At 63.8% G+C, this 54,805-nt stretch carries 57 protein-coding genes and 1 tRNA gene (1 of these 58 cut by a window edge); 30 read left to right on the top strand and 28 right to left on the bottom strand.

Annotation, left to right across the window (positions count from 1 at the left end):
• Positions 1-322, bottom strand: partial view of a DUF2214 family protein gene (locus tag A3AU_RS0132965; RefSeq protein ID WP_027056643.1) — the 5' portion only. It extends 134 nt beyond the left edge of the window; the window shows 322 of its 456 coding nt (coding positions 1-322); its start codon is at positions 320-322; the stop codon falls past the left edge of the window.
• A gap of 227 nt (positions 323-549) precedes the next feature.
• On the opposite strand from A3AU_RS0132965, the gene A3AU_RS0132970 reads away from it, so the two are divergent.
• Positions 550-1,089, top strand: coding sequence for a GNAT family N-acetyltransferase (locus A3AU_RS0132970; protein ID WP_027056644.1), 540 nt, complete (start codon positions 550-552; stop codon positions 1,087-1,089).
• A gap of 21 nt (positions 1,090-1,110) precedes the next feature.
• On the opposite strand, the gene A3AU_RS01000000136695 is transcribed toward A3AU_RS0132970, so the two are convergent.
• Together A3AU_RS01000000136695 and A3AU_RS0132980 are read right to left on the bottom strand one after the other, a co-directional pair.
• Positions 1,111-3,597, bottom strand: coding sequence for an EAL domain-containing protein (locus tag A3AU_RS01000000136695; RefSeq protein WP_032918609.1), 2,487 nt, complete (start codon positions 3,595-3,597; stop codon positions 1,111-1,113).
• A 279-nt stretch (positions 3,598-3,876) separates the two neighbouring features.
• The gene (locus A3AU_RS0132980) at positions 3,877-4,635 is read right to left on the bottom strand and encodes an IclR family transcriptional regulator (protein ID WP_027056645.1); all 759 of its coding nucleotides are present in this window, start codon (positions 4,633-4,635) and stop codon (positions 3,877-3,879) included.
• A gap of 185 nt (positions 4,636-4,820) precedes the next feature.
• Between A3AU_RS0132980 and A3AU_RS0132985 the strand changes: the two genes are divergently transcribed.
• From A3AU_RS0132985 to A3AU_RS0133005, 5 genes are all read left to right on the top strand, one after another.
• Entirely contained in the window at positions 4,821-5,798 is a 978-nt protein-coding gene (locus A3AU_RS0132985; RefSeq protein WP_027056646.1) for a Bug family tripartite tricarboxylate transporter substrate binding protein, read from the top strand.
• Positions 5,799-5,931: 133 nt separating this feature from the next.
• A complete protein-coding gene (locus A3AU_RS0132990) occupies positions 5,932-6,468 on the top strand; it encodes a tripartite tricarboxylate transporter TctB family protein (protein WP_027056647.1) in 537 nt (178 codons plus the stop codon).
• 4 nt (positions 6,469-6,472) lie between these two features.
• On the top strand, positions 6,473-7,996 hold the full coding sequence (locus A3AU_RS0132995) for a tripartite tricarboxylate transporter permease (RefSeq protein ID WP_027056648.1): 1,524 nt from the start codon (positions 6,473-6,475) through the stop codon (positions 7,994-7,996).
• A 15-nt stretch (positions 7,997-8,011) separates the two neighbouring features.
• Entirely contained in the window at positions 8,012-9,196 is a 1,185-nt protein-coding gene (locus A3AU_RS0133000) for a CaiB/BaiF CoA transferase family protein (RefSeq protein WP_027056649.1), read from the top strand.
• Complete coding sequence (locus A3AU_RS0133005) at positions 9,193-10,044, top strand: citryl-CoA lyase (protein WP_027056650.1); 852 nt, start codon at positions 9,193-9,195, stop codon at positions 10,042-10,044. Before A3AU_RS0133000 ends, A3AU_RS0133005 begins: the two co-directional genes overlap by 4 nt.
• Positions 10,045-10,108: 64 nt before the next feature.
• Here A3AU_RS0133005 and A3AU_RS0133010 read toward each other — a convergent pair whose 3' ends face one another.
• Together A3AU_RS0133010 and A3AU_RS0133015 are read right to left on the bottom strand one after the other, a co-directional pair.
• Positions 10,109-10,585 (bottom strand): NUDIX hydrolase, encoded by a 477-nt coding sequence (locus tag A3AU_RS0133010; protein ID WP_027056651.1) that lies wholly within the window; start codon positions 10,583-10,585, stop codon positions 10,109-10,111.
• Between the two features lie 127 nt (positions 10,586-10,712).
• Entirely contained in the window at positions 10,713-11,114 is a 402-nt protein-coding gene (locus A3AU_RS0133015) for a hypothetical protein (protein WP_418001093.1), read from the bottom strand.
• Here A3AU_RS0133015 and A3AU_RS1000000139425 point away from each other — a divergent pair.
• Both A3AU_RS1000000139425 and A3AU_RS0133025 read left to right on the top strand, forming a co-directional pair.
• Entirely contained in the window at positions 11,085-11,420 is a 336-nt protein-coding gene (locus tag A3AU_RS1000000139425) for a hypothetical protein (RefSeq protein ID WP_154674719.1), read from the top strand. The genes A3AU_RS0133015 and A3AU_RS1000000139425 overlap by 30 nt on opposite strands.
• A gap of 36 nt (positions 11,421-11,456) precedes the next feature.
• Positions 11,457-12,038: an invasion associated locus B family protein gene (locus A3AU_RS0133025; RefSeq protein WP_027056653.1), complete on the top strand. Its 582-nt coding sequence runs from the start codon at positions 11,457-11,459 to the stop codon at positions 12,036-12,038.
• Positions 12,039-12,085: 47 nt separating this feature from the next.
• Here the strand turns inward: A3AU_RS0133025 and coaBC are convergent, their stop codons facing one another.
• From coaBC to ubiE, 3 genes are all read right to left on the bottom strand, one after another.
• The gene (gene coaBC, locus A3AU_RS0133030; protein WP_027056654.1) at positions 12,086-13,555 is read right to left on the bottom strand and encodes a bifunctional phosphopantothenoylcysteine decarboxylase/phosphopantothenate--cysteine ligase CoaBC; all 1,470 of its coding nucleotides are present in this window, start codon (positions 13,553-13,555) and stop codon (positions 12,086-12,088) included.
• 87 nt (positions 13,556-13,642) lie between these two features.
• A complete protein-coding gene (gene ubiB / locus A3AU_RS0133035) occupies positions 13,643-15,217 on the bottom strand; it encodes a 2-polyprenylphenol 6-hydroxylase (protein WP_027056655.1) in 1,575 nt (524 codons plus the stop codon).
• A gap of 67 nt (positions 15,218-15,284) precedes the next feature.
• Positions 15,285-16,061, bottom strand: coding sequence for a bifunctional demethylmenaquinone methyltransferase/2-methoxy-6-polyprenyl-1,4-benzoquinol methylase UbiE (gene ubiE, locus A3AU_RS0133040; protein WP_027056656.1), 777 nt, complete (start codon positions 16,059-16,061; stop codon positions 15,285-15,287).
• A 134-nt stretch (positions 16,062-16,195) separates the two neighbouring features.
• On the opposite strand from ubiE, the gene A3AU_RS0133045 reads away from it, so the two are divergent.
• The 3 genes from A3AU_RS0133045 (at position 16,196) to A3AU_RS0133055 (ending at position 18,621) form a co-directional block, all read left to right on the top strand.
• Positions 16,196-17,170, top strand: coding sequence for an adenosine deaminase (locus A3AU_RS0133045; protein WP_027056657.1), 975 nt, complete (start codon positions 16,196-16,198; stop codon positions 17,168-17,170).
• A gap of 162 nt (positions 17,171-17,332) precedes the next feature.
• Positions 17,333-17,962 (top strand): uracil phosphoribosyltransferase, encoded by a 630-nt coding sequence (upp, locus tag A3AU_RS0133050; RefSeq protein ID WP_027056658.1) that lies wholly within the window; start codon positions 17,333-17,335, stop codon positions 17,960-17,962.
• 95 nt (positions 17,963-18,057) lie between these two features.
• The gene (locus tag A3AU_RS0133055) at positions 18,058-18,621 is read left to right on the top strand and encodes a TIGR02281 family clan AA aspartic protease (protein WP_027056659.1); all 564 of its coding nucleotides are present in this window, start codon (positions 18,058-18,060) and stop codon (positions 18,619-18,621) included.
• A gap of 56 nt (positions 18,622-18,677) precedes the next feature.
• On the opposite strand, the gene deoA is transcribed toward A3AU_RS0133055, so the two are convergent.
• The 6 genes from deoA to A3AU_RS0133085 form a co-directional block, all read right to left on the bottom strand.
• A complete protein-coding gene (gene deoA / locus A3AU_RS0133060) occupies positions 18,678-19,997 on the bottom strand; it encodes a thymidine phosphorylase (RefSeq protein ID WP_027056660.1) in 1,320 nt (439 codons plus the stop codon).
• On the bottom strand, positions 19,997-20,806 hold the full coding sequence (locus A3AU_RS0133065; RefSeq protein WP_027056661.1) for a purine-nucleoside phosphorylase: 810 nt from the start codon (positions 20,804-20,806) through the stop codon (positions 19,997-19,999). Before A3AU_RS0133065 ends, deoA begins: the two co-directional genes overlap by 1 nt.
• A gap of 48 nt (positions 20,807-20,854) precedes the next feature.
• Positions 20,855-21,247, bottom strand: a complete 393-nt coding sequence (cdd, locus tag A3AU_RS0133070; RefSeq protein WP_027056662.1) for a cytidine deaminase — start codon at positions 21,245-21,247, stop codon at positions 20,855-20,857.
• A gap of 65 nt (positions 21,248-21,312) precedes the next feature.
• Complete coding sequence (locus tag A3AU_RS0133075; protein ID WP_027056663.1) at positions 21,313-22,383, bottom strand: ABC transporter permease; 1,071 nt, start codon at positions 22,381-22,383, stop codon at positions 21,313-21,315.
• A 1-nt stretch (position 22,384) separates the two neighbouring features.
• Positions 22,385-23,524 carry an ABC transporter permease gene (locus A3AU_RS0133080; protein ID WP_027056664.1) on the bottom strand — a complete coding sequence of 380 codons (1,140 nt, stop codon included), beginning with the start codon at positions 23,522-23,524 and terminating at the stop codon, positions 22,385-22,387.
• Positions 23,521-25,053: an ABC transporter ATP-binding protein gene (locus A3AU_RS0133085; protein WP_027056665.1), complete on the bottom strand. Its 1,533-nt coding sequence runs from the start codon at positions 25,051-25,053 to the stop codon at positions 23,521-23,523. The genes A3AU_RS0133080 and A3AU_RS0133085 overlap by 4 nt, the downstream gene beginning before the upstream one ends.
• Before the next feature lie 226 nt (positions 25,054-25,279).
• Here A3AU_RS0133085 and A3AU_RS0133095 point away from each other — a divergent pair, with 226 nt between their 5' ends.
• Together A3AU_RS0133095 and A3AU_RS0133100 are read left to right on the top strand one after the other, a co-directional pair.
• Positions 25,280-25,489, top strand: coding sequence for a SlyX family protein (locus tag A3AU_RS0133095; protein ID WP_027056666.1), 210 nt, complete (start codon positions 25,280-25,282; stop codon positions 25,487-25,489).
• A 19-nt stretch (positions 25,490-25,508) separates the two neighbouring features.
• The gene (locus A3AU_RS0133100) at positions 25,509-25,907 is read left to right on the top strand and encodes a hypothetical protein (protein ID WP_027056667.1); all 399 of its coding nucleotides are present in this window, start codon (positions 25,509-25,511) and stop codon (positions 25,905-25,907) included.
• Positions 25,908-25,971: 64 nt separating this feature from the next.
• Here A3AU_RS0133100 and A3AU_RS0133105 read toward each other — a convergent pair whose 3' ends face one another.
• From A3AU_RS0133105 to A3AU_RS0133120, 4 genes are all read right to left on the bottom strand, one after another.
• On the bottom strand, positions 25,972-26,961 hold the full coding sequence (locus A3AU_RS0133105) for a BMP family lipoprotein (RefSeq protein ID WP_027056668.1): 990 nt from the start codon (positions 26,959-26,961) through the stop codon (positions 25,972-25,974).
• Positions 26,962-27,328: 367 nt separating this feature from the next.
• Positions 27,329-27,991, bottom strand: coding sequence for a peptide-methionine (S)-S-oxide reductase MsrA (msrA, locus tag A3AU_RS0133110; RefSeq protein ID WP_027056669.1), 663 nt, complete (start codon positions 27,989-27,991; stop codon positions 27,329-27,331).
• Positions 27,992-28,029: 38 nt separating this feature from the next.
• The gene (locus A3AU_RS0133115; protein WP_027056670.1) at positions 28,030-28,353 is read right to left on the bottom strand and encodes a hypothetical protein; all 324 of its coding nucleotides are present in this window, start codon (positions 28,351-28,353) and stop codon (positions 28,030-28,032) included.
• Between the two features lie 127 nt (positions 28,354-28,480).
• Complete coding sequence (locus A3AU_RS0133120) at positions 28,481-29,266, bottom strand: hypothetical protein (protein WP_245235634.1); 786 nt, start codon at positions 29,264-29,266, stop codon at positions 28,481-28,483.
• A 307-nt stretch (positions 29,267-29,573) separates the two neighbouring features.
• Here A3AU_RS0133120 and A3AU_RS0133125 point away from each other — a divergent pair.
• Positions 29,574-29,663, top strand: a tRNA-Ser gene (locus tag A3AU_RS0133125).
• Between the two features lie 356 nt (positions 29,664-30,019).
• A complete protein-coding gene (locus A3AU_RS0133130; RefSeq protein WP_027056672.1) occupies positions 30,020-30,322 on the top strand; it encodes a DUF982 domain-containing protein in 303 nt (100 codons plus the stop codon).
• Positions 30,323-30,421: 99 nt separating this feature from the next.
• Here A3AU_RS0133130 and A3AU_RS1000000138705 read toward each other — a convergent pair whose 3' ends face one another.
• Positions 30,422-30,619: a hypothetical protein gene (locus tag A3AU_RS1000000138705; protein ID WP_032918611.1), complete on the bottom strand. Its 198-nt coding sequence runs from the start codon at positions 30,617-30,619 to the stop codon at positions 30,422-30,424.
• Positions 30,620-30,766: 147 nt separating this feature from the next.
• Positions 30,767-31,003: a DUF6894 family protein gene (locus A3AU_RS0133140; protein ID WP_027056674.1), complete on the bottom strand. Its 237-nt coding sequence runs from the start codon at positions 31,001-31,003 to the stop codon at positions 30,767-30,769.
• 220 nt (positions 31,004-31,223) lie between these two features.
• Between A3AU_RS0133140 and A3AU_RS0133145 the strand changes: the two genes are divergently transcribed.
• Positions 31,224-31,943, top strand: coding sequence for a Crp/Fnr family transcriptional regulator (locus A3AU_RS0133145; RefSeq protein WP_027056675.1), 720 nt, complete (start codon positions 31,224-31,226; stop codon positions 31,941-31,943).
• A 37-nt stretch (positions 31,944-31,980) separates the two neighbouring features.
• Here the strand turns inward: A3AU_RS0133145 and A3AU_RS0133150 are convergent, their stop codons facing one another.
• On the bottom strand, positions 31,981-32,478 hold the full coding sequence (locus tag A3AU_RS0133150) for a YciE/YciF ferroxidase family protein (RefSeq protein ID WP_027056676.1): 498 nt from the start codon (positions 32,476-32,478) through the stop codon (positions 31,981-31,983).
• A gap of 371 nt (positions 32,479-32,849) precedes the next feature.
• Between A3AU_RS0133150 and kdpF the strand changes: the two genes are divergently transcribed.
• From kdpF to A3AU_RS0133190, 6 genes are all read left to right on the top strand, one after another.
• Positions 32,850-32,939: a K(+)-transporting ATPase subunit F gene (kdpF, locus tag A3AU_RS01000000136705; RefSeq protein ID WP_032918612.1), complete on the top strand. Its 90-nt coding sequence runs from the start codon at positions 32,850-32,852 to the stop codon at positions 32,937-32,939.
• Positions 32,940-32,970: 31 nt separating this feature from the next.
• Entirely contained in the window at positions 32,971-34,674 is a 1,704-nt protein-coding gene (kdpA, locus tag A3AU_RS0133165; protein ID WP_027056677.1) for a potassium-transporting ATPase subunit KdpA, read from the top strand.
• Between the two features lie 237 nt (positions 34,675-34,911).
• Complete coding sequence (gene kdpB, locus A3AU_RS0133175; RefSeq protein WP_027056679.1) at positions 34,912-37,005, top strand: potassium-transporting ATPase subunit KdpB; 2,094 nt, start codon at positions 34,912-34,914, stop codon at positions 37,003-37,005.
• An 11-nt stretch (positions 37,006-37,016) separates the two neighbouring features.
• On the top strand, positions 37,017-37,580 hold the full coding sequence (kdpC, locus tag A3AU_RS0133180) for a potassium-transporting ATPase subunit KdpC (RefSeq protein ID WP_027056680.1): 564 nt from the start codon (positions 37,017-37,019) through the stop codon (positions 37,578-37,580).
• Positions 37,581-37,637: 57 nt separating this feature from the next.
• Positions 37,638-40,367 (top strand): sensor histidine kinase, encoded by a 2,730-nt coding sequence (locus A3AU_RS0133185; protein ID WP_032918613.1) that lies wholly within the window; start codon positions 37,638-37,640, stop codon positions 40,365-40,367.
• Positions 40,367-41,056 (top strand): response regulator transcription factor, encoded by a 690-nt coding sequence (locus A3AU_RS0133190; RefSeq protein WP_027056682.1) that lies wholly within the window; start codon positions 40,367-40,369, stop codon positions 41,054-41,056. Before A3AU_RS0133185 ends, A3AU_RS0133190 begins: the two co-directional genes overlap by 1 nt.
• 19 nt (positions 41,057-41,075) lie before the next feature.
• On the opposite strand, the gene A3AU_RS0133195 is transcribed toward A3AU_RS0133190, so the two are convergent.
• The 6 genes from A3AU_RS0133195 to A3AU_RS0133220 all read right to left on the bottom strand — a co-directional run bounded on the left by A3AU_RS0133195 (position 41,076) and on the right by A3AU_RS0133220 (position 45,891).
• Positions 41,076-42,512 (bottom strand): MFS transporter, encoded by a 1,437-nt coding sequence (locus tag A3AU_RS0133195; protein ID WP_027056683.1) that lies wholly within the window; start codon positions 42,510-42,512, stop codon positions 41,076-41,078.
• 292 nt (positions 42,513-42,804) lie between these two features.
• Entirely contained in the window at positions 42,805-43,290 is a 486-nt protein-coding gene (locus A3AU_RS0133200) for a DUF992 domain-containing protein (protein ID WP_027056684.1), read from the bottom strand.
• Between the two features lie 91 nt (positions 43,291-43,381).
• Positions 43,382-43,858 carry a DUF992 domain-containing protein gene (locus tag A3AU_RS0133205; protein WP_027056685.1) on the bottom strand — a complete coding sequence of 159 codons (477 nt, stop codon included), beginning with the start codon at positions 43,856-43,858 and terminating at the stop codon, positions 43,382-43,384.
• Between the two features lie 206 nt (positions 43,859-44,064).
• Positions 44,065-44,919 carry a tetratricopeptide repeat protein gene (locus A3AU_RS0133210; RefSeq protein ID WP_027056686.1) on the bottom strand — a complete coding sequence of 285 codons (855 nt, stop codon included), beginning with the start codon at positions 44,917-44,919 and terminating at the stop codon, positions 44,065-44,067.
• Between the two features lie 142 nt (positions 44,920-45,061).
• Positions 45,062-45,328 (bottom strand): 30S ribosomal protein S21, encoded by a 267-nt coding sequence (rpsU, locus tag A3AU_RS0133215; RefSeq protein ID WP_027056687.1) that lies wholly within the window; start codon positions 45,326-45,328, stop codon positions 45,062-45,064.
• A gap of 176 nt (positions 45,329-45,504) precedes the next feature.
• Positions 45,505-45,891, bottom strand: coding sequence for an SET domain-containing protein (locus tag A3AU_RS0133220; protein WP_027056688.1), 387 nt, complete (start codon positions 45,889-45,891; stop codon positions 45,505-45,507).
• Positions 45,892-46,141: 250 nt separating this feature from the next.
• Between A3AU_RS0133220 and A3AU_RS0133225 the strand changes: the two genes are divergently transcribed.
• The 8 genes from A3AU_RS0133225 (at position 46,142) to A3AU_RS0133260 (ending at position 54,462) form a co-directional block, all read left to right on the top strand.
• Positions 46,142-46,900, top strand: coding sequence for a hypothetical protein (locus A3AU_RS0133225; protein ID WP_027056689.1), 759 nt, complete (start codon positions 46,142-46,144; stop codon positions 46,898-46,900).
• A gap of 143 nt (positions 46,901-47,043) precedes the next feature.
• Positions 47,044-48,297, top strand: a complete 1,254-nt coding sequence (locus A3AU_RS0133230; RefSeq protein ID WP_027056690.1) for a sarcosine oxidase subunit beta — start codon at positions 47,044-47,046, stop codon at positions 48,295-48,297.
• A gap of 49 nt (positions 48,298-48,346) precedes the next feature.
• A complete protein-coding gene (locus tag A3AU_RS0133235) occupies positions 48,347-48,643 on the top strand; it encodes a sarcosine oxidase subunit delta (RefSeq protein ID WP_027056691.1) in 297 nt (98 codons plus the stop codon).
• Complete coding sequence (locus A3AU_RS0133240; protein WP_027056692.1) at positions 48,640-51,648, top strand: sarcosine oxidase subunit alpha; 3,009 nt, start codon at positions 48,640-48,642, stop codon at positions 51,646-51,648. The genes A3AU_RS0133235 and A3AU_RS0133240 overlap by 4 nt, the downstream gene beginning before the upstream one ends.
• A complete protein-coding gene (locus A3AU_RS0133245) occupies positions 51,641-52,225 on the top strand; it encodes a sarcosine oxidase subunit gamma (protein ID WP_027056693.1) in 585 nt (194 codons plus the stop codon). Before A3AU_RS0133240 ends, A3AU_RS0133245 begins: the two co-directional genes overlap by 8 nt.
• A 59-nt stretch (positions 52,226-52,284) precedes the next feature.
• On the top strand, positions 52,285-52,515 hold the full coding sequence (locus A3AU_RS0133250) for a hypothetical protein (protein WP_027056694.1): 231 nt from the start codon (positions 52,285-52,287) through the stop codon (positions 52,513-52,515).
• A gap of 78 nt (positions 52,516-52,593) precedes the next feature.
• Positions 52,594-53,379: a ThuA domain-containing protein gene (locus tag A3AU_RS0133255; RefSeq protein ID WP_027056695.1), complete on the top strand. Its 786-nt coding sequence runs from the start codon at positions 52,594-52,596 to the stop codon at positions 53,377-53,379.
• Between the two features lie 33 nt (positions 53,380-53,412).
• Complete coding sequence (locus A3AU_RS0133260; RefSeq protein WP_027056696.1) at positions 53,413-54,462, top strand: Gfo/Idh/MocA family protein; 1,050 nt, start codon at positions 53,413-53,415, stop codon at positions 54,460-54,462.
• A gap of 50 nt (positions 54,463-54,512) precedes the next feature.
• Here A3AU_RS0133260 and A3AU_RS0133265 read toward each other — a convergent pair whose 3' ends face one another.
• A complete protein-coding gene (locus A3AU_RS0133265) occupies positions 54,513-54,761 on the bottom strand; it encodes a DUF680 domain-containing protein (protein ID WP_027056697.1) in 249 nt (82 codons plus the stop codon).
• Between the last annotated feature and the right edge of the window lie 44 nt (positions 54,762-54,805).

A 54,805-nucleotide genomic window follows, 5' to 3' on the forward strand; every position in this document is an offset into this window, starting at 1 on the left:
CCTGCCGGTTCCAGGAAATGAAGCGCACGGTCGGGACGATCGATAGCAGGCCGACAACGCCGAAGGCCGCCATCTTGGCCCAGAACACCCAGTTGTGGATATAGAACTCCCAACCTTTCAGGCCCCAGAAGACCCGGCCGATGCCGACGATGATGATCAGCGCGGCGATGATACCATAGTGACGGTCGATGCCGGCGAGCCGCTTGAGCGTCGCCGCGGGCAGGTCGCCGCGGATCAGAACGAATTCGGCGCCGATGATCCCGGCCAGGGAAAACACCAGCAGGTGATGGACAATGGCAAGCGCAAGGTCGGTCGTTTCCATGCTTCTTCCCTTGGGTTGAGCACCAGCCGCGTCAGAAAAATCCCACGCCGGCAGCTGCTGAATCAGCCTGCCTGGAAACTAACACCGCCGGGCAGAATTCCCATAACGGACTTGCCGCTTCTGAACGTTGTCCGTCGCTGCTTGCCTGGATGATGGCGCATCTTCCGCTGGCCCTTGCACCGCAGGGGCGATTTGCTAAGCGCAGGCACCATCAGCGAGGCAGTCCCATGAACAACAGCCAACCGACCGTCGCCCCCGTCATCGAGACGCAACGAACCATCCTGCGGGCGCACCGGCTGGACGATTTCGATGCTTATGTCGCCATGTGGGCCGATCCGGCCGTCACCCGTTTCATTGGCGGCAAGCCGCGTACGCGCGAGGAAAGCTGGATGCGCTTCCTGCGTCACGCCGGCCTGTGGTCGCTGCTCGGCTACGGCTTCTGGGCGATCGAGGACAAGGCGACGGGCCGCTTCGTCGGCGAGGCCGGGTTTCACGATCTGAAGCGCGACATCGCGCCGCCGATCGAAGGCATTCCCGAGGCCGGATGGGCATTGGCTCCGGCCGTGCACGGTGCCGGCCTTGCTACCGAGGTCGTCAGCCGTATCCTGGCTTGGGGTGAAGAAGCATTTGGACGGGCGAGAACCGTCTGCATCATCGATCCCGAGAACACCGCCTCGTTGAATGTGGCTGGCAAGGTCGGTTATCGCGAAGTGCTGCGAACCACTTATCACGACGCCCCGACCGTCCTGCTGGAGCGGCTGTCCTAAACAGGGATTGCGGTTCCCGGGCTAGCCGGCCTTGCGGCGCAGCTTCCGCGCCACGTCGGCCCATGGATCGGCGCTCCCGGCGGCTGGCGTGACGCCGCGGCCAAGCAGCACCATCGAAGCATCGAATGGTTTCGGCCTGGCGATCCCATAGCCCTGGGCATAGTCGACGCCAATCGCCTTCAGCGCGGCGGCGATGCCGTCGCTTTCGACGAATTCGGCGATGGTGCGCTTGCCCATGACCTTGCCGATGTGGTGGATCATCTCGACCATGGCGCGGTCGATGCGGTCGTCCAGCATGTCCTTGACGAAGCTGCCGTCGATCTTGAGGTAGTCGACCGGCAGATGCTTCAAATAGGCGAAGGACGACATGCCGGAGCCGAAATCGTCGAGCGCGAAACGGCAGCCAAGCCCGCGCAGATCGGCGATGAAGCGCATGGCGTTGGTGAGATTGGCGATGGCGCTGGTTTCGGTGATCTCCAGGCAGATCATGGCAGGCGAAATGCGGTGGACGAGGAATTGCTCCAGCAGGAAGCCGAGGAAAGTCTCGTCGCCGAAGGTCGCGCCGGAAAGATTAATGGCGCATGTGGCGATCGGCGGCGTGCCCGGATCCGCCTGCCGGGCGGCCAGGATGCGGAAGGTGTTGCGCACCACCCAGCGGTCGATCGACGGCATCAGGCCGTAGCGCTCGGCAGCCGGAATGAAGCTCTGCGGGGTGACGAAGCTGCCGTCCTCGTCGGTCAGCCGCAACAGGATCTCGATATGCGCGCCCGCCTCGGCGACGTCGTCGTTGAGCGGCCGGATTTCCTGGGCATGCAGCCTGAAGCGGTTTTGCTCCAAGGCGGCGTGCAGGCGCTGTACCCACGTCATCTCGCCGAAACGCTCTCGCAAGGCCACGTCGCCGTCGCTGTGGATCTGGACGCGGTTTCGGCCCTTCTCCTTGGCCATGTAGCAGGCGACATCGGCGGCCCGCAGTGTCTCCTCGATCGTCACCTGCGCGTTGGCGATCTCAACCATGCCGATGCTGACGCTGGTGTTGAATGGCCTGCCGTCCCAGGCGAAATGCAGGTCCTGCACGCCCGCGCGCAGCCGTTCGGCGATGTCGGCCGCATCATCGGCTTCACAATCGACCAGCAGCACGCCGAACTCGTCGCCGCCCAGACGCGCCAGCACGTCGCCCGGCCGCAATTCGTGGGTCAGCAGTGCCGAGATCTGGCGCAGCAACTGGTCGCCCGCGGCATGGCCACACGTATCGTTGACCAGCTTGAACTGATCGAGATCGAGATACATCAAAGCGTGCTGCCGGGGCTGGCCCTGCAAATCGACGATCGCCCTTTCCAGCCGGCTTTCGAAATCGCGCCGGTTGGCGAGCCCGGTCAACGCATCATGCGAGGCCTGCCATGAGAGCCGCTCAATATAGTCCTCTTCGCGCGTCATGTCGTGGAAGGCGAGCACGGCGCCGACGACCTCACCGGCAACGAGCAGCGGCGCGCCGGTCAGCGCGACGGGAACGACGGACCCGTCTGGCCGCTGCAGCAATTGCGGACGGGCGCTGGAACGGCGCGCTTCGCCGGCCAGGAGACGCTCAATCAGCTGCGTTTCCTCTACACTGGTGTCCTTGTCGACGAGACGAAACAGCGATGCGATCGGTCTGCCCCTGGCGGTGCCGAACGGGCAGGCTAGCAGTTTTTCGGCAACCGCGTTCATGTAGTCCAGCCGCCCGTCACGGCCGGTGCTGATAACGGCCTGGCCGATCGAAGCAAGTGTGACCTGGGCGCGCTCGCGCTCGGCATTGAGCGCCAGCTGGAAGGCCTGCCGTTGCGCCAAGAGCTTGCGCGTGCGCCAAACGGCAAGAAGGATCAACGAGGCGGCGGTGACGAGATTGGCAAAGGTGAGCCTCCGGATGAAGCGCGATCCCTCGCCCAGACTGTCCGAGAAGGCCTTGGACAATGGCGTGACCTGACGGTCGAGCCGATGGATTTCCGCCTTCCAGGCGCTGATCTCGGCCGCCGACGCCGGCCCCTTCACCAGCGTCGCATGCATCGTGTCGCCGAGCCGCTGGATGGCGAGGATCATCGTATCGGCCGCCGCCCAGTCCCGGATGGCTGTGTCGAGATAGCTGAAATTCCGGAAATTCTGGAACAGCCAGATCAGCCCGGCGACGTCGTCCGGATGATTTCTGCCCTGCAGAAAGCCCGCGCGCGCTGCCTCTGCATCGGGGGTGGGCTGCTCGAGCGCCAGGCGGGCCGAGCGGTCGGCCAACGGAACGGCGATCGCTTGGCGATATTCGCCGAAGAATTGATCATTGCCGGTGTCCGCGTAAAGGCTGAGGAAATAGATGGCGTGCTTTTGTCCCTTGGACCAATGGCTTTCGCCGCCGACATAGGCGCGAACCGCCGAAAGCGTGTAGAGGCTGAGGCTGGCGACCAGCGCCTGGATCAGGACGACGGCGATGAACGGCCAGACGAGCCCGAGAAGACGGGGGCTGGCGTCTATCGATGACAGCTTCATAGACTTCATGGACGTGCCATGATCCTGTCAGCGTCTGTCCGACCGTTTCATCCGCCGGTTGAGACGATTTTCTTCCCCACATGTCGCTCGATGGCGACAACAAACCGGGTATCATGAGGGGCTTAACAGCAAATAAATGGTTTCGTTTTCTAAGACGACTTTTCTTGCTGGCGCAGCCGAATATTACGCAACGTCAAGTGAATGCTTGAAGTTGAATCAGTTTGTATTCGAAGCGTATCGGTCTTTTACCGGCCCGTAACAACGCGGGCTGGGCTGAGCCTACGCGGCAAGACTTGCCTGTTCCAGCAGGGAGGCATCCTCGCCGAAGGCGCGGGTGGCGCGGGCCGCCGCCTCGAGCAACGGACGTTTCATGCGTTGAAGGAAGGCGGCATCGACGCGCGTGCTCGGGCCAGCCAGCGTCAACGCACCGAGCAGGATGTGTCCCGGTCCGAATACCGGCGCCGAGACGCCCGCCGTGTCGGGGTCGCGATCGCCGACGGCAAGGCAGTGGCAGTTTTTTCGGATGGTCTCGTAGGGTTCACCGGGCTGGCCGGAAAACGCCGCAAGCACGCGTCCGCCCGAACCGACAAGCAAGGGCAAGACGTCGCCCTCGCGAATGGTGTAGCGGATCGGATGTTTGGATTCGACGCGGTATAGACAGGTGCGGACATCGCCTGAACGGACATAGAAGGCAACGCTTTCCCAACTTCGCTCGGAGAGGTCGCGCATGATCGGCAGCAGGATGTCGACCGCCACGACCGAACGCTGATAGAGCGCGCCCAACCGGAATGCAGCCGGCCCGACGCGGTAGCGCCCGTCGTCCAGGCGTTCGAGCAGTTGCCCGCGCAGCAATGAGTTCGCCAGCCGCAGGATCGTGCTCTTGTAGAGGCCGGTGCGGGCGGCGAGTTCGGCCAGGCTGAGCGAACGGTCAGCCGTGGTGAAGGCATCGAGGATGGCGATCGCCCGATCCAGGGCCGCAACACCTTCGGCCGACGCGAGCCGGTTTTCCACATCAGTCGATCTGTCTGGCAAGTCCATTGCGGTTCCCAGTTCGGTGAAACCCGAGCGGAGCCACTCTGTCGCGCCACCAAAGTGTTCTGTCCAGCAGAATATCGTTCCCGTTGACAGAACTCGGTAACATCTGCTTGAACTCGATCACGGGTCTGTGAATGCAGGCGCGTTTGGCAGGCACCGGGGGAGGTGTCGTGATCTGGAGGAATCCCATGCTGAACAGACGCAGATTTTTGATGAGCACGGCGGCGGCAAGCGCTGCCGGCCTTGCAGGACTTCATCACACGCCCGCTTTCGCCGAAGGCGCACCGCAGATCCAGATTTTCGTGCCGGCCGCTCCCGGTGGCGGCTGGGATCAGACAGGGCGCACGATGGATCAGGTGCTGCGCTCAGAGAAGCTGATCTCCGGCTCGCAGATCACCAATGTCGGCGGTGCCGGCGGCACGGTCGGGCTGCCGCAGTTCATCAGCCAGTGGAACGGCAAGGGCAATTCGCTGATGGTCGGCGGCATGGTCATGGTTGGCGCCATCATCGCCAACAAGGCCGCCAACAATCTGACGCAGGTGACGCCGATCGCCCGTCTCACCGGGGAATTCGAGGCCCTGGTGGTGCCGGCGGAATCGCCATTCAAGACCGCCGCCGATTTCGTCGCCGCGCTCAAGGCCGATCCGACGAAGGTTCCCGTCGCCGGTGGTTCGGCCGGCGGCTCCGATCACATCCTGTTTGGCCTGATCGCCAAGACGGTCGGCGTTCCGGCGGCCAATCTTTCCTATGTGCCGTTCGCCGGTGGCGGCGAGGCCCTGTCGGCGCTTCTCGGCAATCAGGTGGCGGCCGGCATCTCCGGCTTTGGCGAATTCTCCGAACAGGTCAAGGCCGGCGCGCTCAGGCTGCTGGCCATTTCGGCCGACAAGCGCCAGGACGGCATCGATGCGCCGACGCTGAAGGAAGCCGGCATTGATGTAGAACTGTTCAACTGGCGCGGGGTTTTCGCGCCTCCCGGCGTGTCCGACGCGGACAAGGCGGCGATGATCACGATGGTCGAGGCCATGGCCAAGAGCGATGCCTGGGCGACCGAATGCAAGAACCGCAACTGGACATCCATCCTCCTCACCGGCGACGACTATGCGAAATTCGTCGCCGAGGATTCGGCACGCATCGAAGCCATCCTCAAGGATCTCGGCCTCGCCTGATTTTCGCCAAGGGGGCGGCGCGAGCCGTCCCTCAGTTTTCCGATCGAGCCGATCGCAGGAGCGAGTGCGGTCAGTCAACGCGTGAAGGTACGTGAAGCCGGCGGCGGATGCCGGCTGTCTTGGGAGGACATTCATGAGCACCATCAACCAGCCGGCGGCGCCATCACGACTTGCCGTGCCGGAATTGCTTGTTGGCATCGGCCTTCTCGCCTGTGCCGGTGCCGTGGCCTGGCAGACGCTGGCGATCCCGGTGTCGCCGCTCTATTCCAAGGTCGGCCCGACCGTCTTCCCCTATCTCACCATGGTCGGCCTGGCGGTGCTCTCGCTGCTGCTCATCCTCGCGGCGTTTCGCGGCGGCTGGCAGCCCGAGGAGGAAAAGGAGACGCCGACCGACTGGAAGGCGATGGGTTTCGTCATCATCGGCCTTCTGGCCAATTTGCTGCTCATCCGGCCACTCGGCTTCACCGCGGCATCGGTCATCATGTTCGTTCTCGTCTGCTACGGCTTCGGCAGCAGGCATACGCTGCGTGACGCACTCACCGGCCTAATCCTGGCGCTGGCGGCCTATTTCGGCTTCGCCAGGGCGCTCGGCGTCAACATCGGCGCCGGTTTCATCGAGAACCAGCTGAACGCGGCGATCGATACGATCATCGGCGCGCTGGGAGGTTGATGCCATGGAAACGCTTGGCCATCTCGCCCACGGATTTTCGGTCGCTTTCACGCCGATGAACCTGATGTGGTGCCTGCTCGGCACCACGCTCGGCACCGCCATCGGCGTGTTGCCCGGCCTCGGGCCGGCACTGACCATCGCGCTGCTTCTGCCGATCACCTACCAGGTGGCGCCGGAAGCCTCCTTCATCCTGTTCGCCGGCATCTATTACGGTGCCATGTATGGCGGCTCGACGACATCGATCCTGCTCAACACGCCAGGCGAAAGCGCCACCATCGTCACCGCCCTGGAAGGCAACAAGATGGCGCGGTCCGGGCGTGGCGGCGCGGCCCTCGCCACCTCGGCGATCGGCTCCTTCGTCGCCGGCACGCTGGGCACGCTGGGCGTCGCCTTCCTGGCGCCGGTGGTGGTCAAGTTCGCGCTGGCCTTCGGCCCGGCCGAATATTTCTCGCTGATGGTGCTGGCCTTCATCACGGTGTCGGCCGTGCTCGGCTCATCGTCGGTACGCGGGCTCACCAGCCTGTTTGCCGGCTTCGTCATCGGCATGATCGGCGTCGACCTGCAGACCGGCCAGCCGCGCTTCACCTTCGGCTCGACCGAACTGCTCGACGGCGTCGACGTCATCATCGCCGCCGTCGGGCTGTTCGCCGTCGGCGAGACGATTTACATGGCCTCGCGCCGCTATGCCGGCAAGGACGAGATCGTACCGCTCAAGGGTTCGCTCTATATGACAGCGGCCGAATGGGGCCGCTCGTGGAAGGCCTGGTTGCGCGGTGCGGCGATCGGCTTCCCGATCGGCGCCATGCCGGCCGGCGGCGCCGAAATCCCGACCTTCCTGTCCTACGCCGTCGAAAAGAAACTGTCGAAGCACAAGCAGGAGTTCGGCACGGTCGGCGCCATCGAGGGCGTTGCGGGTCCCGAGGCCGCCAACAATGCGTCCGCCGCCGGCGTGCTGGTGCCGATGCTGACGCTCGGCCTGCCGACCTCGGCAACGGCGGCGATCATGCTGTCGGCGTTCCAGAGCTATGGCATCAACCCGGGACCGCTGCTTCTGACGACGCAGGCCAATCTGGTCTGGGGGCTGATCGCCAGCCTGTTCATCGCCAACGTCATCCTCGTCGTCCTCAACCTGCCATTGATCGGACTGTGGGTGCGGCTGCTGAAGATCCCGGCGCCGCATCTCTATGCCGGCATCCTGGTGTTCGCGACCGTCGGCACTTATGGCATCTCGCAATCGCCGATAGACCTGGTCATCCTTTATCTCCTGGGAGCGGCCGGCTTCCTGATGCGGCGTTTCGATTTCCCGACCGCGCCCGTCATCATCGGCATGATCCTGGGACCGCTCGCCGAAACCCAGTTCCGCCGGGCAATGACCATCTCGAATGGCGATTGGTCGGTGTTCTACAAGCATCCGCTGTCGCTGACGCTGCTGACGCTCGCCTTCATCGGCCTTGTCGGACCGCATATCTGGGCCTTCATCGAACATCGCCGGCGGCGCGGAACAGAGCATGTGCCGGGCGATGCCTGACCGATTTGAGAAGATATGACCGACCTGCTTTCCGGTATCCGCGTGCTCGATCTGACCAATGTTCTGGCCGGGCCTTATTGCGCCTATCAACTGGCGCTGCTGGGTGCTGACGTGATCAAGGTCGAGGCGCCGCAAGGCGGCGACTTGGCGCGCCAGCTCGGCGGTTCGCCAAAGCTCAACCAGGCTGGCATGGGCGCCTCCTTCCTGGCACAGAACGCCGGCAAACGATCTGTCACGCTCGACCTGAAGACGGCAGCCGATCGCGAGCGCTTCCTCGACCTTGTCGCCAGTGCCGATGCCCTGGTGGAGAATTTCCGACCCGGCGTGATGGATCGGCTCGGCCTCGGCTATATCGAGCTGAAGGCGGTCCGCCCCGGTCTCGTCTATTGTGCGATATCGGGTTTCGGCCAGACCGGGCCGATGCGCGACAATCCCGCCTATGACCAGATCATCCAGGGTCTTTCCGGCATCATGAGCATCACCGGCACGCCGGAAACGGCGCCGCTGCGCGTGGGTTATCCGGTCGCCGACACGCTGGGCGGGCTGGTCGGCGCCTTCGCTATCGCATCGGCGCTGGTCAGGCAGAAGACATCGGGCGAGGGCGCCTTCCTCGACGTGTCGATGCTCGAATGCACGCTTTCGGCGCTTGGCTGGCCGGTGTCGAACTATCTGACGGCAGGGCTCGATCCCAAGCCGATGGGCAATGAGAACATGACGGCGGCGCCCTCCGGCGCCTTTCGTACCGGCGATGGGCTGCTCAACATCGCCGCCAACAAGCAGGAGCAGTTCGTGACGCTTTGCCGGCTGATCGGGCGGCCGGAACTGGCGTCCGATCCTCGCTTCGCAGAGCGCGAGACGCGCAAGAAGAACCGTGCGGCGCTGAAGGTCGAGATCGAGGACGCCCTGAGGGCCGCGCCGGCGGCTGCCTGGGAAGAGACGCTCAATCGTGCCGGCGTGCCGGCGGGCAGGGTGCTGACGATCCCGCAAGTGCTGGCCGAGCCGCAAGTGCTGGAACGTCAGCTGACAGCGAATTTTGACGATGTTGCCGGGATGGATACGCCGCTGACCGTGCTGCGTGGAGGCTTCATGGTCGATGGTGAGGCGCCTTTGCCGACGAAGCCGCCACCAGCGCTCAACGCGCATATGGACGAGATTTTCGCCGGTCTGCCGCCGCGTGCCAAGGCCGGAGCACGGGCATGAGCGGCGCGGAGAAGAAGTCAGGCCGTGAACTGGGCGAGGAATGGTGGCAGACCGCAATCATCGAGATGAGCCCCGGCATCATCCGGCTGCGCGGCTATGAAATCCAGGACCTGATCGGTCGCGCCAGCTTCCCGGCAGTCGTCTGGCTGACGCTGCGTGGCGAATTGCCCAGCGAGGACCAGGCCTCCTTGCTCGGCATCGCGCTGGGTGCCGCCGTCGACCACGGACCGCAGGCGCCGTCAATCGCCATTGCGCGCATGGCTGTGACCTGCGGCGTTGGCATCAACAGCGCCATGGCCTCGGCCATCAACGTGCTCGGCGACGTGCATGGCGGCGCCGGCGAACAGGCGCTGTCGTTCTATGGCGATATCGCCGTGGCGATCGATGGCGGGGCGACGCTCGACGGGGCGGTCTCGGCACGGCTCGACCGGTTCTTTGTCGGCGAAAAGGATTATGTGCCGGGGCTCGGCCACCGCTTTCACCCGATCGATCCGCGCGCACTGCGGCTGCTCGAACTGACCCGCGCCTTTGCCGCGCGGGGCGTGGTTAGTGGCCGGTTCGCCGATATCGCCGAGGCGATCGAGGCCGATGTCGCGCGGCGTAAAGGCAGAAAAATCCCGCTCAATATCGATGGCGCCACGGCCGTCATCTATGGCGAACTCGGCTTTCCGCCACCGCTGACGCGCGGGCTCTTCGTGCTGTCGCGTTCCGTCGGCATCCTGGCGCATGCCTGGGAACAATCGCAGCAGAGCGAGCGCAACAAGGGGCCGCTGCCACGCGAATGGCTGTGGGCCTATACTGGCACGCCGCCGAGGCCGTTTCCGGGAGAGGACGACGCTGGCGAATGAAGCACGGAGTTATTTGCCCTGGCGCAATTCCTGGGGGAAGCACTATCGGCTTTCCTGGAATTGCTTACGCCTGGCCCTGCGGCGCCAGTTCGGGCAGCTGCAAGGTCGCCACCAGCGTCGAGAGATCGGGCTCGTCGATGAGCATTGCGGCGTCGGCCGGCGCGAGCCAGGCCCGCTGGCGCCGCTTGGCTTCCTGCCAGTTGACAAGCTCTTCCGTCACGTCGAGCAGATAGACGATCACGTCGACGCGGACAAAGCGGTTGGTCAGTCGCTTCCAATAGGAATAGGTGCCCGCGGGCTCCTTCAGGGTCTTGCCGAGCACGCCGGCTTCTTCCATCGCCTCGATGGCGGCTGCCTTGCGGCCGCTCTTGCCTTTCATCGGCCATCCCTTGGGGACGATGAAGCGCTGCGTCGTCCGTGAGGTGACCAGCATCACCTCGATGCCGCCATCGGCGTTCAGCCGAAAGGGGATAGCCGCCACCTGGCGGATTCGTTCGCCCTTCTTGGCTCGGCGTACGGCCTTTTTCCTGGTGGCTGCCATGCGTAAAAATCCAGTCGTGCAGTGCCCCATAGCGTGATGCGGCGCCTTTGCAAAACCCAAACTGCCGCACGGGTACCCGAACGCCCCTATCACGTAAGTCGGCTAAATAAAAGCAGGAGCTCGCCTGTCAGCGGCAGGTGCTCACGGCGGTGGTGCCGATTATCTGCGTCTGGCAGGTCGGCCTGACCTGCGGCACCACCGGCGGCGGCGGCTGGACGATCACGCGGTCCTGGGCACGATACTGCTGTTGCTGCTGCTGAAATTGCTGCCGCTGAATCTGGTTCTGCAGGATTTGCAGGTCGTTCCGCTGGATCAGCACGTTGCGGTTGGTGGTGGAATTGAGCACCTGTGCAGAGGCAGGCAGCGCAAACCCGGCCACAATCGTCGCGGCCAGCATCGCCGATGCGAGTTTCATCGATGGTCGCCGCGCAAACATCCGGTCATTCCCGCGAAAAATCCTGTTCATTATCGATATATAGGGCGTTTGTCCGGCGATGCCATGGTCGACACCCGGCTTGAAGTCGATCATGCCTCCGCCGCGTCCTTCCGGTTTGCGGCTCAGCGACGTCGCCAGCATTCGCATCTACGGAAAGGCGGGGGTGGGTTCTCCAACAAGGAGTGGGAGATCGAAGGTCGCTTCGCGGCTGCGGAGAATTTGCCCGGCAACCCCGCATTGCACTTGACGGAGGCGGTCGATTCGCCGCTCTATCGCGTCGGAGCCGGCCTCGAATTGAATGGCGTCAACGGCGTCGGCACGTCCGTCAGGTATAACGGCGCCTTCGGGCAAACGGTCAAACAGAATGCAGTCAGCGCGTCTCTCAAGGTCAGTTTCTAGGCTGGTTCGGGACGGAGCCGGGCGGGAGAAGTCTTGATGAGGAAATACGCGTATTTCGTTGCGGTGCTTGGTGCGGCCTGCATTGCCGGTCTGCCGGCCGTGGCCGCGCAGACCAAGGGCGACAAGGTGACTGCGGCACCGGCTCCCGCCGCCGACGCGCCAACGCTGCCCGGCGGTGCATCGGCCTTGTCCGAGACGCATGGCGACTGGACGGTCAATTGCCAGATATCGGGCACGAACAAGGTCTGCAGCCTGTCGCACCAGCAATTCAACAAGCAAAACAACCAGCGTCTGCTGGCGATCGAACTGTCGAGCAAGACCGGTGACGATGCGACCGGCACCCTTGCCCTGCCGTTCGGCCTGGCGCTGGCCAAGGGCGTCACGCTGACCATCGATGACCAGAAACTCGACGGCAGCCTGGCGTTCAACACCTGCCAGGTGGTCGGCTGTCTGGTGCCGGTGGCGTTCGATGCCAATGTGACGCCGCTGCTCAAGAACGGCACCACGCTCAAGATCGACGCCTTCGCGGCGGATACCGGGCAGGCCGTGAGCTTCTCCATTCCGCTCAACGGTTTCGGCGGGGCGCTTGCCCGCACGGCGGAGCTTTTGTCCAACTGACGCAGCCTGCGGGATGCTGGTGGTGGTCTGTCCACCGCCAGCGCTTTTCAAACGACTGTTGTTTTCAACCGCTCGGCGATGAGAGCGGCAAGCCGCGTTGCCACCTCGTCCTTGGTCATTTCGGGCCATTCGTCGACGCCGGCCTTGGACACGATCCGCACCCGGTTGCGATCACCGCCCATGACGCCTGAGGGGCCGATGCCGCTCTCGTGCGACACGTCGTTGGCGACGATGAAATCGGCGCCTTTCTTCCTGAGCTTGGCCTCCGCATTGCTCAGGAGATCCTGCGTTTCGGCGGCGAAACCGACGACCAGGCCGGGTCGCTGGCTGTGATGGCCGACCCCGGCAAGGATGTCGGGGTTCTCCACCATGCGCAGCACCGGCGGACCTTCGCCCGCTACCTTCTTGATCTTTTCACCGGCTGAATTCTCGCTGCGCCAGTCGGCGACGGCGGCGACGAACACCGCGGCGTCGGCGGGCAGCAGCTGTTCGACCGCATCGCGCATCTCGCGCGCGCGCTCGACATGGATGGTCGTCACGCCGGCGGGGTCGGCAATGCCCACCGGACCGGAGACCAGGCGCACATCGGCACCAAGCCTGGCAAGGGCTGCCGCGATGGCATGGCCCTGCTTGCCGGACGAACGGTTGGCGATATAACGCACCGGGTCGATCGGCTCATGCGTCGGGCCGGAGGTGACGATGATCTTTCGGCCCGCAAGCGGCTTGGGGCCCGTATCGAGCAGCGCCTCGACCGCGGCGACGATCTCCAGCGGTTCCGCCATGCGGCCTTCGCCAGCCTCATGGCTCTCGGCCATCTCGCCTCTGGCCGGGCCGATGAAGGCGATGCCGTCCTTGCCCAGTGTCGCACGGTTGCGGCGGGTGGCGGCGTGCGCCCACATCCTCGGGTTCATGGCAGGTGCCATCAGTACCGGCTTGTCGGTGGCCAGAAGCACGGTCGAGGCCAGATCGTTGGCGTGGCCGTTGGCGAGCTTGGCCATCAGGTCGGCAGTGGCGGGCGCCACCACCAAAAGGTCGGCCTCACGCGACAGCCTGATATGGCCGACATCGTGCTCGTCATTGCGGTCGAACAATTCGGTGAAAACATGGTCGGCCGACAGCGCGCCGGCGGTCAGAGGGGTGATGAATTCCTGTGCCGCCGGCGTCATCACCACCCGCACCGAAGCTTCGCGCTCGCGCAGCCGGCGGATCAAGTCGAGCGCCTTGTAGGCGGCGATGCCCCCGCCGATGACGAGCAAGATGCGCTTGCCAGACAGTGCGCCGCGCGCAATGGTCTTGCCTGCGAGGACAGCCGCTGGGTTGGCCGCACCCTGCGCGCTGGTGAGTTCGCGCAAGGTCCTTTCGATCTGATCGATTCGGCCGGGCGCGATCTGGCCGTCGACAGCGGCCCGCAGCATGACCCGCGCCTGCTCTTCCATCGAGCGGTCGTTTTCGGCAGCCAATCGGCGCAGCAACTCCTTGACCTCATCGTCAAGGTTTCGGATCGTGATGCTCGCCATTTGATTGCACTCAACTCATCTTGTCCAGCAGCAATGATAGCAATGCAATCAAACAACGGCAAGTTGTGGGAGTTCGCCGCGATTGGGCTAAAGAAGCTTCCACGCGATATAAATCAACGTCAGCGCGATCACCCACAACGCCACGCGGCCGGAGCGGCTGTAGCGGGCTTCGGCCTTGCCGATGGCGCGAGCGGTGCTTTCGTCGAAGCGCAGGCCGTGCTCGGCCATCAGGTCGATCTCGCGCGACAGCCGGTCGGTCCGCGCGGCAAGCTCAGGCGCCTGGCGGGCGAGCGTCAGCAGCGCCTTGGCGCCGTCGCGCGCATCGATCATCATGCCGCGCGGGCCAAGGTTTCCAGCGATCCAGCCGCCGACCACCGGTTCGGCCGTCTTCCACATGTTGAAGGCGGGGTCGAGCGTACGCGCCACGCCCTCGACCACCACCATGGTCTTCTGCAGCAGGATCAGTTCCGGCCTTGTCGCCATGTCGAAGAGTTCGGTCACTTCGAACAGCAGCGTCAGCAGCTTGGCCATGGAAATGGTTTCGGCCGGCTGGCCGTGGATCGGCTCGCCAATGGCGCGGATCGCCTGCGCGAAGGCCGCGACATTATGTTGGCGCGGCACGTAGCCGGCCTCGAAATGCACTTCGGCGACGCGCAGATAGTCGCGGGTGATGAAGCCGTAGAGGATTTCGGCGAGGAAGCGGCGCTCCTTCTTGCCGAGCCGTCCGGCAATGCCGAGATCGACGGCGACGATGGTGCCGTTGGCCTCGACGAACAGATTGCCGGGATGCATGTCGGCGTGGAAGAAGCCGTCGCGCAGCGTATGACGCAGGAACGACTGGATGAGATTGGCGGCGATCGCCTTCAGATCGTGGCCGGCGGCTTCAAGCCCGGCGATGTTGTTCATCTTGACGCCGTCGACCCATTCCATGGTCAGCACGTCACGGCCGGTGCGCTCCCAGTCGACGGATGGCACGCGAAAGCCGGGATCGTCCCTGGTATTTTCACCGAGTTCAGAGAGCGCCGCCGCCTCGAGGCGCAGGTCCATCTCGATCTTGGTGGTCTGCGCCAGCGTCTCGGTCACCTCGACGGGCCGCAGCCGGCGCGACGACGGGATGTACTTCTCCTGCAGGCGGGCGGCGAGGAAATAGCTTTCGAGATCCTGGAAGAAGCGGCGGCGCACGCCGGGCCGGATGACCTTGACCGCGACCTTGGTGGCGGCGCCGTCATGGATGGTGTCGGCGGCATGGACCTGGGCGATGGAGGCGGCGGCGACCGGGTCGCCGAATTCAGCGTAGAGATCGGCCACCTTGCGCCCGAGCGAGGCTTCGATGGCCGCGACTGCCTCGGCCCTCGGGAAGGTGTGCATCTTGTCCTGCAGCATGGCGAGATCGAGCGCCATGTCGTTGCCGACGACATCAGGCCGCGTCGCCAGGAACTGGCCGAGCTTGACGTAGGAGGGCCCGAGCCGCACCACAGCCTTGGCCAGCCGGTCGCTGCGCTCATAGGCCAGCGCGCGGCGGCGGGTGAACAGACGCGCCAGCCGCCAGCCGAATTTCGGCAGGCCGGACAATTCCTCGCCCGGCAGAGCGGCGATGACGCCCTCGCGCACCAGCACCCAGCCGGCCCGTGCGAGCCTGAAACCAGCGCCGACGCTGCTCATGGCCGCGCCCAGGCCGGTCTTTGCGACCGGTGCGAGCCATATCGGGGATGGGAAATGCGCTGCAGCCTCAAAGCTTCCAGCCCGAATGAAGCGCGGCGATGCCGCCGGAATAGTTGCGGAAGGAAACGCGGTCGAAGCCCGCATGAGTGATCATGGACGCAAAGTTTGCCTGGTTGGGGAATTTGGCGATCGATTCGACCAGATAGGAGTAGGGCTCGCCGTCGCCGGTGACCATCTTGCCGATCCTGGGAATGGCGTTGAACGACCAGGCCTCATAGACCTTGTCGAGCAACGGCATCTCGACCTCGGAAAATTCCAGGCACAGGAACCGCCCGCCGGGCTTCAGCACGCGGAACGCTTCGCTGAGCGCGAGATGGATATGCGGTACGTTGCGGATGCCGAAAGCGATAGTGTAGGCGTCGAATGTGGCATCAGTGAAAGGCAATTCCTCGGCATTGGCCTCGACGAAATCGATGTTGCCGGACAGGCCCTTCTTCTCGGCCCGGTCGCGGCCGACAGCGAGCATCGAGCCGTTGATGTCGAGCACGGTGGCGTGCGCGTTGCCATGGCTGGCGTCGACGATGCGGAAGGCGATGTCGCCGGTGCCGCCGGCCACGTCCAGGACTTTCCAGCCCGCCCGCTTCGGCGGATTGAGCCATGTCACCATGGCGTCCTTCCACAGCCGGTGCAGGCCACCCGACATCAGGTCGTTCATCAGGTCGTAGCGGTTGGCGACCTTGTGGAAAACGTCGTTGACCAGGGACTGCTTCTCGCCTTCCCCTACACGCTTGAAACCATAAGAGGTTTCCATGCCGCCCGCGGCCGTGGTTCTCTCAACTGACATTTTTTTGATCCGTCATAAAACCGGCGGGACCATAGCCGATCGATGCTGTGGGCGCTATTGTTTAAGGCGCGGTGTTCAGCCGCGCTTCCAGGTGGTGGGTTTTCAAGACCTGGACTGACCGACGGGATGTTTGAATGCCTTTGAAAGCGGAATTGCACTGCCACATTGAAGGGGCAGCGGCGCCAGAACTCGTCATCCGCCAGGCGCAGAAATACGGCAAGGACACCTCGCCCTATATCCAGAACGGTTCGTTTGTCTGGCGCGATTTCACCTCCTTCCTGGCGGCTTATGATTTTTCCGCCGATCTGTTCCGCACCGAGGAGGATTATGCGCGCCTCGCCGATCATTATCTGACCAGCCTGGCCCGCGACGGGGCCATCTATTCCGAGGTCTTCACCTCGCCGGACCATGCGACGAAAGCCGGCCTGTCGCCCAAGGCCTACACCGACGCGCTCGGCGAAGGTATGCTGCGCGCCAAGGCCAAGACCGGCATAGAGGGTCGCATGATCGTCACCGGCGTGCGCCATGCCGGCGTCGAGTCGATCGAGAAGGCGGCGCGTTTCGCGGCACGCTGCGGGCATCCTCTGGTCACCGGCTTCGGGGTCGCGGGCGATGAACGCATGGGCGAAATGGAAGACTATGTCAGGGCCTTCGAGATCGCGCGCGAGGCGGGGCTTGGCATCACCATCCATGCTGGCGAGCTGACGGGTTGGGAGACTGTCCAGGCAGCGCTTGACTATATCCGTCCCTCGCGCATCGGCCACGGCGTGCGTGCCATCGAAAATCCGGACCTTGTCCGGCGCATCGCCGACGAGGGCGTGGTGCTGGAATGCTGCCCCGGCTCCAACATCGCGCTCAAGGTCTTCGACAGTTTCGCCGACCATCCGTTCCCGGCCTTGCGGGCCGCCGGCTGTAAGGTGACGCTCAACTCCGACGATCCGCCCTATTTCTGGACGTCGCTGAAGCGCGAATACGACATCGCGGCGGAGCATTTCTCGATGAATGAGAAAGCGCTCGCGACGGTCACCCGGACGGCCATCGAGGCCGGTTTCGTCGATCGTAAGACCAAGACGGCACTTCTCGCCCGGCTGAACGGCGCGGCGCGCTGATTTCTTCACCGACGATTTCTGGCGACAAAGCTGTGGTCGGTGGCGGCCAAGCGGTTCCTTGGCCGGCCCATTGTCGTTAGGGTTCGCCCAGGCAGCCTGAAGCGCGACATGTCCCCGGGGATCCATGCGCGCGGTTCGGGCGACACGCATCAGGAGACCATCATGAAGGGCGTCACCGTCGTCGACCACCCGCTTGTCCAGCACAAGCTGACCATCATGCGCAAGAAGGAGACTTCGACGGCCGGCTTCAGGCGGCTCTTGCGAGAGATATCGCTGCTGCTCGGCTACGAGGTCACCCGCAATCTCGAACTGACGACGACGACGATCGAAACGCCGATCGAGACCATGGAAGCGCCGACGCTGGAGGGCAAGAAACTGGTCTTCGCCTCGGTGCTGCGCGCCGGCAACGGCCTGCTCGAAGGCCTGCTCGACCTGGTGCCGGCGGCGCGCGTCGCCCATATCGGCCTCTACCGCGATCACGAGACGCTGGAGGCGGTCGAATATTTCTTCAAGGCGCCGAGCGATCTTGCCGACCGTCTGGTGATCGTCGTCGATCCGATGCTGGCGACCGCCAATTCGGCGATCGCGGCGATCGACAAGCTGAAGGGGCGCGGCGCCACCCACATCCGGTTCCTCTGCCTTCTGGCTGCGCCCGAAGGCATCGAGCGCTTCACCAAGGCGCATCCGGACGTGCCGGTCTTCACCGCTTCCATCGACCGTCAGCTCAACGAGAAGGGCTACATCATGCCCGGCCTCGGCGACGCCGGCGACCGCATGTACGGGACGAAATAATTTACCAAACGTTTACGCAACGCCGTGGTTTCGGCGGGCGTTAAAGCGGCAAACACCATCAGGGCTTAAGGATCGGCCGTCACAAAGGCCGGTCCATGCTCCGCAAACTTCTAATCCTCAGCGTTTTCGCCGGCACATCGGCGTGGATCCCTGTCGTCTATCAGTCAAATCCGCAGATCTTCGAAAACCTGCTGAAATCGGCAACGATTGCCAAGCCCGATGCCGGGCAGCAACCGAAGATCAACCTTGCATCGGTTCCAGACAAGCCGGTGGCGCCGCTTGCGACTGGCCGCAAGGTGATCATCAATGCGGACGCCCGCGGGCACTTCACGTCGATCTTCAGGCTCAACGGCCGCCAGGTTGACGGCATGATCGATACCGGTGCCACCCTGGTTGCCGTCAACACGTCAACGGCGCGTCGGATCGGGCTGTCGCTCAATCCGTCGGATTTCAGCCACGAGGTCAGCACCGCCAACGGTACGATCAAAGCGGCCGTGGTGATGATCAATCGCCTTCAGGTCGGTAGCGTTGTCGTCGATGACGTGCAGGCCATCGTGCTCGACGACAAGGCCTTGCAGACCAACCTGATCGGCATGAGTTTTCTTAAACGGCTCAGCAAGTACCAGGCCGAGGACGGCACGCTGCTGCTTGTCCAGTAGCTCTGTTTTCCGCAATTCCGGGCGGAAAACCGTTTCACACTTTTCCTGGAATTGCTTTAACCGCGCGGCAGGATCCGCCGGATCACGGCTTTATCCGCCGGTGGTTTCGAAGCACCGACAGCATAGGCCGAGAGCACAGCGTCGGCCGCCGCTTCGGCGTCGGAAGGCGAGCGGGCGTGGATCAGCGCCAGAGCATCTCCGACGTGTACTTCCGCGCCTATCGGTATCAGCCTTGTGATGCCGACCGTGGGATCGATTTTGTCGTCGGGCCGGGTGCGGCCGCCGCCCAGAGCAACCACCGCAAGGCCGATGTCGCGGGTGGCGATGCCGGTGACGAAGCCGCCGGTCGTTGCCTTGACCGCGAATTCCGTTGCCGCTTCGGGCAAGTATTTTTCCGGCTTTTCGATAAAGTCCACGGGGCCGCCAAGCACCGCCACCATGCGGGCGAAGGTGGCGGCGGCGCGGCCGCTGGCCAGCGTCTCCGTGGCGCGCCGCATGCCATCCTGATTTGACGACACCAGCCCGGCCGACTGCAGCATTTCGGCGGCCAGCGCCAGCGTCACATCCTCCAGCCGCCGGTCGCGCAGACGGCCGGTGAGGAAATCGACGGCGTTGCGCACCTCGACGGCATTGCCGGCCGCCGAGGCCAGCGGCTCGTTCATGCCGGTGATCAGCGCCGAGACTTTCAGCCCGGCGCCGCTGGCGACCTCGACCAGGCTGTTGGCGAGCGCGGTGGCGTCGCGCGACTTCTCCATGAAGGCGCCATTGCCAACCTTGACGTCGAGCACCAGCGAGCCCAGGCCGGCGGCCAGTTTCTTCGACAGGATCGAGGCGGTGATCAGCGGCACCGATTCCACGGTGCCGGTGACGTCGCGGATGGCATAGAGCCGGCGATCGGCGGGCGCCAGATCGGCGGTCTGGCCGATGATGGCGCAGCCCGATTCTAGCACAGCGCGGCGAAACAGCGTGACATCGGGCTGGCTGGCATAGCCGGGGATAGCGTCCATCTTATCCAGCGTGCCGCCGGTATGGCCAAGGCCACGGCCGGAGATCATCGGCACATAGGCGCCACAGGCGGCGACGATCGGCGCCAGCATCAGCGAGACGTTGTCGCCGACACCGCCCGTGGAATGCTTGTCGGTGACCGGACCGGGCAGGTCCGACCAGTCGAGCACGTCGCCGGAATCGCGCATGGCCAGCGTCAGCGCGACGGCCTCGTCGCGGTTCATGCCGTTGAAGAACACCGCCATGGCAAAGGCCGCGGCCTGGCCGTCGGTGACGGCACCCGAGGTCACGCCGTCTATGAAAGCGGCGATTTCACCAGCCGAGAGCCTGTGGCCGTCGCGTTTGTGACGGATGATTTCCTGCGGAAGCATCAGCTCTCCAGCAGCCCGTCGCGGAACACACGCTGCAGCACCGTCGCCAGCCGCGAGCCGCCGACCGGCGCCATATCCTTGGTCTCCTGGTGCGAAAGCTCGGCTCCGGTCATGCCGGCCGCCAAATTGGTGATCACCGAGCAGGCGGCGACGCGCAGGCCAAGGAATCTGGCGAGAATGACTTCCGGCACCGTCGACATACCCACCGCATTGGCGCCCATGATGCGCGCCATGCGGATTTCAGCCGGCGTTTCGAAACACGGGCCGGAAAACCACATATAGACGCCCTTGTGCAGCGCGGTGCCGGTCGCCTTCGCCGCATGCTCGATCGCCTTGCGGATACCGGCATCATAGGCTTCGGTCAGGCCGACGAAGCGGCGGTCGCTCGGCTCGCCGATCAGCGGATTGCTGCCGGAGAAATTGATGTGGTCGGTGAGCAGCATTATCGAGCCCGGCGGCATCTCCGGATCGACCGAGCCGGCGGCATTGGTGAGGATCAGTTTGGTAATGCCGATGCCGGCAAGCACTTCCAGCACCGGCCGCATCGCCGCGGCGTTACCGTGCTCATAGTAATGCGCGCGGCCGGAAAGCATCAGCACCGGCGTGCCGGCAAACAGTCCCGCCACCACTTCGCCGGCATGGCCGCTGACGCCGCTGCTCGGAAAACCGGGCAGGTCGGCATAGGGGACACGGATCGGGTTCTCGATCCGGTCGACGAGGACGCCGAGCCCCGAGCCGAGCACCATTGCGGTCGACGGCGCCAGACCGTCCAGCCTCTCGATCAGATGGTCCACGGTCTTCTGGGTCATTGCAGCCAGCCGGTCATTTGAGCCAATACTTGATTTTGAGCCGATTCTTCATTTGAGGATGTCGCCACGAAAACCGTAGGGCAGCATCTCGCCCATGGTCACGGTCTCGGCCACGCCCGTGTTGTCGCAGAGATAGAGTTTCGTGTCCGGCCGGCAGAACTCGGCCAGCCGCTGGCGGCAGCCGCCGCAGGGCGAGCATTTGGCCATGCGTTCGGCTAGGACCGCGATTTCCACGATCTTGCCGCCGCCGGCCATGATGTAGTGGCCAAGCGCTGTCGTCTCGGCGCACCAGCCCTCCGGATAGGAGGCGACCTCGATGTTGGCGCCGGTGAAGACGCGGCCGTCCTCGGTGCGCAAGGCGGCGCCTACCGGAAATTTCGAGTAGGGCGCATAGGCCTTGGCCATGGCGGCCTTGGCCGCTTCGAACAGATCATGCGACATTCAGTTGTTCTCTCCGATGATCATGTCCAAAACCCGGCGCGTCCTTCGCGCCGAGGCATCGGTCCTCAGCGTTCCTTGACGTATGGCACGCCGCCGGCGCGCGGCGGGATCGCCTTGCCGATGAAGCCAGCGAGCAGGACGACGGTAAGGACATAGGGCAGGGCCTGCATGAATTGTGCCGACACCTTGCCAACAATGGGCAGCGGCGAGCCTTGCAGGCGGATCGAAGCCGCGTCGAGGAAGCCGAACAGCAGGCAAGCGAACATGGCGTTGACAGGCTTCCACTTGGCAAAGATCAGCGCGGCCAGCGCGATATAGCCCTTGCCCGCGGTCATGTCCTTCACGAAGCCGCCATTCTGCACCATCGACAGGTAGGCGCCGGCGACGCCGGTGAGGATGCCGGTGCAGATCAGCGCCCGATAGCGCAGCCAGGCGACCGAGATGCCGGCGGTGTCGACGGCTGCCGGGTTCTCGCCGACGGCGCGCAGCCGCAGGCCGAAGCGGGTGCGGAACAGCACCCACCAGGTGAACGGCACCATCGCGAAGGCGAAGTAGACCAAAATCGAATGACCGAGCACGAGCTCGGCAAAAATCGGGCCGAAGCCGGGAATCCGTGCCAGCGCATCGATCAGCAGCGCCGGCAGGTAAAGAATGAGCCCGCGTATCGAGGCGAGAAAATCGGCGAAGCTCGCGGTGCTGAAGCTGTATGTGGAAAGGAAGTTCGAGATCACATACGCCGTTATCGATTCAAACCGTTCGCCTGGCTGCAAGGCCGGGGTGCGCCCGCCCTGCTGGAACCAGGCCTGGCCCAGAATGATGGTCGAGCCGGCGGCGATGAAATTGATCGCCACGCCCGAAACGATCTGGTTGCCGCGATGGGTGATCGAGGCGAAGCCGTGCACCATGGCGAAGGCGACCGAGATCAGGATGGCCATGCCAAGGCCGATAAAGGCGGAGTGGAAGACCGAGGCCGCGGCGGCGCCGGCGAAGGCACCGACCAGCATCTTGCCTTCGAGCCCGATATCGAAGATGCCGGAACGCTCGGAAAAGAGCCCAGCAAGGCAGGCGAGCAGCAGCGGCACCGAAAGGCGGATAGTGGAGTCCAGGACCTGGACGATGGCGTTGACGAAATCCATCTCAGGCGCCCTTTCCCTTGACCGCTTCCATGCCGACCGACCGCGGGCTGAACGAGGCGAACAGCGCCTGGATGTAAGGCCGGAACATGTGTTCGAGCGCGCCGGCGAACAGGATCACCAAGCCTTGAATGATGACGATCATGTCGCGGGAAATCGCCGGCATCTCGAAGGCGAGTTCGGCGCCGCCCTGGTAGAGCATACCGAACAGGATCGCCGCCAGCACGATGCCGACCGGGTGCAGGCGCCCCATTAAGGCGACCGCGATGCCGACGAAGCCGGCGCCGGAGACGAAGTCGATCGCGACATTGTGCTGGTCGCCCATCACCGGATTGAGCGCCATCATGCCGGCCAGCGCGCCCGAGATCATCATTGCGGTGATGATGATGCGGGTTTCCGAGATGCCGGCATAGCGCGCGGCCTTCGGGCTGTGGCCGTAGGTGCGCATCTCGTAGCCGAGCTTGGTGCGCCAGATCAGCAACCAGACCAGGAATGCCATGGCGAGCGCCAGCAGGAAGGTGACGTTGAGCGGCGCAGAGCGAATCTTGGCCCCAAACAGCTCGATGATCCAGTTCAGTTTCGGCAACTCGGCCCCGGCGAGGAAGTTCCGGGTTTGCGGGGCTTGCGATCCTGCCGGCTTCAACGCTCCGACCAGCAGATAGACCATGATCGAAGCGGCGATGAAGTTGAACATGATGGTGGTGATGACGATGTGCGAACCGCGCTTGGCCTGGAGATAGGCGGGGATCAGCGCCCAAAGCGCGCCAACGGCGGCCGAAGCAACGATGGCCAGCGGGAAGGTCAGCCACCACGGCAGCACGCTGTCGAAGGAGAGGCAGACGATGGCGATGCCGAGGCCGGCAATATAGGCCTGCCCCTCGGTGCCGATGTTGAACAGGCCGCAATGCGCCGCCACCGCCACTGAAAGTCCGGTGAAGATGAAGGTGGTGGCATAGAAAAGGGTGAAGGCGATGCCCGTTCCCTTACCGAAAGCGCCCTCGACCAGGATGACGGCGGCGCGGAACGGATTTTCGCCAACCAGAAGCACGACGAAGCCGGCGACGATGAAAGCCACTGAGAGGTTGATCAGCGGAATCAGCCCATAGTCGGCCCAGGCCGGCAGTTTTGCGTAAGGCGTGCTCATGCGGCAGCCTCCTGGCGCTCGACGCCCGCCATCAGCAGGCCAAGCTCGCCTTCGGTTGCCTCCGGGCCGCGCTCGCCGACGATGCGGCCGGCAAACATCACCAGGATGCGGTCGGAGAGGGAACGGATCTCGTCGAGCTCGACCGAAACCACCAGCACCGCCTTGCCCTGGTCGCGCATGGCGATGAGGCGCTTGTGGATGAATTCGATGGCGCCGACATCGACGCCGCGCGTCGGCTGGCCGACGATCAGCACGCCTGGATCCTGTTCGATCTCCCGCGCCAGTACGATCTTCTGCTGGTTGCCGCCGGAGAAGTTGGCGGTCTTCAGGCGCGGATTGCCGGGACGGATATCGTATTTCTCGATCTTGTCCCTGGCGTCGGCCATGATGGCATCGACGTTGAGGAACGGCCCCCTGAGGTAACGCGGGTCGTCATGATAGCCGAGAATGGAATTCTCGTTCTCCTCGAAGGCCAGCACCAGCCCGACATGATGGCGGTCCTCCGGCACGTGGGCCAGCCCACGGTCGCGCAATTCGCCGGGATCGGCGGCCCCGGTCAGGTCGATCGGCTTGCCGTCCAGCATGACCGAGCCGGAAACGGCGCGCCTGATGCCGGAAATCGCTTCGAGCAGTTCGGATTGTCCGTTACCGGCGACCCCGGCAATGCCGACGATCTCGCCGCCGCGCACGTCGAAGGAGATGTCGTCGACCATGGTGACGCCGCGCGAATCCTTCACCGTCAGGTTCTTGACCGCGAGCTTGACGGCACCGGCTTCGGCTTCGCCCTTCTCGACCCTCAACAGGACGCGGCGTCCGACCATCAGTTCGGCCAGTTCCTCGACGGTGGTTTTCCTCGTCTCCCTGGTCGCCACCATCGTGCCCTGGCGCATGACCGAGACGGTATCGGTGATGGCCATGATCTCACGCAGCTTATGGGTGATCAGCACCACGGTCTTGCCCTGGTCCTTCAACTGCTTGAGGATGCGGAAGAGGTGGTCGGCCTCGGCCGGCGTCAGCACGCCCGTCGGCTCGTCGAGGATCAGGATCTCGGCGCCGCGATAGAGCGCCTTGAGAATTTCGACACGCTGCTGCAGGCCGACCGGCAGTTCCTCGATGATGGCGTCGGGATCGACATCGAGCCCGTATTCGCGCTCCAGACGCTCCAGCTCGGAGCGAGCCTTGGCAATACTGCGCTTCAACAGCGCATCGCTTTCCGCGCCGAGGATGATGTTTTCCAGCACGGAGAAATTGTCGACCAGCATGAAATGCTGGTGCACCATGCCGATGCCGAGCGCGATGGCATCGTTGGGCGTCTTGATCGACGCCGGGTTGCCGCCGACGCGGATCTCGCCGCTGTCGGCCTGGTAGAAGCCATAGAGGATCGACATCAGCGTCGATTTGCCGGCGCCGTTTTCGCCGACGATGCCGTGGATGGTGCCGCGCGCGATCTCCAGATTGATGTCGCGGTTGGCGCGCACGGCGCCAAAACTCTTGTTGATGCCGATCAGTTCGATTGCGGCTTGCGCCATGCAGCCAGTCCCACTCTTATTTTTTTATCGCTTGGTCAAAATGCCTAGCATGACGCTCCGCCCATGCCAATTGGCCTGAGCGGCATTGAGCAGCATCCACTCTCGGCAAATCCCGGTGCGCTTGTCAATTTCCAACGTGTCCGCCCGCGTCATATTCGCTAATATGACGAAGTCGAAATTTGGCACCACGACGCAAGACTTTGTGGTGCAACATCTGGGGTTGCGAATGACCATGCCCGCCGACCGGCTGACGACGTTGGAAATCCGCGCCGCCGAGCAGGAAAAGACCATCGAGGAACTGTCGGGGCAGATCGCCGAGCAGTGGAAAGTGGTCGAACGCATGCAACGCAAGCTCGATGCGCTGACCGACCGCTTCCTTGCGCTGGAAGAACAGGCAGCACCCGACGTGCCCGTAACCAAGCCGCCGCACTGGTGAAGAAGGGGAGGCGCAAGCCATGGCAAGTGAAAGCGACCGCATCGCAAGGGCCGGCGACTATGTGCTCGGCCTGATGAACGACGCGGAGCGCGAGCGGGCCGAGCGCGATCTCGAGATCGACCCTGCCTTCCACGATGCCGTGGTGCGGCTTGCCGAACGCATGCATGTCTTCGACCGTGTCGAAAAACCCGCCTTGCCCGCCAATCATTGGGCGCTGGTTACGCAACGCCTCGCCGAATTGCCGCAGATGCGCAGCGTTGGACTCGGCAACGAGGCCGGACCGCGCCCGGTGATCCGAAGCCTGTCCCGGTCACCGTACGGCGTTGGCGTGCATTCGCTCGGCGGCCGGCGCGGATTTGTCGTCGCCATCGTGCTGATCGCGGTCTTCGCGCTGGGCTATCTCGTCGGCAAATTATAGGCCAATGCAAAACCGCCGGACTTGCGCCCGGCGGTTGCAGATCGTGGCTGTATCGCGCTGCCGATCAATAGGGGCAGGCGTTGTCAGCCGTGTAGTCGTGCACCTGGATCGTGCCGGCGATGATGTCGGCCTTGGCCTTTTCGACGGCGGCTTTCATCTCGGGGGTGACCAGCGCCTTGTTGTTGTCGTCCATGGCGTAGTCTACGCCGCCCTCCTTGAGGCCGAGGTTTTGCAGGCCGCCCTTGAAGGTGCCGTTCTTGCCATCCATGAAGGCGTTGTAGACGGCAACGTCGACACGCTTCATCATCGAGGTCAGCACCTTGCCGGGCTGCAGGCCGTTCTGGTTGGAATCGACGCCGATGCCGAGCTTGCCGGCATCCGCCGCCGCCTGCAGCACGCCGACGCCGGTGCCGCCGGCGGCCGCATAGACCACGTCGGAGCCCTGGTCGATCTGCGTCTTGGCGATCTCGCCGCCCTTGGCCGGGTCGTTCCAGGCAGCCGGCGTGTCGCCGGTCATGTTCTGGATGACGTCGGTCGCGCCGGCCGACTTGGCGCCGCCGACATAGCCGCATTCGAACTTGCGGATCAGCGGGATGTCCATGCCACCGATGAAGGAGACCTTCTTCGACTTCGATGCCATCGCCGCCATGATGCCGACGAGATAGGAGCCTTCGTTCTCCTTGAACACCAGCGAGCGGACATTGGGCATATCGACGGCGTCGTCGATGATGGCGAAGTTGAGGTCGGGATAATCTTTCGCGACGGCTTTCAGTGCATCTTCCCAGGCAAAGCCCGCCATGACGATCGGGTTGCGGCCGTCCTCGGCGAAGCGGCGCAGCGCCTGCTCGCGCTGCGAGGCGTTGGAGACCTCGAACTCGACATAGGGCGTGCCGGTCTCGGTCTTGAACTTCTCGGCGCCATGGAAGGCAGCCTCGTTGAAGGATTTGTCGAACTTGCCGCCCAGATCATAGAGGATGGCCGGCTGGACATCCGCGGCCAAAGCCGGAAGAACCATTGCGGTTGCGGCCAGGAGGCCGAGAACGATACGTTTCATGTGATCCACACCCTGTCGGTTATTTTTTCCGTTACGCCCCGCCTGCCAGCCCGGTTCTGCGGCAGGCATGCGACGTCAGCCAGGAGTGTATTCCCCTCCCGCTCGCGGGCAATCTGGCACGGCCCGAAACAAAATTCACGCGGAATTTTGACCTTTTGGAAAAGCGTGCCACGGGCAAGCCGCGCCGCAATGCGATCCTTGCACGCCACAAGGGTTCATCGTTTCCACGGAAACGCCGAACCGCTCTAACTTTTTGATTTGACGCAATTCCCGCGGCGAAGGCGCCATGCGCTTTCCCCGGAAAACCGTTTCACACTTCCTGGAATTGCTCTTCCCGGAATCGCTCTGGCTGGAATTGCTCTGGCCGTCAGGTGATGGCCGCCGGCATGGTGCAGGCGATGCCCGTGCCCTTGAGGTTGCAATAACCGTTAGGGTTCTTCGCCAGATATTGCTGGTGCCCGGCCTCGGCGAAGTAGAAGGCGGGTGCCGGCGCGATCTCGGTGGTGATCCTGCCGTGGCCGGCACCGCGCAGCATGGCGTCATAGGCATCGCGCGAGGCGACCGCCGCCCGGTGTTGCGCATCGCCCGATGTATAGATCGCGGAGCGGTAGGTGGTGCCGACGTCGTTGCCCTGGCGCATGCCTTGCGTCGGGTCGTGGCTTTCCCAGAACAGCCGCAGAAGGTCGCCATAGGAGACGATCCTGGGGTCGAAAACGACCAGCACCACTTCTGCATGGCCGGTGAGGCCGGTACAGGTTTCCTGATAGGTCGGGTTGGGCGTGATGCCGCCGGCATAGCCGACGGCCGTCACCCAGACGCCTTCGATCCGCCAGAACAGGCGCTCCGCGCCCCAGAAGCAGCCGAGCCCGAACATCGCCGTCTCCAGCTCCTCGGGGTAAGGCCCTTTGAGCGGCCGTTTCGAAACGAAATGCCTGGGCGCGGTTGCGATGGCCTTGGCACGGCCCGGCAGCGCCTCGGATGGCTTGGGCGGATTGAGCTTTTTGTTCAGAATGTCGCTGAGAAAGAACATCGGCGGCCTTCCTTTCCGGGCAGGATCGCGAGAATGGATCAGTTGGCGGCGAATTGGCCTGTGCGCCGCTGGCGCCTGTAGCCGATGGCGTAGAGCAGGAAGGCCAGCACCGCGAACACGGCGAAGCCCGGCTGGTTGAGTACCCAGGCGATGGCGCCATCCCACAGCAGCGGGCTGGCCTTGGCACGGACGAAGGTTTCGAAAGCCGCCCGCGTGTCGGGCGAGACGGCCAGCCAGCTGGCGTTGAGCGGGGTCAGCACCAGCGTCGAAGCCGCCACCGTACGCGTCGTGTCGAGCACCGCCATGATGACGGAAACCGATAGCGCGACCATGGCCGCAAGGCGAAAAACGAAGCGAAACATCAAGCTCTCCCCCGGCCGATCCTGGAAGCGTTCCCAAGGATCTCCGGCACCTGTCCCGAAACGAGAAATAGAGTGCGCATGGCTTGCCCGCAACCGCGATACGCGAATTTGAAGGCCGGCACTTCCTCTATGTCACCGGCTCGCGCCCGCGCCGATGCACGAGCCAGACAGCCAGAATGCCACCGCCAATGGCGCCGACCACCAACCCGCCCAGACCGAAGAAGGCGGCGAAATAGCCGCAGCCACCCTCGAAGCAGCTTACCTGGGCGACATCGGCGATCACCGAACCGGCGAGGAAACCGCCCACGGCACCGACGACGGCGCCGAGGATGATGCCGAGCAAGGCGGCGAGAATGGAAAAGCCGACAGGCGGCGCCTCGGTTCGCGGCCTGGCGTAGACGGTCTCGGCGCCGGAACCGCGGCGCAGCAGGTAGATGCAAAGCAGGCCGATGCCGATCTCGATGGCGGCAATGCCGACGCCCCTGGCGGAGAATACGAAATCCGGCACGGCAAGCACATAGACTTGCCTTGCCAGCACCCAAACGATGAAGGCGATCTGCCAGATGGTGAAATGGCGGGGGAAACGCCCCGAGCGGCCAAAGGCGAGGCCGAGCAAATAAAGCCCCCACAGGATGGTGACGACATTGGCGACGAGCCCGCCAAGGAGGAAATAGAAGATCTTGTCCGGCAGGCTGGAATTGCCGACCAGCCACCATGCCGACGCCAGGCCATAGACCGACCAGGCCATGACGAAGATGAGCCAGCCGACCGGGACGTAAAAAAGATCGCCACCCGGACGGCCTGCTGGCGCCTGCCCACTGCCTGGTTGTTCGCTGCCGGATGCCATATCAGGACGATGCCCCCGCAAAGCCTCGGCCTCACTCGACAGGCGGCTGGCCGCGAAGTCAAGCACGGCGGGCCTCGCGGCCTTGCCTGTGCACATCATTCGGGGTCTGCACCCCGGAAACAGGTAAGGCGGCGGTCTCGCGAAACGCCTTGTGGCCGGCAAAGCGAATAGACTGTGCTTATGGCTTGGCATTCGGCGCGGGATCGACTAGATGAGCCCCGCGCCTGTTGCTTTGACGGCTCAGGTGCGACGGGAAGGTGTCTGCTGGTTGGCGGCACCCACGGCGCGGAAATCGCGTGCCGGCCTCCCTGAAGGGACTGCATTGTCCCCAACCCGCGCGGCGCAACCGGCCATCGCGAAAAAATGCAAGGACGGAGAGGTGGCCGAGTGGTTGAAGGCGCACGCCTGGAAAGTGTGTTTACGGGAGACCGTAACGCGGGTTCGAATCCCGCTCTCTCCGCCAGCCCTGCCTAGATCATTGAAATATATTGTGTCCCCACGTCTCGACTTTGCGCGGCGGCACTGGCAGCCTTGGAGCAATCTAACGCCTGGCCGGTTGATCCGCGATTAGGTTCAGCGAGCCCGTTTGGCAAAGCGAGTAAGCCAGCCATCTAGCCTCGTTGCCGGCCGAGTTGGTTCGATGGCCGTCCTGTCTCCGGCTGCTGAAAATTTGATGTAGTTCCACGAGCCGTCGGCGCGAATAGCAGGAACAGAGCATCCATCCGGAACCTCTCGCCGCTCCCGCGCGTTTCCCGGCGTCCCGTTCGTGGACCGGCCCGGATATCTCTCCTGGCGCTGCGACAATCAGGAGCCCGCTTCATGCACGACAAGCTGTTTCATTCACCGGTCGCACTGACCGTCGGCCTCGGCTTCAAGCGCGAGATTGCCTCGCTGGCCGAAATGCACGATTTCCTGACCAATTGGACGACCTCGCGCCGTGGCCCGCTGCATCGTCATGCCGTGGAGGCGTGTGACCTTGCGCTGGAAGGCTGCATCACCAGGGACGAGGCGCGCCATGCGCTCGTCGAATTCGCGAAGGCCGCCGGCATTCTCTGGCCCGAGATCGAGCCGGTCATCGTGGCCCGCGCCGTCGCGCGCGGGTATGGCGGCTACGCCGCTTGACCGTCGGCATCTGTCATCCCGGTGGCCAGTGGTGCCACCACCCAAAGCCCGGCTTGGCCCTCCCGAGCCGGGCTTTTTCGTTGCTGTGCTCGAGATAATTCACCGTTTTGGAGATGCGTGCCGGCGGTTCGGCTTGGGGTTCACCGAGCTGGGTTCGTCCGCTGCTTGTGCCGCAAGGCGCAGTGCTTTCAGCCGCGCCGTCTTTTCCTCGCGAGCCGCCCGCTCCGCGGCAATCACGATTTCCGATTCGCGCTTGGCGCGCTCGTCACGCTGTGTGTCGACTTTTGCGCGGTTCATGATCGCTACTCCTTCCGCGAGGCAGGCGGTTTCGGAACATCCGCTGCCTCCATCATCTTCCGGTCGCCCATGCTGCAGCGTTGCAGCGGGGACGGCGATTACAAATGATGGTCGCGGGACTTTTGTCATCGATGCGGGGGAGGGTTGTCAGCCGCACCATCCCGAAGAGACGACGAGCGACGCCTCGAAGATCTGGCGTCCGTCCTCGTCACGTACCTTGACGGTGATAGCGGTGTGGTCGTTTTCCATGATCTCGTCGCGGACGATGTCGGGCAGAATGCGGATCGCTTCGCGCCGCATGCGCTCGGGCGTTTCGAAGACCTGGCCTTCATTATCCACCGTCAGACCGTCGCCATTATAGAGGTCAAGATAATATCGAGGCATGACGGGCTGGACCTCAGGCTGGCGAAATAGCGAGATATTCAACCGACAATTCGCGGGCTGGGCAGTTGTTCCACCAACGGTGGCATTTGCCGTGGAACAAGCGGGTGCAACAAATGTTAATGCCTATCAGCGGCCAAAGGCCTAGTGCATCCGGAGCCGCCTTGCTTCCGACAGAAACACTTGGCGATCGGCTTCTGAAGCCCTTTCGCCGGAGATTGCGGTGCTTGAATCCCTTTATCTGAACCTGGGCCAGCACGATGCTCTGTCAGACGCCGAGAAGGCGCTCCTGGCCGGCGCCATGACCTTCGAGCGGCATTTCGCAACCGGCCAGGACATCGTCGCATCGGGATCGCGCCCGACCTACTCGACACTGATCCTCGACGGGCTGGCGGCGCGCTACAAGGTGCTGGAGAATGGTGGCCGGCAGTTCACGTCGTTGCAGGTGCCCGGCGACTTCGTCGATCTCCATGCTTTCCTGCTGAAGACCATGGATCACGGCATCGTCGCCTTGTCGCCCTGCCATGTCATGTTCGCCGATCACGCCCGGCTTCGCGCCATCACCGAGCAGGCGCCGCACCTGACAAGGCTGTTGTGGCTGGACACGCTGGTCGACGGCGCCATACACCGCGAGTGGATCGTCGCCATGGGACGGCGCTCCAAGACCTCGCATCTGGCCCATCTCGTCTGTGAACTCTTCGTGCGGTTGCAGGTGGTGCAACGCACCAACGGCATGAGCTTTCACCTGCCGCTCTCACAAGCCGAAATGGCCGATGTGCTTGGCCTTTCCGTCGTGCATATGAACCGTGTCATCGGCGCCTTGCGCAAGGTCGGTGTCGTCAGCTGGGCAAACCACACCGTCACAATCCTGGACTGGCACAAGCTGCGGGAAATCGCCGAGTTCGATCCAACCTATCTCAGCATGACGCGCGAGCCGCGCTAGCTAATTTCCGAACGCGGCTCGACGATCATTCAGGAGTTTACGCTGCTTCGGCGGCGACGTTCACGGCCGACTCCGCAATCTGCGTCAGGGCTTCGTCGGTCGCCTTCTCTTCCTTCAGGGTCGCTTCGAGAAGTGTCACGGCGTCGTTCAGGCCGAGTTCGCCAGCCCATGTCCTCAGCGTGCCGTAACGCGAGATTTCGTAATGCTCGACCGCCTGCGCGGCGGCCAGCAGGCCGGCATCGAGCGCGGGAGATTCCTTGTACTCCTCCATGATCTCGGCGCCTTCCTCGGTGATGCCCATGATGGCGGCACAGGTCTTGCCCACCGGCTTCTTGCCGATCACGCCGAAGACTTTCTCCAGCCTTGCGACATGGCCTTCGGTTTCGGTGCGGTGCTTTTCAAAGGCGGCTTTCAACTCGGCGCTTTGCACTGCCTTGGCCATTTTCGGCAGCGTCGCCAATATCTTCTTTTCCGCGAAATAGATGTCTTTCAGCGTGTCGTGAAACAGGTCGTCGAGCATTTTCTGCTTTGCCATCGTCGTCTCCTCTGATGCGTGGGCCCTCGGCTCGACAACCTCGCGCTGGAAGATTTGTTCCCGCTCTCGCGAACGGAAACCTTTATAAAATTCCTATTTCTTTCCTGCTCGCGCCGTCTCGAACCTTTATGGCGTTCGGGTCCATATTCTCCAGGGAAGACACAGCTCGGTCGCGATAATCTGCCGTGACGGGGTGCTTCCATATGGCTTCAGCCTGCCGATGGCAGGCGTACAGTGCGAAACGCAAATAAAACGAAGATAAGGAACATGCACGATGGATATCGTCGTTGTCGGTCTGGAGATTTTGTTCTTCGCCCTTTCCGTCGCCTACATCAAAGTCTGCGACATTCTTTAAACCGGAGGATCGCAACATGCTTCTCGACTATATCCTTGGCGGCGGTGTGACCTTGTTCCTGCTCGCCTACCTGACATACGCCCTCGTTCGCCCAGAACGCTTCTGACGGCAACAGCAAGGCACGGAAAGCTACAGCCATGACATTCAACGGATGGATACAGATCCTCGCCTACTGCGTGGTGGTCGTTCTGCTGGTTAAGCCTCTCGGCGGCTATATGTACCGCGTTTTCAACGGCGACCGCACATTCCTCTCGCCGATACTCGGGCCCTTCGAACGCGCCCTTTATCGCATTTCGGGAACCAGCGAGCGCGAGGAGCAGCACTGGACCGTTTATGCGGCAGGCATCATTTTCTTCAGCCTGGCCAGCTTCCTGGTCCTCTATGTCCTGCAGCGCCTGCAAGGCGTCCTGCCCTACAATCCGGCCGGCATGACCGCGGTTGAGCAGACGCTGTCCTTCAACACCGCCGTCAGCTTCGTGACCAACACCAACTGGCAGAACTATGGCGGCGAAAGCACGATGTCCTACCTCGTGCAGATGGCGGGCCTGACGGTGCAGAACTTCATGTCAGCGGCGGTCGGCATCGCCATCGCGGTCGCGCTGATCCGCGGCTTCGCCCGCGCCTCGGTCAAGTCGATCGGCAATTTCTGGGTCGATATGACCCGCTGCACGCTCTACATCCTCCTGCCGCTCAGCATCGTGCTCACCCTTGTCTATGTCTGGCTCGGCATGCCGCAGACGCTCGGGCCCTATGTCGACGCCACCACGCTCGAAGGCGCCAAGCAGACGATCGCTCTCGGCCCGGTTGCCTCGCAGGTCGCCATCAAGATGCTCGGCACCAATGGCGGCGGCTTCTTCAACGCCAATGCCGCGCATCCTTTCGAAAACCCCGACGCGATCTCGAACTTCATCCAGATGGTCACGATCTTCGCGCTCGGCGCCGCGCTGACCAACGTCTTCGGCCGCATGGTCGGCAACCAGCGCCAGGGCTGGGCGATCCTGGCCACGATGGGTGTCCTGTTCATCGCCGGCGTCGCGGTCTGCTACTGGGCGGAAGCATCAGGCAACCCGCTGGTGCACGCGCTGGGCATCGACGGCGGCAACATGGAAGGCAAGGAGAGCCGCTTCGGCGTCGCCTTGTCGGCACTGTTCGCCGTCATCACCACGGCCGCGTCCTGCGGCGCGGTCAACGCCATGCATGACAGTTTCACCGCGATCGGCGGCTTCATCCCGATGATCAACATGCAGCTCGGCGAAGTCATCGTCGGCGGCGTCGGCGCCGGCTTCTACGGCATCCTGATGTTCATCGTCGTCGCCGTCTTCGTCGCCGGCCTGATGGTCGGCCGCACGCCCGAATATCTCGGCAAGAAGATCGAGGCCAAGGAGGTCAAGATGGCCATGCTCGCCATCCTGTGCCTGCCACTGGCGATGCTGACCTTCACGGCAATCGCCGTCGTCCTGCCGACCGGCGTCGCCTCCATGGCCAATGGCGGGCCGCACGGCTTCTCCGAAGTTCTCTATGCCTACACCTCGGCGGCCGCGAACAACGGCTCGGCCTTTGGCGGCCTTTCCGGCAACACGCCCTGGTACAACATCACGCTCGGCATCACCATGTGGATGGGTCGCTTCTTCGTCATCATCCCGGCGCTTGCCATCGCCGGCTCGCTGGCGACGAAGAAGACGGTGCCGGCGTCGGCCGGCACGTTCCCGACCGACGGCCCGCTGTTCGTCGGGCTGCTGGTCGGCGTCATCCTGATCGTCGTGGGCCTCACCTTCTTCCCGGCGCTGGCGATCGGACCGATCGTCGAACACCTGGCCATGATTCATGGGCAGACCTTCTGAGAGCGCCCCGTCTTGGGTCAAAGTCATGTCCTGGTTAAACATCAAGCGGCGCAACGTTGAGCGTCGAGGCGACAGGGAGGGGGAGACAATCCCTCCCCCTTTCCCGACCGTGTCCACATTCTTCGGCATAGCGGCCGTCATGATCGTGATCTGGCTGCTGGTCTATGGGCCGCCGCATCTTCCTTCGGCATCCGATCGATCGGTGCCTGCCAACATTTCAGATACTGGAGCCAACAAATGAGCCAGTCCAAATCCGCCAGCATCATGGATGCCGGCATCCTGTGGCCCGCCATCGGCGGGGCCTTCAGGAAGCTCAACCCGCGCACCCTGATCAGGAACCCGGTGATGTTCGTCGTCGCCGTCGTCTCGGCGCTGACATCAGTGCTGTTCGTCAGGGACCTGATCACCGGCGGCGGCGACTTCAAGTTCACGCTGCAGATCATCATCTGGCTGTGGTTCACCGTGCTGTTCGCCAATTTCGCCGAAGCCGTCGCCGAAGGCCGCGGCAAGGCGCAAGCCGACTCGCTGCGCAAGGCGCGCACCGAAACCCAGGCCAAGCTTCTGACCGGTGAGGATCGCACGAAATACAAACTGGTGCCTGGCACCAGCCTGAAAGTCGGCGATGCCGTGCTGGTCGAGGCCGGCGACATCATCCCGTCGGACGGCGAGGTGGTCGAAGGCGTCGCCTCGGTCAACGAGGCGGCGATCACAGGCGAATCCGCACCGGTCATCCGCGAATCCGGCGGCGACCGTTCAGCGGTGACCGGCGGCACGCAAGTGCTGTCCGACTGGATCCGCGTGCGTATCACCGCGGCATCGGGCCATACCTTCCTCGACCGCATGATCTCGCTGGTCGAAGGTGCCGAGCGCCAGAAGACGCCGAACGAGATCGCGCTCAACATCCTGCTGGTCGGCATGACGCTGATCTTCGTGCTGGCCACGGCGACGATCCCGAGCTTCGCCTCCTATTCGGGCGGCTATATTTCGGTAACCGTCCTCGTCGCCCTATTCGTCACCCTGATCCCGACCACGATCGGCGCGCTGCTTTCGGCGATCGGCATCGCCGGCATGGACCGCCTGGTGCGCTTCAATGTGCTGGCCATGTCGGGCCGTGCCGTCGAGGCGGCCGGCGACGTCGACACGCTGCTGCTCGACAAGACCGGCACGATCACGCTCGGCAACCGCCAGGCGACGGAATTCCGTCCGGTCAAGGGCGTCACCGAACAGGAACTCGCCGACGCGGCCCAGCTCGCCTCGCTCGCCGACGAAACGCCGGAGGGCCGCTCGATCGTCGTCCTGGCCAAGGAGAAATACGGTATCCGCGCCCGTGACATGGCAACGCTGCACGCCACCTTCGTTCCCTTCACCGCGCAGACCCGCATGAGCGGCGTCGACGTCGACGGCTCGTCGGTGCGCAAGGGCGCGGTCGATTCCGTGCTTGCCCATGTCAACCAGCCGACGGTTGCCGCTCACGGCATGCGTCCGAGCAGCGATTCCGTCCGGGATCTGCAGGCGGTCGCCGACGAGATCGCCAAGTCCGGCGGCACGCCGCTGGCGGTCGAACGTGACGGACGCCTGCTCGGCGTCGTCCATCTCAAGGACATCGTCAAGGGCGGCATCAGCGAGCGCTTCGCGGAATTGCGGCGCATGGGCATCCGCACGGTGATGATCACCGGCGACAATCCGTTGACGGCCGCCGCGATCGCGGCGGAAGCCGGTGTCGATGACTTCCTCGCCCAGGCCACGCCCGAGGACAAGCTGAAGCTGATCCGCGACGAACAGGCCAAGGGCAAGCTGGTCGCCATGTGCGGCGACGGTACCAACGATGCGCCCGCCCTTGCCCAGGCCGATGTCGGCGTCGCCATGAACACCGGCACGGTTGCGGCGCGCGAAGCCGGCAACATGATCGATCTCGACAGCGATCCGACCAAGCTCATCGAGATCGTCGAGATCGGCAAGGCCCTGCTGATGACGCGCGGCTCGCTGACGACCTTCTCGATCGCCAACGACGTGGCCAAGTACTTCGCCATCATCCCGGCGATGTTCGCCGTCTTCTACGTTGCGCCCGGACAGACCACCGGTCCGCTGCAGGCGCTCAACATCATGCATCTGTCGACGCCGCAGAGCGCCATCCTGTCGGCCATCATCTTCAACGCGCTGATCATCATCGCGCTGATCCCGCTGTCGCTGAAAGGCGTCAAGTATCGTGCGATCGGCGCCGGCGCGCTGCTCAGCCGCAACCTTCTGGTCTATGGCCTCGGCGGCATCATCGTCCCCTTCGTCGGCATCAAGGCGATCGACATGATCGTCACCGCCCTCGGCCTCGCTTAAGGATCATTCCGATGCTCAAACAACTCAGACCCGCGATCATCATGATCGTTTTCTTCACGGTCCTGACCGGCCTGATCTATCCCCTGGGGATGACCGGCATCGCCCAGGCGCTGTTCCCGCGCCAGGCCAATGGCAGCCTGATCGAGAAGGATGGCAAGGTCATCGGCTCCGAACTGATCGGCCAGGCCTTCGCCAGCGACAAATATTTCCATGGCCGGCCTTCAGCGGCCGGCAATGGCTACGACGCAACGGCCTCCGGAGGCACCAATCTCGGCCCGACCAACCCCAAGCTGATCGAGCGCATCAAGGGCGATGCCGAGAAGCTGAAAGCGGAGAACCCGAATGCGCCGGTGCCGATGGACATGGTGACGACGTCCGGCAGCGGCCTCGATCCGCAGGTCAGCCCGGAGGCCGCCTATTTCCAGGTTCCGCGCGTCGCCAAGGCCAGGGGCATCGACGAGGCCAAGGTGAAGGCGCTTGTCGACGGCCAGGTCGAGAGCAGGGAACTCGGCTTCATGGGAGAGCCGGTGGTCAACGTGCTGGCCCTCAACCTGGCGCTGGACGCCGCTAAATAGGCGATGGCAAGGTCCGGGGATCGACAGCATCCCCGGACCTCTCCATGATCGATCCTGATGCCGGAAGACAGAAGCAACGAAAACAGACCTTCCCCCGACGCGCTGCTCGAGCATGCCGAGCGGGAGGGACGCGGCCGTCTGCGGATATTCCTCGGCGCGGCACCCGGTGTCGGAAAAACCTACGAAATGCTGATGTCGGGCCGTGCCAGGCTGGCCGACGGCATCGATGTGGTGATCGGCGTCGTCGAGACCCATGGCCGCAAGGAAACCCAGGCCCTGGTCGAGGGCTATGAAGTCATTGCGCGCCGCAAGGTCGACTACAAGGGGCGCTTCCTCGACGAGATGGATATCGACGCCATCCTCGCCCGGCGCCCGGCGCTGGTTCTCGTCGATGAACTCGCCCATACCAACGCGCCCGGCAGCCGCCACCCCAAGCGCTATCTCGACGTCCAGGAGATCCTGGCGCGCGGCATCGACGTCTACACGACGCTCAACATCCAGCATGTCGAAAGCCTGAACGACGTCGTCGCGCAGATCACCCGGGTCAGGGTGCGCGAGACGGTTCCCGATTCCATTATCGACCAGGCCGATGACGTCGAAATCATCGATCTTACGCCCGACGACCTGATCAAGCGGCTGGAAGAGGGAAAGGTCTATTTCCCCAACACCGCGCAGCGCGCCATCGAGAACTATTTCTCGTCAGGCAATCTGACGGCGCTGCGCGAACTGGCGCTGCGTCGCACCGCCCAGCGTGTCGACGAGCAACTGCTCAATCACATGCAGTCCCATGCCATCCAGGGTCCCTGGGCCGCGGGCGAGAGGGTGCTCGTCTGCGTCGACCCGCGCCCGGGAGGGGCTGCCCGCATCCGCTACGCACGCAGGCTGGCCGACCGGCTGCGTGCGCCATGGACGGCGCTGCATGTCGATACGCCTCGTTCGGCCGGCATGTCCGAGGAAGACAAGGACCGGCTCGCCACGCTCATGCGCCTTGCCGAGCAGCTCGGCGCCGAGGCGACGACCATTCCCGGCCAGAACGTCGCGCAAGACATCGTGCGCCACGCGACGGCGAACAACTTCACCCATATCGTGGTCGGCAGGCCGACCCGGTCGCGCTGGCGCGAATTGATCGAGGGTTCGCTCACCTACGACCTGATCCGCAATGCCGGCGACATCAGCGTGCATGTCATTTCGGGGACCGAACGGGATGCCGAGGCGACGTCGCGAAGGGTCAAGGCGGCGGCCGAGCAGAAGCAGTTCCAGATCTGGCCCTATCTGCTCGCCACGACCTATGTCGCCGGGTCATTGGCCCTCAGCGCTGTCCTCGACCAATTTCTCGACGTCCGCAATCTGGCCATCGTCTTCCTGCTGGGGGTTTTGACGTCGGCGGTGGCCGGCGGCCTTTGGCCGGCGCTCTATGCCTGCTTCCTCAGTGCCCTTGCCTTCAACTATTTCTTCCTCGAGCCGCGCTACACGCTGACCATCCGCGATCCCGAGAGCATCGTCGCGCTCGCCGTCTTCCTTGCCGTCGCGGTCATCGCCAGCAATCTCGCCGCGCGCATGCAGCGCCAGGCAGTTGCCGCCCGCTCGCGGGCACGGGCCACCGAGGACATCTACCTCTTCTCCAAGAAGCTCGCCGGAGCCGGCACGCTCGACGATGTGCTGTGGGCCACCGCCTTCCAGATCGCCTCGATGCTGAAGCTGCGCGTGGTGCTGCTTTTGCCCGAGAACGGCACCATCACCGTCAAGGCCGGCTATCCGCCCGACGACACGCTGGCCGAGGCCGACATCGCCGCCGCGCGCTGGGCCTGGGAACACAACCGTGCCGCGGGGCGCGGCGCCGACACGCTGCCCGGCGCCAAGCGTCTTTATCTGCCTTTGCGGACAGGCCGCACCGCGATCGGTGTCGTCGGCCTCGACAATGACAAGCAGGGTCCGCTGCTGACGCCCGAGCAACAGCGCCTGCTCGATGCGCTGGCCGACCAGGCCGCGGTGGCGATCGAACGCATCCAGCTCGTCGCCGATGTCGACCGCGCCAAGCTCGCGGCCGAAGCCGACCGGCTGCGCTCGGCCCTGCTGACCTCGATTTCGCATGATCTGAAAACGCCGCTCTCGGCAATCATGGGAGCGGCCGGTACGCTCAAGGAATTCGCGCCTGATCTACCCGAACAGGACCGGGCGGAGCTTCTATCGACGGTGATCGACGAATCGGAACGGCTGAACCGCTTCATCGCCAATCTGCTCGACATGACCAAGATCGAGTCCGGGGCGATGGAGCCGAACTATGCCCTGCATTATGTCGGCGATGTCGTCGGCACGGCGCTCAACCGCGCCCGCAAGATCACCAGCGGACACAAGATCGAGGTCGATATTCCGCCCGACCTGCCGATGCTGAAGCTCGATCCCGTGCTGTTCGAACAGGTTCTGTTCAACCTTCTCGACAATGCATCGAAATATTCGCCGCCCGGCTCGACGATCCGCGTGCAGGGATGGGCCGACAATGGATCCGTCATGGTGCAGATCATGGATGAGGGGCTGGGCATTCCGGCGCAGGACCTCGAACGCGTGTTCGACACTTTCTACCGGGTGCGCAAGGGCGATCAGGTCCGCGCCGGTACCGGGCTCGGCCTGTCGATCTGCCGCGGCTTTGTCGAATCGATGGGCGGCACGATCTCGGCCGCTAACCGGACCGACCGCCTCGGTGCCGCCTTCACCATCAGGATGCCGGTGCCGACAGAAGCGCCCGATATCGACAATCGCGGCGAAGAGACCAGCATGGATCAGCTTTGATGACAAATCTGAATGTCAGGATACTGGTCGTCGATGACGAGCCGCCGATCCGCAAGCTGCTTCGGGTCGGGCTCGGCAGCCAGGGCTACGCAATCAGCGAGGCGCCGAACGCCAAGGTGGCGATCGAGCTGATGGAACAGGAAAGGCCGGACCTAGTGCTGCTCGATCTCGGCCTGCCAGGAATGGGTGGCCATGAGTTGTTGCGCAAATGGCGTGACGAGGGTCTCGACATTCCCGTCGTCATCCTCTCCAGCCGCACCGACGAAGCCGGCATCGTCCAGGCTCTGGAACTCGGCGCCGACGACTATGTCACCAAGCCGTTCGGCATGAACGAGCTGGTAGCGCGCATCCGCGTGGCGCTACGGCACAAGTTCCAGCAGCAAGGCGAGAAGCCGGTCTTCCAGAGCGGCGACCTCAGCGTCGATCTGGTCAAACGCATCGTCAAGGTCGAGGGCAAGGAGATAAAGCTGTCGCCGAAGGAATACGACATACTGCGCATTCTGGTGCAGCATGCCGGCAAGGTGCTGACCCACCATTTCATCCTGAAACAGATCTGGGGCGATACGACCGACGTGCAGTATCTCAGGGTCTATGTGCGGCAGCTCAGGCAAAAGATCGAGAAGACGCCCGACCAGCCGCGCTACATCACCACCGAGACCGGTGTCGGCTACCGGCTGCGCGTCGAGTGAACGGGTCCTCTTGATGGAGTCAGCCTAAGGCTCCGAGCGGCCGGTTTGGCGCCGCTGAGGCCCGCAAGGCTGCCAGACAGCCGAGCATGCCAAGCGGCACAAAGGCAAGGAACAGCCAGCTCGCGACATTGGCCGCCGCGTCGTGGTTCAGGCCTTGCGAAAAGCCGCTGGCATTGGCGACGATACCGGCGAGCGCCGCGCCCACGGCATATCCGATACGCTGCATGGTCGGCACCGCCGCCGAGGCGATGGTCTGCTCGTCGTCAGGGGCGGAGGCGACGATGACGCGGGTCAGGAACGGCCAGGCAATGCCGAAGCCGCCGCCCTGCAACAGGGCGCAGACCAGGATCAGCGGGATCGAGCCCAGCGGTATCGTATAGGCGAAGCCGGCAATGCCCGCCGCGATCATCAGCGCGCCGCAGACGATGATCAGCCGTTCGCGTCGCGGCGGCGCGTTGGCGACGAGGATCGACAGGATCGACCAGGCGATCGATTCGGCGGCGATGACGTAGCCGGTGGTCAGCAGCGGAATGTCATGCAGGCTGGTCAAAAGCAACGGTCCATAGACGCCGAAGGAACAGGTGGCGACGGAAAAGGCGGCGACCATGGTCATGCCGGCGCCGACCGGCGTGCGCCACGAGAACAGCCGCGACGGGAACAGCCGCGAGCGAGGCTTCCTTGCGTCGATGGCAAAAAACAGCGCCAGGCCGGCGAGGCCAAGCACGATCAGCAGCGAGGAGCGCAGCACGGCGATGTCGACGCCGGCCGAGGCGATCAGCACCACGGCGACGGCAAGGCAGCCAAGGGCGGCGAACGGGAAGGGCGGCACCTTGCCCCCGCTTGTGCTGGGTCGCGTCGCCTCCGGCGTGTCGAGCACAAGGAAGCTGGCCAGCGCCATGGCGGTGCCGCCCAGAGTGAAGACGCCAAACGCCCAGCGCCACGACAGCAATTCGGTCATGATCGCGCCCAGCAAAGGGCCGCTGAATGCCGCGACGCCCCAGATCGCCGACATGATACCGAAAAGCTGCGGCCAGATGGCGCGTGAAAACAGCCGCTCGACCGAGACGAAGGCCAGTGACACCAGCGCGCCGCCGCCAAGACCCTCGATCAGGCGACCGGCCAGGAACAGTTGCATGGAAGGCGAGGTGGCGCAGATCAGCGCCCCGGCGGCATAGAGCAGGGCGGCGACCACCATATTGGTGCGCAGCGCCACATAGCTCACCAGCCGTCCGGCGGCGGCACCGGCGACGATGGCGCCGAGCTCGTAGATCGCCAGCGACCAGCCGACGAGCTGCACCCCGGCAAGTTCGCCGACCATGGCCGGCATGACGGTCGCCACCATCGTCTCATTGGTGGCGTGCAGCAGGATGCCAAGGCTGATGAAACAGAAGCGCGCCAGGTCGCCGCTCGCCCACAATGCGCGCCAGTCGACCCTGTTTGTGCTGATGTCGGTCATGTCCACCCCATGTCTTGCATATCGCGATGCCTGCGCATGGCGCCAGAAGCCAGCAAGGCTTTCCGGCAGGACCATGCGCGGCGGGCGCTCTTCAGTGGGCTGGCTTGTAGGACCTCAACCGCGGTTGAGCTCAAGCGGTTTGTCTCAGTGGACCATCGCAACGTTCGAGATTGGCCGAAACCTTCCCAACTTCGTCATCCTCGGGTCTTCGCGACGCCGCTACGCGGCTGCTCCGCCCGTGGATGACGAAGCCTCGGATGCGCCTCTTCATTTCACCGGTGAGGTGCACCAGTCAGTTCTCGGTGCTGCGCAGCTGGAACTGGCTGACGCCGATGGCGAGATTGATGCCGGTCTGCGTCTGCAGGCTGAGCGGCTGGAGGGTGAAGGCCTGCGAGGAGCCGCCGACCAGAAGATTGGCGCCGGCGCCGACCGCCGCGGTCACCTCGGCGCTGGCCCCGATATAGTCGCCGGCCAGCGCGCCGGGCGCGTAGATGTTCTTCAGCGGCGTCAACACCAGCCATTGCATCACCGCCTGCTTCGTCGTGCCGATGTCGACGCCGTATTTGTTGACGGCGCCGAAATAGGCTTCCGGCGCGAAGCTCTTGTCGGTCGGCGTGAAGGTGCAGCTCAGATCCTTGCTCGAGCCGAAGATAAAGCCGGTGCCGCCCGATATTGCGCATTCAAGAGTGCCGAGTTCGATGCCCCGGCCCTGTGCTTGCGCCTGCGTCGCGCCAAGCAGGGTTGCAATCACGGCAGCGGCGATGGCTGTTCTCGGCATATTCTTCCCCCCAAAATCAAACGGCGCGAAACCATCCTATCTGGTTCCGCGCCGCAGGGTGAGGGGTCGTGGAGCGCGTGGCTCCATCCACTTACTTGAGCGAGTGGATCAGCTCCAGCGAGGTCACGGCGACGGCGAGATTGACACCGGTCTGTGCCTGGACGCTGAGCGGCTCCAGCATGAAGGCGCTGTCGAAGCCACCGACCAGCAGGTTGGCGCCGCCGCCGGTGACGACGCTCGCCTCGGCGTTGACGCCATAGTAGTTGCCGGCGAGATCGCCTGCATCCCGGTCGCGGGTCGCGGCGAAAACCGCCCAGATCAGCTGGCCCTGATGCGTCTGGCCGAGATCGACGCCAAGCTTGGAGATGACGCCGGTGTAGATCTCCGACGGCCCGTGATGGTAGGGACGGAAGACGCAGGACACGCCCTTGTTTGAGCCGACGACGAAGGATGTGCCGCCGTCGATGGTGCAGTCGAGCGTGCCGAGCTGCAGCTTGCCGGCGCTGGCCGGAGCGGCTGCGAACACCGTCGTGGCGAGCGCCGCGGCGCAGGCGAGTTTCTTGATCATGGGAGCGTCCTTTCGTAATTGCCATTGAACAACGGCTTCAATGGCCAGACCGTTCCGCCGAAAACTTGGCGCGAACAAGGCAAGCGTCGACGGCTTGTCGCGGGGGTTAACGCGGGTTGTCGGATTGGCGGCGATCTTCAGCGCCGCGTGTCCTTTTGGACACGCAAACAAGCTGCAATGGTCAGCCGGATCTGCTGAAGCCGATATCAGCTGGCGCCGGCGCCGACACGCGACAAGCCGTCCTTGGCGGGCTGGTAGCTGGGGTTGAGGCGCACGGCTTCGCGATAGGATTTCGCGGCCTTCGCCTTGTCGCCGCGCCGCTCGTAGATCAGCGCCTGGTTGGCCCAGGCCTCGGCGTTTTGGCCGTCGAGCTTGATGGCCATGTTGAAGTCGGAGAAGGCGTTGTCCTCGTCGCCCGTGGCCAGGTAGGAGAGGCCACGACCGTTGTAGGGTTCGGCGGCATCCGGCGCCAGCGAGATGGCGGTCGAGAAGTCCTCGATGGCGAACTTGTGCTGGCCCTGGCTCTGATAGATCAGGCCGCGATTGTGGTAGGCGCGCGCATCCGTGGTGTCGAGCTGGATCGCCTTCTGGAAGTCGTTGAAGGCATTCTGGGTGCGGCCTGCCTTGCGGTAGAGATTGCCGCGGCCGATATAGGCGGCGTCATAATTGCCGTTGATCTGGATCGAGCGGTTGTAGTCGGCGAGAGCGGCTTCCTGGTTGCCGAGGAAGCGCTGGATGAGCGCGCGGTTCGAATAGGCCTGGAAGAAGTTCGGATTGAGCTGGATGGCCTGGTTGAAGTCCTTGAGCGCCGCCTGGTACTGGCCGCCGCGGCCATAGGCCGAGCCGCGCACATTGTAGCCCTCGGGATCCTGGGGATTGCGCTGGATGACCGCCGACAGCGAGGAGATGTTCTCGCTCGAGCCTTGTGCCTTGTCGATGTTGTTGAACTCGCCGGTCGGACCCGACGTCTGGCAGCCGGCAAGCACCAGTCCGGAAAGCAGGGCCGCTGTCAGGGCGAAACCACGCAATGCGGTTCCGCGCTCCACGCTCGTTGCGTTCATGTCTGCCCTGTCCTCACTTCAAGCCGCGCCGTTCAGGCCCGGATCCCCCCTCCGGGCCGGGTCACATCAAATAAAAAGGTGGCGGCGATTCCGCATCGCGCCACCTTGGTATCCTTCGAAAAGGACGAAATATTGGCGATAATCAGCGCGGCGGACGCGCTGCACCGGCAGCACCGCCAGCAGGCACCGGACGCGGCGTCATCGGCAGCAGGCCTTCGCGCTGGGCGCGCTTGCGGGCCAGCTTGCGGGCGCGGCGCACGGCCTCGGCCTTTTCGCGGGCGCGCTTCTCGGACGGCTTCTCGTAGTGACCGCGCATCTTCATTTCGCGGAAAATGCCTTCGCGCTGCATCTTCTTCTTGAGCGCGCGAAGCGCCTGATCAACGTTATTGTCGCGGACGAGTACCTGCACGGGCAATCCTGTCTTTCGGGTTTGATATCATCAGGCAAGCAGCCATAGCCACTAGCCTCCGCAGCGGTCGACACCACGAATTGTGGCGGCTGATAGCAGAATCAGGCCGCGCTGTCCACAGTCGAAATGAAGGACGGCGGCCAAATTGCCACGGTCGCCCCGAGATAGGGCGCCAACTAGGCCGTGGCCAGGTGCAGCCGCTCGAAATCCTCGAAGAACTCGCCGTAGTCGCAGGTGATCTCTTCGCCCGCCGCGATATCGCGGGTCGCTGTCGCGCCGCCATATTGCGAAAAGTCGGTGTTCGGCGTCGCCGAATGGTTCATGAAGCGGCCATTGTCGACTTCATAGACCATGAAGCCAGGCCGATCCGGGCTCGGATAGGCATAGCGGTCGAGCAATTCCTTCAGAGGCCGCGGCGCCGCCTCGTATTTGTCCATCGGGATCAGCCGGTCGAAATCCAGATCGAGGCGCCAGATCGAGGCGCCTTTCCGGATCGGCTCGGCGGCGAACATGCCGACGCCCTCGATCGCGCTCGCGGCCACATAGGTTCGGATCAGCATCATGGTTTCGGGACCCGTTTCGACAGGAAACGGAATCGCCAAATCGCGGGGAAAAAGCAAGACCGGCTGCCTGCGTCAAAGCGGCAAACCGGCCTGTTCGCGGCAAAAAACCTTCACGTCCGGTTGATCGAGACGCCACCATCGGCAGACTTTGCACCTGTAGACGAGGGTAGGGTTCTTTGTTGACCTGCTGACCAGTGCCGCGTTATGAACAGCCATCCAAACTTTGAGGGTGGACGAGCCACCCGTTCCAATGACCCCCCAAGACATAGTGAGCAAGTTTTTGGCCCCCGGCTTCGAGGGTGACAGCGAGTTGACGTTTGCTCTTCAATCGGAATTTGACAAAGGCTTTCCGCTTGAAAATCTTCGGTCGCTGCTGACGTCCGGCAACCTTTACACGCAGGGCGCTGCAGCTTTTTTGGTGGCTGAAGCCAATTCCAAAATAAGTTACAAAATGAATTGTGTCGTCGCGGAGATCGCCGATCTGCTCGACAGTGAATCTTCGGGTATCCGGTTCGACGCAATCGAGGCGCTTCTGGGATGTACGACGCCGGCCGACGGCACGGCTCTCGGTCGCCTCATGCTGCGCCTCGATGACGAACATGCCGGCGTTCGGTGGAAGGTCGTCCAGTTCATCTGCCTTGCGCAACGCTGGCAGCTAAGGCTTGCGGTGGAAAATGCCGCTGTCCTGCGCCCGGACTTGGCTTTCAAGGCGCTGATCAGTGCTTATGGTCACTACGTCAGTCCTGGTTCCAATGAACTGCCACGGCTACTGGCGCATCCGGATGCCCTGTTGCGGCGTTTTGCAGCGGCAGTGGCTATCAGGCCGCGCGAGGTGATTGTCGAGCGCTTCGTGGCCATGGTGGAGCAGTCGGACGATGAAGAGCTTCGTAAAATCGCCGCCGATTGCCGCCAAGGCTATTTGCGGCCGACCTATGCGATGGGTCCGTCCATCGTGAAGCGTGTCTCGTCTGAACCGTCAAAAGGTGAAGCCCAAAACAGCGGGTGTTGATGGCACGGCGCAAAACGGCAAGCGCCGTCGCAAACAGCGCAAGGGTGGCAGCGCTGTTTCGCTAGTGATACACCTCGCGGGCCGGGGCCGAGTGAACGCCCTGCCGCCATATGCCATGCCTCTTTGGCGCGAGGGTTGCGACGTTGAAAAAATATTCGGTATTCGCCATCGCCCGCGAGGCCATGCGCGGCCACAAGGGATGGGAGGAACAGTGGTCCTCGCCGGAGCCCAAGAAGGAATATGACGTCATCATCGTCGGCGCCGGCGGCCACGGCTTGGCCACCGCCTATTATCTCGCCACCGTACACGGCATCACCAATGTCGCGGTGCTGGAAAAGGGCTGGCTCGGCGGCGGCAACACCGGCCGCAACACCACCATCATTCGTTCCAACTATCTCTATGACGAGAGCGCCGGCATCTATGACCATGCGCTGAAGCTGTGGGACGGGCTGTCCCAGGAGCTCAATTACAACGTCATGTATTCGGCGCGCGGCGTCATGATGCTCGCCCACAATGTGCACGACATCCAGGTGTTGAAGCGCCACGTCCACGCCAACCGGCTGAACGGCATCGACAATGAATGGCTGTCGCCGGAGCAGGCCAAGGAATTCTGCCCGCCGCTGAACATCTCCAGGGATGCCCGTTATCCGGTCGTGGGTGCTGCCCTGCAGCGGCGCGGCGGCACGGCACGCCATGATGCGGTGGCCTGGGGCTATGCGCGCGGTGCTTCGGCGCGCGGCGTCCACATCATCCAGAATTGCGAGGTCACCGGGGTCAAACGGGCGGCCAATGGCGCGGTCGTGGGCGTCGACACGACGCGCGGCTTCATCGGCGCCAAGAAGGTCGGTGTCGTCGCCGCCGGCCATTCCTCGGTCATCATGAACATGGCCGGCGTGCGCATGCCGCTGGAAAGCTATCCGCTGCAGGCGCTGGTGTCGGAGCCGGTCAAGCCGGTGGTGCCTTGCGTGGTGATGTCGAACACGGTGCACGCCTATATCTCGCAGTCCGACAAGGGCGAGCTGGTGATCGGCGCCGGCACCGACCAGTATGTCTCCTATTCGCAGACCGGCGGCCTGCACATCTTGCAGCACACGCTCGACGCCATCTGCGAGATGTTCCCGATCTTCACGCGCATGAAGATGCTGCGCTCCTGGGGCGGCATCGTCGATGTCACGCCCGACCGCTCGCCGATCCTGGCCAAGACGCCGGTGCCCGGCCTCTACGTCAATTGCGGTTGGGGTACGGGTGGCTTCAAGGCGACGCCGGGTTCGGGCCATGTCTTTGCCCACACCATCGCCAAGGACGATCCGCACCCGATCAACGCGCCCTTCACCATCGAGCGCTTCCGTACCGGCCGCCTCATCGACGAGGCGGCGGCGGCGGCGGTCGCGCATTGATCATGGCCTGCCGACTACTTGGCCACAGCGAATTTTAGGGAACAAGAAAATGCTTCTCATCCGCTGCCCCTATTGCGAGGAAGAGCGCCCGGAGCTCGAATTCCGCAACGCCGGCGAGGCGCATATTGCGCGCTCGGCCAACATGGCGGGCGAGAGCGATGATGATTTCGAGAAGTTCTTCTTCATCCGTTCGAACCCCAAGGGCATCATCTATGAGCGGTGGCGCCACATGCATGGCTGCGCGCGCTTCTTCAACGCGGTGCGCGACACCGTCACCGATAAGTTCGTCATGACCTACAAGGCCGGCGAACCCAAACCCGCCAAGCTGCCGGGAGCATCCAAATGAGCGGCGCGTTCCGCATCCCGAGAGCCGGTCGCCTCAGCCAGGCCAAGACCGCGCGATTCTCGTTCGACGGCCAGTCCTATACCGGAATCGAGGGCGATACGCTGGCGTCCGCGCTGCTTGCCAATGGCGTGCATCTGGTCGGCCGCTCGTTCAAGTACCACCGTCCGCGCGGCTTCCTGTCGGCCGGCGCGGAAGAACCCAATGCGCTGGTGCAGATCGTGCGCGACGACGCACGCAAGACGCCGAATGTGCGGGCGACCGTGCAGGAACTCTATGACGGGCTCGCCGCCAACTCGCAGAACCGCTGGCCGTCGCTGGCCTTCGACGTCGGTGCAGTCAACGACCTGGCGTCACCGCTATTTTCGGCCGGCTTCTACTACAAGACCTTCATGTGGCCGAAGGCGGCCTGGAAGAGCCTTTACGAGCCCAAGATTCGCGAAGCCGCCGGCCTTGGCGTTTCGCCCGACAAGCCCGATCCCGACCATTATTCCTCGCGCTACGCGCATTGCGACGTGCTGGTGCTGGGCGGCGGTGCCGCCGGCATCGCGGCGGCGTTGGCGGCGGCCGAGACCGGCGTGCGTGTCATCCTGGCAGACGAGCAGGCCGAGTTCGGCGGCAGCCTGCGTTTCGAGACGGGGGCGAGGATCGACGGCCAGGACGGTTTTGCCTGGGCTAAAGGTGCGATCGCCAGGCTGAGCGCGATGGACAATGTCCGCGTGCTTTCGCGCACAACGGCGTTTGGCTATTACGCGCAGAATTTCGTCGGCCTGGTCGAGCGCGTCAGCGATCACCTGAAAGCGCCCGGCCATGACTTGCCGCGCGAGCGGCTGTGGCAGGTGCGCGCCAAGCGTGTCGTGCTGGCCTCGGGCGCAATCGAGCGCCACATGGTGTTCGCCAACAATGACCGGCCGGGAATCATGCTGGCGGGCGCGGCGCGCACCTTCCTCAACCAGTATGGCGTGGCGGTCGGCAGGAATGTTGGCGTCTACACTGCCAATGATTCCGCTTACGCCGCGGCGATCGACCTGAAGAAGGCCGGCGTCAACGTGGCGGCGATCGTCGATCTGCGCGACAACCCGACCGGACCGGTGATCGACGAGGCGCGGGCGCTCGGCATCGAGATCAATTTCGGCCGCGCGGTGATCCGCGCCGGCGGCAAATTGCGGGTGTCGTCGATGACCGTGCAGCCGAAGAATGGCGGCGGCGAGCGCACCATTGCCGTCGACGCGATCCTGATGTCGGCGGGCTGGACGCCGTCGGTACATCTGTTCTCGCAGTCGCGCGGCAAGGTCGCCTTCAACGACGAGACCAAGCGCTTCGTGCCGGGCACCTATGCGCAAGACTGCGTCTCGGTCGGCGCCTGCAACGGCACCGACGGACTGTCGGCAACGGTGGACGAAGCCTATGCGGCCGGCGCCAAGGCGGCCAAGGACGCCAATGCCAGGGATTATGGGGCGAAAACCGCCAAGGGCGCCAAGCCCAAGGTCGATGCCTCGGAGAGCTGGTCGCGCGGCATGCTGGGCGCGGCGCCCGGCGCCGGGCCGGACACCACGGTGAAGGCGTTCGTCGACTTTCAGAACGACGTCACCGCCAAGGACATCCGCCAGGCGGTGCATGAAGGCATGCGCTCGATCGAGCACGTCAAGCGCTTCACCACCAACGGCATGGCCACGGACCAGGGCAAGACCTCCAACATGCACGGTCTGGCGATCGCCGCGGAGACGCTGGGCAAGCCGATCCCCGAAGTCGGCCTGACCACCTTCCGTGCGCCCTATACGCCTGTCACCTTCGGTGCGATCGTCAGCCATGCACGCGGGCCGCTGTTCGATCCGACGCGCAAGACGGCGACGCATCCGTGGGCCGAAGCGCAAGGTGCTGTGTTCGAGGATGTCGGGCAGTGGAAGCGCGCCTGGTATTTCCCGAAGACCGGCGAAGACATGCATTCGGCGGTCGACCGCGAATGCGTTGCCGTGCGCACCACGGCCGGCCTGTTCGATGCCTCGACGCTCGGCAAGATCGAAGTGGTTGGGCCGGATGCGGCGAAGTTCATGGAACTGCTCTACACCAATCCATGGGAGAAGCTGGAACCGGGCCGTTGCCGATACGGCATCATGCTGCGCGAGGACGGCTTCATCTATGATGACGGCGTCGTCGGCAGGCTGGCGCCGGATCGTTTCCATGTGACGACGACGACCGGCGGCGCGCCGCGCGTCATGAACCATATGGAGGACTATCTCCAGACCGAGTTCCCGCATCTCAATGTCTGGCTGACCTCGATCACCGAGCAGTGGGCGGTCATCGCGGTGCAAGGCCCCAAGTCGCGGGACATCATCGCACCGCTGGTCGAAGGCATCGACATGTCGGATGAGGCGCTGCCGCATATGTCGGTGCGTGAAGGCAAGATCTGCGGCGTGCCGACAAGGCTGTTCCGCATGTCGTTCACCGGCGAGCGCGGCTTCGAGGTCAACGTGCCGGCCGATTACGGCCAGGCCGTGTGGGAAGCGCTGTGGGCCGAAGGCCAAAAGCATGGTGCCACGGCCTACGGCACCGAAGCCATGCACGTGCTGCGCGCCGAAAAGGGCTACATCATCGTCGGCCAGGATACGGACGGCACGGTGACGCCGAACGATGCCGGGCTCGACTGGGCGGTCGGCAAAAAGAAGGCCGACTTCGTCGGTATCAGAGGCATGGCGCGGCTGGATCTGGTCGCCAAGGGCCGCAAGCAACTGGTTGGTCTGAAGACCAAGGACCCCAAGGTGGTGCTGGAAGAGGGCGCGCAGATCGTCGAGGATCCCAAACAAGCGATCCCGATGAAGATGATCGGCCATGTCACCTCGAGCTACTGGTCGCAGAATTGCGGCCGCTCGATCGCGCTGGCACTGGTTGCCGGCGGCCGCGATCGGGTGGGCGATACGCTTTATGTGCCGATGCCGAACGGGGTGATCGAAGTGGAGGTTACCGGCATGGTGTTCTTCGACGAGACGGGAGGGCGCCTCAATGGCTAAGGCCGCTGCAAAGAAAACGGCTCCGGTCGCATCGCCTTCGGTCGAGCGCCGCCCTGCATTGGCCGGGCGCAGCACGTCCGCGACAGGCGTCAAGGTCGAAGTGCTGCCGCCGGCCGAACGCATCTCGCTGCGCGCGCCGGAGGCTTCGGCCGCGGCGCTTTCGAAGGCGCTCGGCGTGCCCTTGCCGAAAAAGCCCAAGACCTCGGCATCGAAGGCAGGCCGCACCGCACTGTGGCTTGGCCCCGACGAATGGTTGGTCATCGACGAGGCCGGCAACGACCCACTCGCCGATTGCGCAAAGGTTTCCGCGTTGCATTCGGCAGTCGGCATCTCGCATCGCAACATCGCGATCTCCGTCGCTGGTCCGGCGGCCGAAGCCGCGATCAATTCGGGCTGCCCGCAGGATCTTTCGCTCGAAGCCTTCCCGGTGGGAGCGGCCTCGCGCACCATCCTCGGCAAGGCCGAGATCGTGCTGTTGCGCACGGCCGCCGACGCATTCCGGGTCGAGTGCTGGCGTTCTTTCTCGGACTATGTCTTTACTTTCCTGTCCGAAGGGGCACGCGACGCGGCCGGCTGATCCCGGAACGTTTGCCGCCAGCGCCCGTTGTGCGGAAACAGGTCGAGGGAGAACTGCCGATGCCGTCGAAGTCCGCGCCGAAATCGCCGGTGAAAAAGACGCCGGCCGTTCGTTCGCTTGAACATGAGCGGCTTCACGAGGTCAACGCCGAAGAGGAACTCGAGGAAGGCCTCGAGGACACGTTCCCGGCCAGTGACCCGGTGTCCATTATCAGTTCGGCGATCCCCGGCGCGCCGGCCAAGCCGGGCAAGGCCAAGACCGTCCCCGGACGGAAGAGCCGCAAGCCCTGATTTTCCGCAATTTTGGTCGAGAGGCATCTTCCCAAGCCATTGCCAGTTGAGATATTCAAAGCGCTTTGGAGAGGAAAAATGCCGATAAAAGCTGTCGTCTGGGGCGAGAACGTCCATGAGCAGACCAATGCCGCCGTGCGCGACCTCTATCCGTTGACCATGCATGGCACCATCGCCGCGGCGCTCAACCAGGACAAGCGCATCGAGGCGACCACCGCCACCTTGCAGGAACCAGAGCACGGCCTGAGCGAGAAGCGCCTGGCGGCCACCGACGTGCTGATATGGTGGGGCCATGCGGCGCATGGCGAGGTCAAGGACGAGGTCGTCGAACGCGTGCAAAAGCGGGTCTGGGAAGGCATGGGGTTGATCGTGCTGCATTCCGGCCACTACTCGAAGATCTTCAAACGGCTGATGGGCACGCCCTGTTCGCTGAAGTGGCGCGAGGCAGGCGAGCGCGAGCGGGTCTGGGCGATCAACCGCAGCCACCCGATCGCGCAAGGCATCGGCGAATGCCTGGAGATCGGCGAGACGGAAATGTATGGCGAGCCGTTCGCGGTGCCGGAGCCGCTGGAGACGGTGTTCGTCTCCTGGTACGAGGGCGGCGAGGTGTTCCGGTCGGGACTGACCTACCAGCGTGGCGCCGGCCGCATCTTCTATTTCTCACCCGGCCACGAGACCTATCCGATCTACCACAATGAGGGCGTGCAGCAGGTGCTGCGCAATGCGGTGCACTGGGCGCACAACCCGGCACCCGCATGGTCCGGCATCACCAACGCGCCGAACGTGCCGACGGACAAGGCCAAGGAGAAGATCGTCCAGAAGGGCCTGCGCCTGCATGCCGACGGCGACAAGGGCCTGAGTTGATGGGCGGCTTGAGTTAATGAGGGATCTGATCTGATGCATCGACTGCTCTTGCTAGGCACCGGCTGGATCGCCGGACATCATATCGAGGAGTTCGCAAAGGTTCCTGGCTGCAGCATTGTCGCCTGTGTCGATCAACTGCCTGGCCGCGCGGCGGCGTTTGCCGCCGCCAACCAGATCGGCGTTTCTTTCGAGAGCCTTGAAGCGGCGATCGCCTGGGGCAATTTCGACGCCGCCATCAATGCGACACCGGACGGTGTGCACAAGGCAACGACGCTGGCGCTGCTTGCGGCGGGAAAGCACGTGTTCTGCGAAAAGCCGCTGGCGCCGAACCATGCCGACGCGCTCGATATGGTGCGAGCCGCCGAGGCGGCTGGCGTCGTCAACATGGTCAATCTCACCTACCGCAATTCACCGGCGATCCAGGAAGCGCGGCGTCTGGTGTTGGCCGGCGCGATCGGCGAATTGCGCCATGTCGAGGCGAGCTACAAGCAGAGCTGGCTGGTCAGCAAATCCTGGGGTGACTGGCGGGTCGAGGACAAATGGCTGTGGCGCCTGTCCACCCGGCACGGTTCGACGGGGGTTCTGGGCGATGTCGGCATCCACATCTTGGACTTCGCCACCTATGGCGCGGCTCAGGATATCGTCAGTCTGCACGCCGATCTGGTGACGTTTCCGAAGGCCGAGGGCGACCAGATCGGGGACTATGTGCTGGACGCCAATGACAGCGTTGCGATGACGGCGCGGCTAAGGTCCGGCGCGCTGGCAACGATCATGGCGAGCCGCTACACGACCGGCCACGGCAATGACCTGTCACTGGCCCTGCACGGCACAAAAGGAGCGCTCAAGGTCGAGACCGACGGCAAGGCAGCGCGGCTGTCGGCGTGCATGGGCGAGGATGTCGATGTCCAGCTCTGGCGAGAGCTGGCACTGCCGGAGGTAAAGCGCAACGCCCGGCGTTTTGCCGACGCGCTGGATAGCGGACAGAACGGCGATCCGTCCTTCCGGCGCGCCGCCGACATGCAGAAGCTGATCGACGCCGCCTTCGAGAGTTCAGCGGCCAAGCTGCCGGTCTCGATCGGCTGATCTACTCTGCTGGCCGGCTTGTGCCGGCCATAAGCGATTTCTTGCAATTGTCAGAACGCGCTCGGCATGATCCACGGGTTGACGCTGATGCCGAGTCGCGGGCCCTTGGCTTCAGCAGTGTTTTCCGTGCTGTTCTTCTTCGCGACCGAGCCGGTCGAGGCGCAATCGAGCTTCACATTGGTCTTGGTGTCGACGCAGGTCGTGGCTGCCGGGTGCTTTACCGGATGAGTGGTGTTGGCGGCAAAGGCCGAGCCGGAAAGGGCCAGAACGGCGGCGAGGGTGAGGAGGGTCTTTTTCATTGTCGGTCTCCGTTTCGACGGCTGAATTCTTTTCGTACATGTAC

Origin of the sequence: Mesorhizobium erdmanii USDA 3471, assembly GCF_000472705.1 — a bacterium.
In the GTDB taxonomy this organism is placed as follows: Bacteria; Pseudomonadota; Alphaproteobacteria; order Rhizobiales; family Rhizobiaceae; genus Mesorhizobium; species Mesorhizobium erdmanii.

Excerpts from the sequence above, each read along its gene's own strand:
- A3AU_RS1000000138705 (WP_032918611.1), bottom strand. The coding sequence starts at position 30,619 with ATGAACCGCGCAAAAGTCGACACACAGCGTGACGAGCGCGCCAAGCGC.
- A3AU_RS0133115 (WP_027056670.1), bottom strand. The coding sequence starts at position 28,353 with ATGTTTCGCTTCGTTTTTCGCCTTGCGGCCATGGTCGCGCTATCGGTT.
- A3AU_RS0133240 (WP_027056692.1), top strand. The coding sequence starts at position 48,640 with ATGAGCGGCGCGTTCCGCATCCCGAGAGCCGGTCGCCTCAGCCAGGCC.
- A3AU_RS0133220 (WP_027056688.1), bottom strand. The coding sequence starts at position 45,891 with ATGATGCTGATCCGAACCTATGTGGCCGCGAGCGCGATCGAGGGCGTC.
- A3AU_RS0133250 (WP_027056694.1), top strand. The coding sequence starts at position 52,285 with ATGCCGTCGAAGTCCGCGCCGAAATCGCCGGTGAAAAAGACGCCGGCC.
- A3AU_RS0132970 (WP_027056644.1), top strand. The coding sequence starts at position 550 with ATGAACAACAGCCAACCGACCGTCGCCCCCGTCATCGAGACGCAACGA.
- A3AU_RS0133235 (WP_027056691.1), top strand. The coding sequence starts at position 48,347 with ATGCTTCTCATCCGCTGCCCCTATTGCGAGGAAGAGCGCCCGGAGCTC.
- A3AU_RS0133010 (WP_027056651.1), bottom strand. The coding sequence starts at position 10,585 with ATGGCAGCCACCAGGAAAAAGGCCGTACGCCGAGCCAAGAAGGGCGAA.
- kdpA (WP_027056677.1), top strand. The coding sequence starts at position 32,971 with ATGACATTCAACGGATGGATACAGATCCTCGCCTACTGCGTGGTGGTC.
- A3AU_RS0133200 (WP_027056684.1), bottom strand. The coding sequence starts at position 43,290 with ATGCCGAGAACAGCCATCGCCGCTGCCGTGATTGCAACCCTGCTTGGC.
- A3AU_RS0133055 (WP_027056659.1), top strand. The coding sequence starts at position 18,058 with ATGCTCCGCAAACTTCTAATCCTCAGCGTTTTCGCCGGCACATCGGCG.
- A3AU_RS0132980 (WP_027056645.1), bottom strand. The coding sequence starts at position 4,635 with ATGGACTTGCCAGACAGATCGACTGATGTGGAAAACCGGCTCGCGTCG.
- A3AU_RS0133105 (WP_027056668.1), bottom strand. The coding sequence starts at position 26,961 with ATGAAACGTATCGTTCTCGGCCTCCTGGCCGCAACCGCAATGGTTCTT.
- deoA (WP_027056660.1), bottom strand. The coding sequence starts at position 19,997 with ATGCTTCCGCAGGAAATCATCCGTCACAAACGCGACGGCCACAGGCTC.
- cdd (WP_027056662.1), bottom strand. The coding sequence starts at position 21,247 with ATGTCGCATGATCTGTTCGAAGCGGCCAAGGCCGCCATGGCCAAGGCC.
- A3AU_RS0133265 (WP_027056697.1), bottom strand. The coding sequence starts at position 54,761 with ATGAAAAAGACCCTCCTCACCCTCGCCGCCGTTCTGGCCCTTTCCGGC.
- kdpC (WP_027056680.1), top strand. The coding sequence starts at position 37,017 with ATGCTCAAACAACTCAGACCCGCGATCATCATGATCGTTTTCTTCACG.
- A3AU_RS01000000136695 (WP_032918609.1), bottom strand. The coding sequence starts at position 3,597 with ATGAAGCTGTCATCGATAGACGCCAGCCCCCGTCTTCTCGGGCTCGTC.
- A3AU_RS0132995 (WP_027056648.1), top strand. The coding sequence starts at position 6,473 with ATGGAAACGCTTGGCCATCTCGCCCACGGATTTTCGGTCGCTTTCACG.
- A3AU_RS0133000 (WP_027056649.1), top strand. The coding sequence starts at position 8,012 with ATGACCGACCTGCTTTCCGGTATCCGCGTGCTCGATCTGACCAATGTT.
- A3AU_RS0133205 (WP_027056685.1), bottom strand. The coding sequence starts at position 43,858 with ATGATCAAGAAACTCGCCTGCGCCGCGGCGCTCGCCACGACGGTGTTC.
- A3AU_RS0132985 (WP_027056646.1), top strand. The coding sequence starts at position 4,821 with ATGCTGAACAGACGCAGATTTTTGATGAGCACGGCGGCGGCAAGCGCT.
- A3AU_RS0133025 (WP_027056653.1), top strand. The coding sequence starts at position 11,457 with ATGAGGAAATACGCGTATTTCGTTGCGGTGCTTGGTGCGGCCTGCATT.
- A3AU_RS0133225 (WP_027056689.1), top strand. The coding sequence starts at position 46,142 with ATGACCCCCCAAGACATAGTGAGCAAGTTTTTGGCCCCCGGCTTCGAG.
- A3AU_RS0133260 (WP_027056696.1), top strand. The coding sequence starts at position 53,413 with ATGCATCGACTGCTCTTGCTAGGCACCGGCTGGATCGCCGGACATCAT.
- A3AU_RS0133100 (WP_027056667.1), top strand. The coding sequence starts at position 25,509 with ATGGCAAGTGAAAGCGACCGCATCGCAAGGGCCGGCGACTATGTGCTC.
- A3AU_RS0133130 (WP_027056672.1), top strand. The coding sequence starts at position 30,020 with ATGCACGACAAGCTGTTTCATTCACCGGTCGCACTGACCGTCGGCCTC.
- A3AU_RS0133140 (WP_027056674.1), bottom strand. The coding sequence starts at position 31,003 with ATGCCTCGATATTATCTTGACCTCTATAATGGCGACGGTCTGACGGTG.
- kdpF (WP_032918612.1), top strand. The coding sequence starts at position 32,850 with ATGCTTCTCGACTATATCCTTGGCGGCGGTGTGACCTTGTTCCTGCTC.
- A3AU_RS0133080 (WP_027056664.1), bottom strand. The coding sequence starts at position 23,524 with ATGAGCACGCCTTACGCAAAACTGCCGGCCTGGGCCGACTATGGGCTG.
- A3AU_RS0133255 (WP_027056695.1), top strand. The coding sequence starts at position 52,594 with ATGCCGATAAAAGCTGTCGTCTGGGGCGAGAACGTCCATGAGCAGACC.
- upp (WP_027056658.1), top strand. The coding sequence starts at position 17,333 with ATGAAGGGCGTCACCGTCGTCGACCACCCGCTTGTCCAGCACAAGCTG.
- A3AU_RS0133045 (WP_027056657.1), top strand. The coding sequence starts at position 16,196 with ATGCCTTTGAAAGCGGAATTGCACTGCCACATTGAAGGGGCAGCGGCG.
- A3AU_RS0133065 (WP_027056661.1), bottom strand. The coding sequence starts at position 20,806 with ATGACCCAGAAGACCGTGGACCATCTGATCGAGAGGCTGGACGGTCTG.
- ubiB (WP_027056655.1), bottom strand. The coding sequence starts at position 15,217 with ATGAGCAGCGTCGGCGCTGGTTTCAGGCTCGCACGGGCCGGCTGGGTG.
- A3AU_RS0133085 (WP_027056665.1), bottom strand. The coding sequence starts at position 25,053 with ATGGCGCAAGCCGCAATCGAACTGATCGGCATCAACAAGAGTTTTGGC.
- A3AU_RS0133210 (WP_027056686.1), bottom strand. The coding sequence starts at position 44,919 with ATGAACGCAACGAGCGTGGAGCGCGGAACCGCATTGCGTGGTTTCGCC.
- A3AU_RS0133195 (WP_027056683.1), bottom strand. The coding sequence starts at position 42,512 with ATGACCGACATCAGCACAAACAGGGTCGACTGGCGCGCATTGTGGGCG.
- A3AU_RS0133185 (WP_032918613.1), top strand. The coding sequence starts at position 37,638 with ATGCCGGAAGACAGAAGCAACGAAAACAGACCTTCCCCCGACGCGCTG.
- A3AU_RS0133005 (WP_027056650.1), top strand. The coding sequence starts at position 9,193 with ATGAGCGGCGCGGAGAAGAAGTCAGGCCGTGAACTGGGCGAGGAATGG.
- A3AU_RS0133190 (WP_027056682.1), top strand. The coding sequence starts at position 40,367 with ATGACAAATCTGAATGTCAGGATACTGGTCGTCGATGACGAGCCGCCG.
- kdpB (WP_027056679.1), top strand. The coding sequence starts at position 34,912 with ATGAGCCAGTCCAAATCCGCCAGCATCATGGATGCCGGCATCCTGTGG.
- msrA (WP_027056669.1), bottom strand. The coding sequence starts at position 27,991 with ATGTTCTTTCTCAGCGACATTCTGAACAAAAAGCTCAATCCGCCCAAG.
- ubiE (WP_027056656.1), bottom strand. The coding sequence starts at position 16,061 with ATGTCAGTTGAGAGAACCACGGCCGCGGGCGGCATGGAAACCTCTTAT.
- A3AU_RS0133150 (WP_027056676.1), bottom strand. The coding sequence starts at position 32,478 with ATGGCAAAGCAGAAAATGCTCGACGACCTGTTTCACGACACGCTGAAA.
- coaBC (WP_027056654.1), bottom strand. The coding sequence starts at position 13,555 with ATGGCGAGCATCACGATCCGAAACCTTGACGATGAGGTCAAGGAGTTG.
- A3AU_RS0133015 (WP_418001093.1), bottom strand. The coding sequence starts at position 11,114 with ATGATCGACTTCAAGCCGGGTGTCGACCATGGCATCGCCGGACAAACG.
- A3AU_RS1000000139425 (WP_154674719.1), top strand. The coding sequence starts at position 11,085 with ATGGTCGACACCCGGCTTGAAGTCGATCATGCCTCCGCCGCGTCCTTC.
- A3AU_RS0133075 (WP_027056663.1), bottom strand. The coding sequence starts at position 22,383 with ATGGATTTCGTCAACGCCATCGTCCAGGTCCTGGACTCCACTATCCGC.
- A3AU_RS0133095 (WP_027056666.1), top strand. The coding sequence starts at position 25,280 with ATGACCATGCCCGCCGACCGGCTGACGACGTTGGAAATCCGCGCCGCC.
- A3AU_RS0132990 (WP_027056647.1), top strand. The coding sequence starts at position 5,932 with ATGAGCACCATCAACCAGCCGGCGGCGCCATCACGACTTGCCGTGCCG.
- A3AU_RS0133245 (WP_027056693.1), top strand. The coding sequence starts at position 51,641 with ATGGCTAAGGCCGCTGCAAAGAAAACGGCTCCGGTCGCATCGCCTTCG.